57 protein-coding genes and 2 tRNA genes (2 of these 59 cut by a window edge) are annotated in these 56,076 nt (G+C 55.8%); 19 read left to right on the top strand and 40 right to left on the bottom strand.

Translation table 11 applies throughout. The annotated features are described in order from the left end of the window. The 3 genes from FJD38_RS12115 to FJD38_RS12105 all read right to left on the bottom strand — a co-directional run. Positions 1-1,074, bottom strand: the start of a protein-coding gene (locus FJD38_RS12115) for a fimbria/pilus outer membrane usher protein (RefSeq protein ID WP_146385485.1). Its footprint begins 1,557 nt before the window's first position; only the first 1,074 of its 2,631 coding nucleotides appear in the window; its start codon is at positions 1,072-1,074; its stop codon lies beyond the left edge, outside the window. A gap of 35 nt (positions 1,075-1,109) precedes the next feature. Beyond that, complete coding sequence (locus FJD38_RS12110) at positions 1,110-1,808, bottom strand: fimbrial biogenesis chaperone (protein ID WP_122786338.1); 699 nt, start codon at positions 1,806-1,808, stop codon at positions 1,110-1,112. Positions 1,809-1,875: 67 nt separating this feature from the next. Continuing rightward, a complete protein-coding gene (locus tag FJD38_RS12105; protein WP_122786339.1) occupies positions 1,876-2,451 on the bottom strand; it encodes a fimbrial protein in 576 nt (191 codons plus the stop codon). Positions 2,452-2,633: 182 nt separating this feature from the next. Here FJD38_RS12105 and FJD38_RS12100 point away from each other — a divergent pair, with 182 nt between their 5' ends. Further along, on the top strand, positions 2,634-5,858 hold the full coding sequence (locus tag FJD38_RS12100; RefSeq protein WP_146385483.1) for a hybrid sensor histidine kinase/response regulator: 3,225 nt from the start codon (positions 2,634-2,636) through the stop codon (positions 5,856-5,858). Positions 5,859-5,890: 32 nt separating this feature from the next. Here the strand turns inward: FJD38_RS12100 and FJD38_RS12095 are convergent, their stop codons facing one another. The 5 genes from FJD38_RS12095 to FJD38_RS12075 form a co-directional block, all read right to left on the bottom strand. Then, positions 5,891-7,048: a glutathionylspermidine synthase family protein gene (locus FJD38_RS12095; RefSeq protein ID WP_146385481.1), complete on the bottom strand. Its 1,158-nt coding sequence runs from the start codon at positions 7,046-7,048 to the stop codon at positions 5,891-5,893. A 10-nt stretch (positions 7,049-7,058) separates the two neighbouring features. Then, positions 7,059-7,781, bottom strand: a complete 723-nt coding sequence (locus tag FJD38_RS12090; protein ID WP_146385479.1) for a DUF1190 domain-containing protein — start codon at positions 7,779-7,781, stop codon at positions 7,059-7,061. Positions 7,782-7,796: 15 nt separating this feature from the next. Continuing rightward, positions 7,797-8,222, bottom strand: coding sequence for a DUF350 domain-containing protein (locus FJD38_RS12085; RefSeq protein ID WP_146385477.1), 426 nt, complete (start codon positions 8,220-8,222; stop codon positions 7,797-7,799). Between the two features lie 13 nt (positions 8,223-8,235). Next, complete coding sequence (locus FJD38_RS12080) at positions 8,236-8,901, bottom strand: DUF2491 family protein (protein ID WP_146385475.1); 666 nt, start codon at positions 8,899-8,901, stop codon at positions 8,236-8,238. Between the two features lie 462 nt (positions 8,902-9,363). Further along, a tRNA-Met gene (locus FJD38_RS12075) sits at positions 9,364-9,440 on the bottom strand. Between the two features lie 172 nt (positions 9,441-9,612). Here FJD38_RS12075 and FJD38_RS12070 point away from each other — a divergent pair. Beyond that, the gene (locus tag FJD38_RS12070) at positions 9,613-10,830 is read left to right on the top strand and encodes an MFS transporter (protein WP_122786341.1); all 1,218 of its coding nucleotides are present in this window, start codon (positions 9,613-9,615) and stop codon (positions 10,828-10,830) included. 136 nt (positions 10,831-10,966) lie between these two features. Here FJD38_RS12070 and FJD38_RS12065 read toward each other — a convergent pair whose 3' ends face one another. The 9 genes from FJD38_RS12065 to FJD38_RS12025 all read right to left on the bottom strand — a co-directional run bounded on the left by FJD38_RS12065 (position 10,967) and on the right by FJD38_RS12025 (position 19,099). Then, positions 10,967-12,055, bottom strand: a complete 1,089-nt coding sequence (locus FJD38_RS12065; protein WP_122786342.1) for an FUSC family protein — start codon at positions 12,053-12,055, stop codon at positions 10,967-10,969. A 135-nt stretch (positions 12,056-12,190) separates the two neighbouring features. Beyond that, positions 12,191-13,291, bottom strand: coding sequence for a redox-regulated ATPase YchF (gene ychF / locus FJD38_RS12060; protein WP_146385473.1), 1,101 nt, complete (start codon positions 13,289-13,291; stop codon positions 12,191-12,193). 23 nt (positions 13,292-13,314) lie between these two features. Further along, positions 13,315-13,899, bottom strand: a complete 585-nt coding sequence (gene pth, locus FJD38_RS12055; RefSeq protein WP_122786344.1) for an aminoacyl-tRNA hydrolase — start codon at positions 13,897-13,899, stop codon at positions 13,315-13,317. Between the two features lie 166 nt (positions 13,900-14,065). Continuing rightward, positions 14,066-14,656: a 50S ribosomal protein L25/general stress protein Ctc gene (locus tag FJD38_RS12050; RefSeq protein ID WP_122786345.1), complete on the bottom strand. Its 591-nt coding sequence runs from the start codon at positions 14,654-14,656 to the stop codon at positions 14,066-14,068. 139 nt (positions 14,657-14,795) lie between these two features. Next, positions 14,796-15,737 carry a ribose-phosphate pyrophosphokinase gene (locus tag FJD38_RS12045; protein WP_003208392.1) on the bottom strand — a complete coding sequence of 314 codons (942 nt, stop codon included), beginning with the start codon at positions 15,735-15,737 and terminating at the stop codon, positions 14,796-14,798. A gap of 45 nt (positions 15,738-15,782) precedes the next feature. Continuing rightward, a tRNA-Gln gene (locus FJD38_RS12040) sits at positions 15,783-15,857 on the bottom strand. A gap of 10 nt (positions 15,858-15,867) precedes the next feature. Continuing rightward, positions 15,868-16,743 (bottom strand): 4-(cytidine 5'-diphospho)-2-C-methyl-D-erythritol kinase, encoded by an 876-nt coding sequence (gene ispE, locus FJD38_RS12035; protein WP_122786346.1) that lies wholly within the window; start codon positions 16,741-16,743, stop codon positions 15,868-15,870. Between the two features lies 1 nt (position 16,744). Beyond that, positions 16,745-17,371, bottom strand: coding sequence for a lipoprotein insertase outer membrane protein LolB (gene lolB, locus FJD38_RS12030; RefSeq protein WP_146385471.1), 627 nt, complete (start codon positions 17,369-17,371; stop codon positions 16,745-16,747). Positions 17,372-17,374: 3 nt separating this feature from the next. Next, a complete protein-coding gene (locus FJD38_RS12025; RefSeq protein ID WP_146385469.1) occupies positions 17,375-19,099 on the bottom strand; it encodes a tetratricopeptide repeat protein in 1,725 nt (574 codons plus the stop codon). Between the two features lie 213 nt (positions 19,100-19,312). Between FJD38_RS12025 and hemA the strand changes: the two genes are divergently transcribed. The 6 genes from hemA to FJD38_RS11995 all read left to right on the top strand — a co-directional run bounded on the left by hemA (position 19,313) and on the right by FJD38_RS11995 (position 24,673). Continuing rightward, positions 19,313-20,596: a glutamyl-tRNA reductase gene (hemA, locus tag FJD38_RS12020; RefSeq protein WP_122786349.1), complete on the top strand. Its 1,284-nt coding sequence runs from the start codon at positions 19,313-19,315 to the stop codon at positions 20,594-20,596. Between the two features lie 2 nt (positions 20,597-20,598). Next, entirely contained in the window at positions 20,599-21,681 is a 1,083-nt protein-coding gene (gene prfA, locus FJD38_RS12015; protein ID WP_122786350.1) for a peptide chain release factor 1, read from the top strand. After that, positions 21,682-22,512: a peptide chain release factor N(5)-glutamine methyltransferase gene (prmC, locus tag FJD38_RS12010; RefSeq protein WP_122786351.1), complete on the top strand. Its 831-nt coding sequence runs from the start codon at positions 21,682-21,684 to the stop codon at positions 22,510-22,512. It abuts the gene before it with no gap. After that, complete coding sequence (locus tag FJD38_RS12005; protein WP_146385467.1) at positions 22,506-23,255, top strand: molybdopterin-synthase adenylyltransferase MoeB; 750 nt, start codon at positions 22,506-22,508, stop codon at positions 23,253-23,255. The genes prmC and FJD38_RS12005 overlap by 7 nt, the downstream gene beginning before the upstream one ends. Further along, positions 23,248-24,039: a glutamate racemase gene (gene murI / locus FJD38_RS12000; protein ID WP_146385465.1), complete on the top strand. Its 792-nt coding sequence runs from the start codon at positions 23,248-23,250 to the stop codon at positions 24,037-24,039. The genes FJD38_RS12005 and murI overlap by 8 nt, the downstream gene beginning before the upstream one ends. A 115-nt stretch (positions 24,040-24,154) precedes the next feature. Further along, positions 24,155-24,673: an acyloxyacyl hydrolase gene (locus FJD38_RS11995; protein WP_122786354.1), complete on the top strand. Its 519-nt coding sequence runs from the start codon at positions 24,155-24,157 to the stop codon at positions 24,671-24,673. On the opposite strand, the gene FJD38_RS11990 is transcribed toward FJD38_RS11995, so the two are convergent. From FJD38_RS11990 to FJD38_RS11925, 16 genes are all read right to left on the bottom strand, one after another. Further along, a complete protein-coding gene (locus FJD38_RS11990) occupies positions 24,674-24,979 on the bottom strand; it encodes a YkgJ family cysteine cluster protein (protein ID WP_122786355.1) in 306 nt (101 codons plus the stop codon). It abuts the gene before it with no gap. Between the two features lie 77 nt (positions 24,980-25,056). Continuing rightward, complete coding sequence (locus tag FJD38_RS11985; RefSeq protein ID WP_146385464.1) at positions 25,057-26,220, bottom strand: MFS transporter; 1,164 nt, start codon at positions 26,218-26,220, stop codon at positions 25,057-25,059. A gap of 421 nt (positions 26,221-26,641) precedes the next feature. Further along, positions 26,642-27,043, bottom strand: coding sequence for a YfeK family protein (locus FJD38_RS11980; protein WP_146385462.1), 402 nt, complete (start codon positions 27,041-27,043; stop codon positions 26,642-26,644). A gap of 307 nt (positions 27,044-27,350) precedes the next feature. Further along, positions 27,351-27,476, bottom strand: coding sequence for a hypothetical protein (locus FJD38_RS24980; protein ID WP_280116027.1), 126 nt, complete (start codon positions 27,474-27,476; stop codon positions 27,351-27,353). Between the two features lie 71 nt (positions 27,477-27,547). Next, entirely contained in the window at positions 27,548-28,561 is a 1,014-nt protein-coding gene (locus FJD38_RS11975) for an SEL1-like repeat protein (RefSeq protein WP_341874133.1), read from the bottom strand. Positions 28,562-28,596: 35 nt separating this feature from the next. Continuing rightward, complete coding sequence (locus FJD38_RS24975; RefSeq protein ID WP_280116028.1) at positions 28,597-28,728, bottom strand: hypothetical protein; 132 nt, start codon at positions 28,726-28,728, stop codon at positions 28,597-28,599. Positions 28,729-29,175: 447 nt separating this feature from the next. After that, the gene (locus tag FJD38_RS11970) at positions 29,176-29,664 is read right to left on the bottom strand and encodes a DUF2878 domain-containing protein (RefSeq protein ID WP_146385460.1); all 489 of its coding nucleotides are present in this window, start codon (positions 29,662-29,664) and stop codon (positions 29,176-29,178) included. Then, positions 29,657-30,928: an SAM-dependent methyltransferase gene (locus tag FJD38_RS11965; RefSeq protein WP_146385458.1), complete on the bottom strand. Its 1,272-nt coding sequence runs from the start codon at positions 30,926-30,928 to the stop codon at positions 29,657-29,659. Before FJD38_RS11965 ends, FJD38_RS11970 begins: the two co-directional genes overlap by 8 nt. Beyond that, entirely contained in the window at positions 30,915-31,715 is an 801-nt protein-coding gene (locus tag FJD38_RS11960; RefSeq protein ID WP_122786360.1) for a DUF1365 domain-containing protein, read from the bottom strand. Before FJD38_RS11960 ends, FJD38_RS11965 begins: the two co-directional genes overlap by 14 nt. Continuing rightward, entirely contained in the window at positions 31,712-32,959 is a 1,248-nt protein-coding gene (locus FJD38_RS11955; protein WP_146385456.1) for an NAD(P)/FAD-dependent oxidoreductase, read from the bottom strand. The genes FJD38_RS11960 and FJD38_RS11955 overlap by 4 nt, the downstream gene beginning before the upstream one ends. Continuing rightward, positions 32,956-33,726, bottom strand: a complete 771-nt coding sequence (locus tag FJD38_RS11950) for an SDR family NAD(P)-dependent oxidoreductase (RefSeq protein ID WP_146385454.1) — start codon at positions 33,724-33,726, stop codon at positions 32,956-32,958. Before FJD38_RS11950 ends, FJD38_RS11955 begins: the two co-directional genes overlap by 4 nt. Further along, complete coding sequence (phrB, locus tag FJD38_RS11945) at positions 33,719-35,164, bottom strand: deoxyribodipyrimidine photo-lyase (protein ID WP_146385452.1); 1,446 nt, start codon at positions 35,162-35,164, stop codon at positions 33,719-33,721. The genes FJD38_RS11950 and phrB overlap by 8 nt, the downstream gene beginning before the upstream one ends. Positions 35,165-35,177: 13 nt before the next feature. Then, positions 35,178-36,113 carry a MerR family transcriptional regulator gene (locus FJD38_RS11940; protein WP_122786364.1) on the bottom strand — a complete coding sequence of 312 codons (936 nt, stop codon included), beginning with the start codon at positions 36,111-36,113 and terminating at the stop codon, positions 35,178-35,180. A gap of 2 nt (positions 36,114-36,115) precedes the next feature. After that, positions 36,116-37,084 (bottom strand): DUF523 and DUF1722 domain-containing protein, encoded by a 969-nt coding sequence (locus FJD38_RS11935; protein ID WP_146385450.1) that lies wholly within the window; start codon positions 37,082-37,084, stop codon positions 36,116-36,118. A gap of 140 nt (positions 37,085-37,224) precedes the next feature. Beyond that, positions 37,225-37,440 (bottom strand): TIGR02450 family Trp-rich protein, encoded by a 216-nt coding sequence (locus tag FJD38_RS11930; RefSeq protein WP_122786365.1) that lies wholly within the window; start codon positions 37,438-37,440, stop codon positions 37,225-37,227. Then, on the bottom strand, positions 37,437-38,426 hold the full coding sequence (locus tag FJD38_RS11925; protein WP_122786366.1) for an NAD(P)/FAD-dependent oxidoreductase: 990 nt from the start codon (positions 38,424-38,426) through the stop codon (positions 37,437-37,439). The genes FJD38_RS11930 and FJD38_RS11925 overlap by 4 nt, the downstream gene beginning before the upstream one ends. Before the next feature lie 192 nt (positions 38,427-38,618). On the opposite strand from FJD38_RS11925, the gene FJD38_RS11920 reads away from it, so the two are divergent. Together FJD38_RS11920 and hemH are read left to right on the top strand one after the other, a co-directional pair. Further along, the gene (locus FJD38_RS11920) at positions 38,619-39,521 is read left to right on the top strand and encodes a TIGR01777 family oxidoreductase (protein ID WP_146385448.1); all 903 of its coding nucleotides are present in this window, start codon (positions 38,619-38,621) and stop codon (positions 39,519-39,521) included. Between the two features lie 13 nt (positions 39,522-39,534). Beyond that, positions 39,535-40,560 (top strand): ferrochelatase, encoded by a 1,026-nt coding sequence (hemH, locus tag FJD38_RS11915; protein ID WP_122786368.1) that lies wholly within the window; start codon positions 39,535-39,537, stop codon positions 40,558-40,560. Between the two features lie 80 nt (positions 40,561-40,640). On the opposite strand, the gene FJD38_RS11910 is transcribed toward hemH, so the two are convergent. Next, positions 40,641-41,915 (bottom strand): uracil-xanthine permease family protein, encoded by a 1,275-nt coding sequence (locus FJD38_RS11910; protein ID WP_122786369.1) that lies wholly within the window; start codon positions 41,913-41,915, stop codon positions 40,641-40,643. Position 41,916: 1 nt separating this feature from the next. Then, positions 41,917-42,555, bottom strand: coding sequence for a uracil phosphoribosyltransferase (upp, locus tag FJD38_RS11905; RefSeq protein ID WP_122786370.1), 639 nt, complete (start codon positions 42,553-42,555; stop codon positions 41,917-41,919). A gap of 165 nt (positions 42,556-42,720) precedes the next feature. Between upp and FJD38_RS11900 the strand changes: the two genes are divergently transcribed. From FJD38_RS11900 to FJD38_RS11890, 3 genes are all read left to right on the top strand, one after another. Beyond that, on the top strand, positions 42,721-43,278 hold the full coding sequence (locus FJD38_RS11900; RefSeq protein WP_122786371.1) for a hypoxanthine-guanine phosphoribosyltransferase: 558 nt from the start codon (positions 42,721-42,723) through the stop codon (positions 43,276-43,278). A gap of 17 nt (positions 43,279-43,295) precedes the next feature. Further along, positions 43,296-43,769 carry a WbuC family cupin fold metalloprotein gene (locus FJD38_RS11895; RefSeq protein ID WP_146385446.1) on the top strand — a complete coding sequence of 158 codons (474 nt, stop codon included), beginning with the start codon at positions 43,296-43,298 and terminating at the stop codon, positions 43,767-43,769. Positions 43,770-43,836: 67 nt separating this feature from the next. Beyond that, the gene (locus FJD38_RS11890) at positions 43,837-44,778 is read left to right on the top strand and encodes an AEC family transporter (protein WP_122786373.1); all 942 of its coding nucleotides are present in this window, start codon (positions 43,837-43,839) and stop codon (positions 44,776-44,778) included. A 9-nt stretch (positions 44,779-44,787) separates the two neighbouring features. On the opposite strand, the gene FJD38_RS11885 is transcribed toward FJD38_RS11890, so the two are convergent. The 5 genes from FJD38_RS11885 to gatC form a co-directional block, all read right to left on the bottom strand. Next, positions 44,788-45,828, bottom strand: coding sequence for a calcium/sodium antiporter (locus FJD38_RS11885; RefSeq protein ID WP_122786490.1), 1,041 nt, complete (start codon positions 45,826-45,828; stop codon positions 44,788-44,790). Positions 45,829-45,875: 47 nt separating this feature from the next. Further along, positions 45,876-46,247, bottom strand: a complete 372-nt coding sequence (locus tag FJD38_RS11880; protein ID WP_122786374.1) for a septal ring lytic transglycosylase RlpA family protein — start codon at positions 46,245-46,247, stop codon at positions 45,876-45,878. Between the two features lie 180 nt (positions 46,248-46,427). Next, on the bottom strand, positions 46,428-47,873 hold the full coding sequence (gatB, locus tag FJD38_RS11875; RefSeq protein WP_122786375.1) for an Asp-tRNA(Asn)/Glu-tRNA(Gln) amidotransferase subunit GatB: 1,446 nt from the start codon (positions 47,871-47,873) through the stop codon (positions 46,428-46,430). A gap of 10 nt (positions 47,874-47,883) precedes the next feature. Then, positions 47,884-49,335: an Asp-tRNA(Asn)/Glu-tRNA(Gln) amidotransferase subunit GatA gene (gatA, locus tag FJD38_RS11870; RefSeq protein ID WP_146385444.1), complete on the bottom strand. Its 1,452-nt coding sequence runs from the start codon at positions 49,333-49,335 to the stop codon at positions 47,884-47,886. A gap of 15 nt (positions 49,336-49,350) precedes the next feature. Beyond that, positions 49,351-49,638 (bottom strand): Asp-tRNA(Asn)/Glu-tRNA(Gln) amidotransferase subunit GatC, encoded by a 288-nt coding sequence (gatC, locus tag FJD38_RS11865; RefSeq protein ID WP_122786377.1) that lies wholly within the window; start codon positions 49,636-49,638, stop codon positions 49,351-49,353. Positions 49,639-49,848: 210 nt separating this feature from the next. Here gatC and mreB point away from each other — a divergent pair, with 210 nt between their 5' ends. The 6 genes from mreB to FJD38_RS11835 all read left to right on the top strand — a co-directional run. Beyond that, complete coding sequence (mreB, locus tag FJD38_RS11860) at positions 49,849-50,886, top strand: rod shape-determining protein MreB (protein WP_002555108.1); 1,038 nt, start codon at positions 49,849-49,851, stop codon at positions 50,884-50,886. A 144-nt stretch (positions 50,887-51,030) separates the two neighbouring features. After that, the gene (gene mreC / locus FJD38_RS11855; protein ID WP_146385442.1) at positions 51,031-52,146 is read left to right on the top strand and encodes a rod shape-determining protein MreC; all 1,116 of its coding nucleotides are present in this window, start codon (positions 51,031-51,033) and stop codon (positions 52,144-52,146) included. Continuing rightward, positions 52,146-52,634 carry a rod shape-determining protein MreD gene (mreD, locus tag FJD38_RS11850; protein ID WP_146385440.1) on the top strand — a complete coding sequence of 163 codons (489 nt, stop codon included), beginning with the start codon at positions 52,146-52,148 and terminating at the stop codon, positions 52,632-52,634. The genes mreC and mreD overlap by 1 nt, the downstream gene beginning before the upstream one ends. Positions 52,635-52,686: 52 nt before the next feature. After that, complete coding sequence (locus FJD38_RS11845; RefSeq protein ID WP_122786380.1) at positions 52,687-53,292, top strand: Maf family protein; 606 nt, start codon at positions 52,687-52,689, stop codon at positions 53,290-53,292. Between the two features lie 56 nt (positions 53,293-53,348). Continuing rightward, entirely contained in the window at positions 53,349-54,806 is a 1,458-nt protein-coding gene (rng, locus tag FJD38_RS11840; protein ID WP_122786381.1) for a ribonuclease G, read from the top strand. A 77-nt stretch (positions 54,807-54,883) separates the two neighbouring features. After that, positions 54,884-56,076: the start of a YhdP family protein gene (locus FJD38_RS11835; RefSeq protein ID WP_146385438.1), read on the top strand. 2,620 nt of this gene lie beyond the right edge of the window; the window shows 1,193 of its 3,813 coding nt (coding positions 1-1,193); its start codon is at positions 54,884-54,886; its stop codon lies off the right edge, out of view.

The following is a 56,076-nucleotide window of genomic DNA, read 5'->3' as shown; positions in this document are numbered from 1 at the left end:
GCGCAGCATGTACGGCACCGACGAGAACGACTGGATGTACACCTGGCGCTCGCCATTGGGGCCCTCGACGGTGACTTCGATATCACCGTTGCTGGAAGTCGAGTACAGGCCTTTAAGTGCAAAGGGCCCAGAGGGCACCCACTGTTCGCTGATGACGTAGCCGCGCTGGCGCAACGTGACCAATGAGCGGCCGTTGGCCACACCGCGGATAACCGGTGCAAAATTACGGGCATCATCGGGCAGCATATCCAGGTCGGACGCCACGCTGGCGCCGCGGTAGGAGATCGTGTCAAACAGATCGCTGTCGGTAGAACTCTCACCGAGCGTGGCAATGGCCATCATGTTGCCCAGATCACGCTGGACATAGGTGTCCACCGATTTCCAGTTACCGTCGACGTTGGTGCTTTTTTGCCACGTCGAGAAGTTGCGAAATCGCCAGGCGCCGCTGTTAATCCCGCTGTGGACGCTGCCGAACTGGGACTGCCGGCTACCGGTCTGGTTGTTGTAGTTGCTCCCGGAAAAACTGTAATTGGCAAACGCTACCTGCTCGCCGTCATTCCAGTTTTTACGACGGATCTCGAAGGGCACATCGCCAATGAATGCCTGCGGCACCTGCAGATTCAACTGCTGCTTATTGAAGTCATAGTCGTAGGTGACGCCGGTCAGTTCGCGGTTGAAGTAAACGCACTTGTCGCTACTGATCTCGGCGTCTTTCAAACGCGCGGGGTCAATACCCAGCTCCGACAGGGCCTGAAGGCTGAAGCAGGGGAACAGGCCATTCGGGGTCGAGACCTGGCTGGCTGTTTCTCGAATGAAGTTCATGTCCCGCTGTTCGATCAGGCGGTCATCCACTGACAGATCGATGCGGTAGATCCCGGGCAGTTGGCCCTGGCTCATGGCTTTAACTTGTTCGGCCACTTCGGCTGAAGCGTTGCCGCCGCCAATTTCCAGAAATGAGGAGTCGAAGCTGTAATCGGCATTTACGGCGGTTGCAGTCAGACCGACAGCACTCAAGCTAACACTGCTCCAGCTTTTTACTCGGCGCGCGAAGGCGCACATGCGCTCTCGCAACATGAGAAGGTCCTTCTATTCGACTAGTCATTCAGGAATCAATGAAGGGTGATGGGCGCTGCCTTGACGGTGCTGCCGTATTCGTTGATGTAGGTGAGCGCCAGCGTGTCGCTGTTTTTCAGCGGTATCGCCGTGGTCACCGTACTGCCGGGCTTGATCACCTCGGGCATGCCTTTGCTGGCGGTGTTGTTAATCAGAAAATCACTGACAACCACGTTAAAACCCGATGGGTTTTGTACGGTCAATTTTCCGCCTTCAGCACGCCATTGCAGATTTTTCACCGCTTCTTCAAGAGAACCTTGCAGGCCTGCAGGGCGGTAAAACAGTTTGATGGTGGTTTTGAGTGCAATCTGCAAAACGTTCTGATTGCTTTGCTCGGCGCTCTTGGCCGGGATCGCTTTGACGTTCAGCAAAAACAAGCTTTCTTTATCGGTAGGCAGGTTTTGCGCATTGGTCGCGATGATGCGCAGGATGTTCTGGCCTTTGGCGTCCAGACGGAACAAGGGCGGGGTGATGATAAATTCATCCGCACTGTCGTCTCGGTTGTCGTAAGGGCTGACCCATGACTGCACCAGGTACGGCACGCCGTCTTCACCAGAGTTGGAAAGTGAAAGGTTGGCTTCCTTTTCCTTGCTTTGGTAAATGACCCGGGTGGCGCCCACATTGACGCCCGCCTGGACTTGCGGCAGCCAAAAGCCTGCCGCCAAAGCCAAAAAGGCTGCAACTTTTAAACGCATTTAAATGTCCTCTGTTCAACGCCAGAGCCCGTGTAAGACCACGAGCTCTTGCGTTAAAAAACACGCGTTACTTGTAGGTAACGTCGAAGGTAGCCAGCGCGTTGACGGTACCTGTACCGATACCGCGGGTATCAGGAGCGCCATCAGCACCTGGGGTGTCAGCAACAAGACGTACGTAGGACGCCGTGAAGTCGAAGGTGTTGGATTGAGGGCGCAGCACGTAGTCGGTGCTGGCGGTGTTCAAAGGCAGTTTGTCACCGGTGCGTGCGTCGGCGATCTGGATACCCAGGCCTTTGACTTGGTTAGCACCGACCATACCCAGTACGGTGGCATCTGTTGCAGCTTGTTGGCCGCTGAATTTGATCGAAGCGTTCTTCAGCGTTGAACCGCTGCAGTTCTCCAGAGAAATCGAGAACGGCGTTTCACCGGCAGTGGCGCCAACAGTGTTAGCGAAGTCAGCGATACGAACCTGGCCCATATCAACGGATTTTTTTACGCTTTCACTGTTAATGGTGCAGGCGTTATCGTTGATGACACCGGTGAACTCAACTTGACCGTCAGCTGCTTGTGCAGTCGCTGCTGCCATTGCGATCAGCAGGGTTGAACCGCACAGAGCAGTGTATTTGCCGATAGTTTGAAACATGAGAGATACCCTCTACAAAAGTTATGTGTCATATCCATTTTTAACAGCCCCCCCTGTTCACGGCGGGCCGCAGCAGGTGTTGCATAGGATGCAATGAGCCGGGTGCAACCCCCATCAGACGATTCCTGTTTTAGGACGCTTAACTTTTTTTGGGCTGCAATGCCCCTGATAGGCTCTCTCTCATGAAGCAAGCAAAAGTACGTCTTGGTGCGCTGGCACTGAGCTCTCTGAGACTCAACAAGCTGTTGATGTTGCTGACCGGGCTGGCCTTGTTGCTGGTGAGCATGAGTTATTGGGCAATTAACCGGGTGTTGAAGGAGGAGGGCGAAAAAACCGACTTTCATTTCGCGCGCTTGATGGAAAGCATTCATGAGCACGAAGCTTTTTTGCGCAGCGCTGCCGAGAGCTACGGTCAGGGCAGCGGCAACCTGTTGATGGACAGCAAACCGCACTCCCACGTTGAGTTGATACGTCAGGGCGATGAGCGTTTGTTCCAGAACCGCGACACCGCCAAGTCGATGCCATTTACCGTGAGCCAGCGCGATCAGTTCAGTGCGGCAGACATGCAGGGTGTTTACTCGTTCGGCGTTCAATTGACTGATCTGTTCGCCGCCTACTGGTCTGACTCTTACTATGTGGCACCGCAGGTGTTTGTGTTTTCCCCCACGGACCAATTCACCATCGCCGTGCCCGGCATTGATGGCGTGCGCCAATTTCCCCTGCTACGCAGCAGCAACTTTTTTGAGGTGACCAAGCGTCTGTATGACGACCTGATTCCGCGCCAGCCCGCGCTGGCTAATAAGCAATTGCTGTGGATGAGAGCACCACTCGGGCTAGTGGAAAAACGTAAATACATCGTCGGGTCGATCGGCATCGACTTGGCTCGCAACTTTTTACCGTCCAAAGATGATCAAGGTGTGGTTGTTCTGACGGCGTTGCTGGATGTCAGTGACATTGGCGATCTTGAGCGGTTGCTGATGAGGACCAGCAACAGTCACCTCACCCTGATCTCGCCGACCGGAGATGTGTTGCTCGGTGACGTCAAGGACGTGGAAGAGCTGGCGCCAGGATTGAGTTTTACCCGCGACGGGTTGCGTTTCAAACTGACCTCGGCAGGCCCGGATCGGTGGACTGGCCTGTATTCCATCAGCTATCAAAACTTCTTTGGCTATGCGAAATGGCCGTTATTGGCTGCAGTGGGTCTGCTGTTGCTGTTTGTGTTGATTGGCTGGCGGGTTAACCGCTGGTATCGCGAGCGGATTATCGAGCCTGCTCAACGCTCCAGCCAGTCGCTGGCCGAGAGTGAAGAGTTCAACCGCGTCATGCTCGACAGCGCCCCTGTCGGGTTATGTGTCGTACAACGTGGCACCGGTGTGGTCCTGCTGGAAAACCAGCGTGCGCAGCAATGGCAGGGCACTGCTGAGCTGATTGCGTTGTTGAAGCGTGATTATGGTGAGCATGAGCTTGGTGAAGTTCAGCTGGAAGTGGCGGGGCGCTACTTACAGGCCTGCTTCGCGTTCACCCGTTACAAGGGCAAGGACGTGGTGCTATGCGGCTTCAACGACATTACCCGGCACGTGGATGACGCCAACCTGATGGAGCAGGCACGTCGCTCGGCCGATGAGGCGAGCAAGGCCAAAACCCTCTTTCTGGCTACCATGAGCCACGAGATCCGTACGCCGCTCTATGGTGTGCTGGGCAATATCGAGTTACTGGAGCTCACGCCGCTCGATAAGCGACAACGCGAGTACCTGTCCACCATTCAACGCTCCTCTTCGGTGTTGTTTCAGTTGATCAGCGATGTGTTGGATGTGTCCAAGATCGAGTCCGGGCAAATGGCGGTAGAAACCAAAGACTTCTGCCCGCTGGACGTGTTTGAAGACGCTGTACGCAGCTATGCCGCGTCGGCCACCAACAAAGGTCTGAGTATATTCGCCTGTGCCGATGCCACCCTGCCGTCTCTGGTGCGTGGAGATGCGGTCAGGATCCGGCAGATTATTAACAACCTGCTGAGCAATGCCATCAAGTTCACCGATTCAGGGCGCGTTGTGTTGCGCCTCAAAGTCACTGAGTTGGAGCAGGGGCAGGTGTCTTTGCAATGGCAAGTGTCGGATACCGGTGTCGGTATCAGCGAGCAACAGCTGGCGCACTTGTTCAAACCCTTTTCCCAGGTAGGCGGCAGCGAGCGTGCCGGCGGTGCGGGTCTGGGTTTATCCATTTGCGCGCGCTTGAGTGAAATGATGGGCGCTAATTTGCGCGTGGTCAGCGAGCCGGGGCTGGGCAGTAGCTTTTCCTTGCAAACACGTTTGCCGGTTGTGGCTGGTTCATTGGCCCGCAGTACGGATATTGATCTTCAAGGCATCAGTGTGTCTGTACGGGCGCCACTTAAGGACCTTGCCCTGAGCTTGATTGACTGGTTAACGGGGTGGGGCGCGCGTGCGCATGTGTTTGCCGCAGCCGACACTGGCGATAGCAAGGCCATTTTGCTGGATGTCGCACCTGACCCCTTGCAGCCCGTGCAATGGGCGGGCGAGCGCGTCATTGCCACCGAATCGGGGCCGGGTCAGGCACAGCGAACGGCCGCGGGTTGGGAGGTCAACGGTTTTGACATTCACGGCATTGCCAACGCCTTGATGCTCGTCGCCCATGGCACTGCTCCTCCACTGACGGTGCGAACGGTAGAACCTGCTTCGCATCTGGCGCTGAGGGTGCTGGTTGCGGAAGACAACCCCATTAACCGGGAAATCCTCAAAGAACAACTGCAAGCGCTGGGCGTACAGGTGACATTGGCCGAAGACGGTGAGCAAGCCGTGCTGTGCTGGCAGCAGGGGACGTTCGACGTGATTATCACCGACGTCAATATGCCCAAACTCGATGGCTACCAATTAACCCGGCACATCCGCCAGTTCGATCCGTCCATTGCGATTATTGGTGTGACTGCCAACGCCATGCGTGAAGAGGGCGAGCAATGCCTGGCTGCGGGGATGAGCGCATGGCTGGTCAAACCTTTGAGCCTGATGACATTGCGTCATACGCTATCGGTTTACGGTTCGGCCTCTGTGCAGGAGGCCCCGCAGCCAGTGACGGTGGCGGTTCCTGCGGATGACCTGGACGGCTGGATCAACTTGTCGCCAGCCATGCATAGGCTGTTCATCTCCACCCTGCAGGAAGACCTAGAACACGCAGGGCAAGCCCTTATTGCGGGCAATACCACCACGTTGATCAATCATGTACACCGTATGAATGGTGCATTGGCCTCAGTGCGCGCGGTTAGTCTGGCGGCGGCCTGCAATGAATGCGAACTGGCTTTATTGCAGGAACCTTTGAGTACGGCCTCGATCGCACAGTTAAATGCGTTGTTGCAGCGTTTGCGTGAGGTGGTGCAGAGAATGGAAGACAGGGTGTAATTATTGCCCTCGCAGGCGATCTGAGGCTGTAATCAGTCGAGCACTATATGGGGTATAAACCGACTTGTATTCTTTGTGATCAATGTGTCGTCCTCGCGAATACCAATGCCTGACGGCACATCTCCAATGACCCAGGAACCTATCAACGTAAAGCTGTCGCCGAATTTGGGCAGAGGCTCAAACTTCTGCAGAATAAAGGGGCCTTCGGTATAAGGACCTTCTTGAAAGACGCGCTCTCCGTTGGTGGTTCGAAGCTCTATATTTGCGCCTTCACGAGAGAAAAATGGCTTTCGAACCCAACCCTTTGGCAAAGGCTTGTCTGGTGTTGAATCGAAAAAAGCAGGCAGCAGGTTTGGGTGCCCTTTGTTGAATTCCCACAACAATGGCAGCATGCCTTTGTTGCTCAGAATGGCTTTCCATGCAGGCTCTATGAATCGGGTGTCGGCATCCGGGATGGACGAACCATAAGGCTCATGGAAAATATGCTCCCAGGGGTGCAGTTTGAACAAGCGCTGGATCCAGTTTCCATCGAGATCCACAAAGCGCCCGGCCTGCGTGAGACCTATGTGCTCAAGGTCGATATGCCTGGCGTCTATACCGGCATTGCCAGCCATCTTGCGTAAAAAGTCAGTTGTGCCGCGGTCTTCGAGCGAGCCTGAGATTGACGAGAAATAAAAAGGTGTGTCCGTTTTGAGCGATGCGAATGCACACGTCAAATCATGGGCGAGCGTGTTGTACTGCGTGGCATTAACAGGCAATTGCTCTTGCTGGAGTAAATCTTCAAGCCATAGCAATTGAACCGAGGCCGCTTCCAGCAATGAAGTCGGCGTATCTGCGTTGCTTTCAATGAGTTTGGCAGGGCCCTTCGCGTCGTAGATAAAATCGAAACGACTGTAGAGATAAGGATGTCGATCCTTCCATGAACGCCACACCAGATCATGGAACTGAGGTGGTATCGCCAGCCGCGAGAGCAACGCTTCGCTATCGACCACCCGGGCGACCAAGTCCATGCTCATCTCATGAAGCTCTTGAGTCGGCCTTTCAATGTCTTGAGTGATTTGCGCCTCAGTAAACTGGTAATAACCCCGCTCATCCCAATAGCGCGCGCCCTCGACGGTGTGGAAAAAAAATCCGCCGCTCTCCACCTTCTGTTGCCAGTTGGCGCGCTCCTTGATGCTGACTTTTTTCACAATATGCCCCTTAGCCGCCGAAACTGAATCCGCTTGAGCTTCTGCCGCTCCAGCCGTCGCGCGCGTGTGCCTGCCCGCCAAATCCCCCTCGCGAGATTGAAGAACTGGTGCTCGTAGAGCTGGTGCTTGATTGTGTCGTGTTCTTGGCGCTGGCAAAGCTGCGCAATACCGTTGGGCTGACAGAAGCCGTGCGATCGTTGCACGCTTCATAAATCGGCTCGCTGAAGTAGCGGGTGCTACTCCCCTTGGAAAGCAGGGCTTTTAAAATCAAGTCGTTTTCCAGGCTGATAGTGCGTTCGTTCCTGATCGCCCCTAACTTCAAGAGTGGCTCACGGATTTTGTAGTGTTCAGACCAAGGCAAAGTTCCCGAAACAGTCAGCTGGAACCCCCTCATCTGCGAAGGTTGCTCTTGTTTGTTGGAAGGGGGGCAGCCCTGTTGTATAGCCTCGGCATTGCTCGCATTTTGAGCGCTGGGAGACAGAGCGTTCACGGCCTCTTCAGACAGTGCTCTATTGTAGGCAATTGAACAGATATTCATGGGTATGGGTGACTCGGCGCATTCGCGCAGGGTGCTGAAGTTTTGCTTAACCAGAAGGTTGATAGAGTGGCTTGCACTTGTAATGGGCATGACCGTTGGAAGGGGCGTCACATAGTCATCTGATTGGCTACACGCCGTGAGCGCCAGCGGCAGAGTTCCGCCCAGCACGAGCTTGAGTGAACTTCGAGGTCTCATGGAGTTGCTCCTTATTCAGGCTGAAGGGGTCATGCACGCAGCATTCAAAAAGCCCACGCTGATCGCGATTGCGGCCGTGTAGATCGCCGCTGCCTGCTCGCCATTCACAATTCTTGAGGACAGGTTTTTAACCACGAGGCTGGTTGCAATGAATGCCAGTAGCTGAACCCCAGCGGCAATAGTGACCCAGACAACAAAGTCCAGAATGCTGACGCTATAAGAAATGATATTGCCTGCGGGCAATGCGAAACCGATCAGAGCGCCCCCGAGCGCAATGGCGGCAGCCGGGTTGTTCGCACGAATAAGCTCGAACTCCCGGTGAGGCGTCATTCGGGTGTAAATGAACTGGAACAGTGCAAAAACTATTGCTGCAACCAGGATATAGAGGGCAAAACTGGACACCGCAGTGGCATTAAGCGACTGCCTGAGAGCGTCAAACATTGATGTTTCCTTTTCAGACAATGGAGAGGTCAGATAATTGAAGTGTCACGCCGACCGCCGTCGTAAGTAACCGGTTTGTGAGCTCATCGGTTTCCATCGACAACAGCAGGAATTCGCGTCGGTTGGCCAGCCCCAGGTTTCGGGCGTAAAGCGTGCAACGATGGTGAACGGTATATGAACCTTCTGTATTGATGACCCGCTCAGTCAGCGCGGTCATTTCGGTTTGCCCATCCTCGGCTCCCCATTGGCGGACATATTCTGTGCGCTCCAACTCATAGAAGGGCATGCCTATTTTTGCCCCGGGCCCTGTCAAATGCAGAAGCTCGGTTGGGCTGCAAAGCGTTCTGACCTCGTGATAACCGAAGAGAATGAGGGCTGCTATGTCATCTTCTCGCGGCCCACTCATCAGGAATTGGATATAGAAATGCTCATTGTCGAGGTAGCAGCGAATAAGTCGGTAACCAGCCCCTGCTTCGAGGGTGCCTATGGCCATGATCTTGTCATCGCTCGGCACGATGATGTCTGACTCGCCTTCCAGCAGACTTTTCAAAGCAGCATTGAGGCTTACGTGACTGCCCAAGGTCAGTCCTAACGGCAGTTTAGGTTCGCCTGGTTGGCTTGCGATCTTCGCGCAAAGCTCGGGCGCCTTCCGACCCAATACTTGCTTGAGCCAACCCATCGCAACTCCCTGAGCGCCGGAATGAACAACGTGCCACGCTTGTTTGAATCCTGGGGTGAGGGCATCGTGAGGCGTGGCGATCTTGGGGCGGAACTGTGGACGACTTGTTTATTTGTGTCTGTAATCCAATTCTTTTAATGCGCTGGGAAAACACTCTCTGAACAGAGGGCTGAAACGTGAGGGTTTAAGTATTGGATCAGCGTGTGCAAGGTTTGAAGCGCAGGGTTAGAGTTTTGTCGCTCGCTTAAAGAAGTCGTTATCGAGATCTATTCATAAGGAGAGACTGGCGAAAGGTTTGCCGTAGCGATGTGATCTGGCCTTTCAGAATGCGTGAGGGCTTTAGAGAGGGGAGGCGTGAGGAGGTAGTGAGTCGGTATGAATGTACCAGACACAAAAAAGCCCGCACTAGGCGGGCTTTCTCGTTGGTTTCATTTCATCTTGCGATGTGGTGAAACCGGTGTTTGGTGGCTACACAGGGACTTGAACCCCGGACCCCAGCATTATGAATGCTATGCTCTAACCAACTGAGCTATGTAGCCAATGGCGCGCATTATTCCCTCGTAATGGACATGTGTCAAGCAAATATCTGAAACTTTTCTCTGTTCTATCAAATGCTTAAGGTTTTAAGGCGTTCGGATGGTAATGCCTTGTAAAAAAATGGCACATTGACGCACCTGCATGCGTGCATTCAACCGCTGTCCGGAAACTCCCATGGCCCTTAGCAACGTACCTACAAAAACAACAACTGCCACACCAGCCCCTCAATCCAGCCCACTGGTCATGCGCATTATTGGCGCAGTGGCCTTGGCGCACTTGATCAACGATCTGATTCAGGCGGTACTGCCGTCGATCTATCCCTTGCTCAAAGCCAAATATGATTTGACCTTCACCCAGATCGGTCTGATCACCCTGACCTTTCAGTTAACCGCCTCTCTGTTGCAACCGTGGGTGGGTTATTACACGGACCGCCATCCCAACCCGCTGCTGTTGCCTGCGGGCATGGTCTGCACGTTAGTGGGCATCTTGATGCTTTCAGCTGTGGGCAGCTTTCCGCTGATCTTGCTTGCCGCCGCGCTGGTCGGGGTTGGCTCTTCAACTTTTCACCCTGAAGCGTCCCGGGTGGCACGTCTGGCATCGGGCGGCCGCTACGGATTGGCGCAATCGACCTTTCAGGTGGGCGGCAACGCCGGTTCGGCGTTCGGGCCCTTGCTGGCGGCGGCGATCATCATTCCGTTTGGTCAGGGCAATGTGGCCTGGTTCGGCTTGTTTGCATTGTTCGCCATCGGACTGCTGTATGTGATCAGTCGCTGGTACCGCAATCATTTGAACCTGTTCAAACTCAAGGCCGGTCAGAAAGCGACTCACGGCCTGTCAAAACAGCGCGTGCTCGGTGCGCTGGTGGTACTGGGGTTACTGGTGTTCTCCAAGTATTTCTACATGGCCAGCCTGACCAGCTATTACACCTTCTTCCTGATTGAAAAATTCGATGTGTCGATTGCCAGCTCGCAGTTGTACTTGTTCCTGTTTCTGGGTGCAGTAGCTGCCGGCACCTTCTTTGGCGGCCCTATAGGCGACCGTATCGGCCGTAAAGCAGTGATCTGGTTCTCGATACTGGGTGTGGCGCCGTTCACGCTGCTGCTGCCTTATGCCGACCTGTTCTGGACCAGTGTGCTCAGCGTGATCATCGGCTTTATTCTGGCCTCCGCGTTCTCGGCGATTGTGGTGTATGCGCAAGAATTGGTGCCGGGCAATGTGGGGATGATTGCGGGGATCTTCTTCGGCTTGATGTTTGGCTTTGGCGGTATCGGAGCGGCATTGCTGGGCCATTTGGCTGATATTCATGGCATCGAATACGTCTACCGCCTGTGTTCGTACTTGCCATTGCTGGGTGTGCTGGCCATTCTTCTGCCGCGCAGCAAGAAGGTTTGACAGGTCAAAAGGGTGAGTGAGATCTCTTGGCAGCTGCAGAGTTCTGCGAGGCCGCGTTCGACGATGCAATCGTCGCAAGCGTGGGTTTTTACGACGGCTTTGCCGCCGATCGCAGCCTCGCAGAGCTCGTCAGCTCCTACACGGATTTTAATCCGCTAGATGGATCTGCGGTTTTATTGGCGTCGTTCTGGGTGGTAAAGCCGAACGTCACCAAAGCACTTTCAACCGTGCTCATGTGTTGCAGGCACAGCTGCCAGGGCGCGGACACGGCATCCTCGATCTGGCTGGGTTCCACGGGCAGCAGCATCGGTTTCTCGTTGTCATTGGCAATGGCGGCGCACCCTCCGGCGACATTGGCGATTCGCTCATGCAATGACGCCGGGGGCGAGCCTTGTTTCTTGCGCAATGCATCGGCAAACGCCTCAGAGAAGAGCAGGGAGCTGGCGTATAAACGCACCGCATGGCGCTCATAACGGTTGGCGATGTCTTTGACTTCTCTGGACGCAAACCGCCCGCGCAGCGTCCAGCGCGCGGTATTGCGGGCATTGCTGATACCGTTTTCCAGCGTAATCAGGCTGTCATGGGCGGTAGAGAACAACAGCACTGCATTTTTGGCTTTATCGGAATCGTTTTCTTCAAGGGCTTGCTGGCATTTACTGAAACCGCGCGCGAGCTTTTCAAGCAGCTCCTTGGCTGAAGTGTCAATAATCCCGATAGGGTTAGGCGTGAGCAGTACTTGGCTGAACACCAACCCAACGCCTGCACCGACCAGTACGTCGAGCATCCGCACCACGCCAGCGGTCTCCGGGCCCACGGCCAGCATCAACACTGCTGAAACCCCTGCCTGAATAGGTACTACCGCGCCCAGGCCATAGAGGGCAGCGATGGAGATGGCAGAAAAGGTGGCAAAGCCTATTCGCAGCAGCGGGTAGCCGTCTGGCAGCAACAAGGCCGCCTCACCCACGAGAATCCCTGTGGCGACCCCCACCATCAACCCAACGGCTTGTTTGCCGTGACTGGGCAGGCCCGGTGCCAGGCATACCACGGCGCTGATGGCGGCAAACACAGGGTGTGCATGTCCGAAGAAGTGGTACGCGAGAATCCATGCCAGCGCCGCAGCGATGGCGCTGGCCAGCGCATCCCGCCAGCCTGAAGACCAGCGGGTCAAGATTTTCTCAGTCAGGGAATCGACATGGCGACGCAAGAAACTGGCGCGGGGGATCATTCAAACTCCCGATCTTATGTGGAGATGCTAGTAACCATAGACCTTGCTGAAGCTTCAGAGTGCGCTTGCGCAGGCACATCAAATCAAAGACCAAAAAAAACCGCGCCTGAGCGCGGTTTTTTTACGTGTGGTGTTTTACACGTTGAAGCGGAAGTGCAGAACGTCACCGTCTTTAACGATGTAGTCTTTGCCTTCCAAACGCCATTTGCCCGCTTCTTTCGCGCCAGCTTCACCGTTGTACTTGATGAAGTCGTCGTAGCCGATCACTTCGGCGCGGATAAAGCCTTTTTCGAAGTCGGTGTGGATCACGCCGGCCGCTTGTGGCGCTGTCGCCCCTACTTTTACGGTCCAGGCGCGCACTTCTTGTACGCCAGCGGTGAAGTAGGTTTGCAGGTCGAGCATTTCGTAACCGGCACGAATCACACGGTTCAGACCCGGCTCTTCAAGGCCCAGAGCCTCAAGGAACATGTCTTTTTCTTCGCCGTCATCAAGCTCGGCGATTTCCGCTTCGATCTTGTTGCACACCGGCACCACGATGGCGCCTTCTTCTTCAGCAATGGCCATCACGACATCAAGCAGCGGGTTGTTCTCGAAACCGTCTTCGGCCACGTTGGCGATGTACATCACCGGCTTGGTGGTCAACAAATGGAAGCCTTTGATGATTTGTTTTTCATCGGCGTCCATGTTCTTGATCAGGCTGCGTGCAGGCTTGCCCAGGGTGAAGTGGGCAATCAACTGTTCCAGCAGCTTTTTTTGCAGGACGGCTTCTTTGTCACCGCCTTTGGCGTTACGCGCAACCTTTTGCAGTTGCTTTTCGCAGCTGTCGAGGTCGGCGAAGATCAGCTCAAGGTCGATAATTTCGATGTCGCGCTTCGGGTCAACGCTGTTGGAAACGTGAATCACGTTTTCATCTTCAAAGCAGCGAACCACGTGAGCGATGGCGTCGGTTTCGCGGATGTTGGCCAGGAACTTGTTGCCCAGACCTTCGCCTTTCGACGCGCCGGCCACCAGGCCTGCAATGTCCACGAACTCCATGGTGGTCGGCAACACGCGTTGAGGCTTCACAATGGCAGCCAGCGCGTCCAGACGTGGATCGGGCATCGGCACGATACCGGTGTTCGGTTCGATCGTGCAGAAGGGGAAGTTCTCAGCCGCAATACCGGATTTGGTCAGGGCGTTGAACAGGGTGGACTTGCCGACGTTAGGCAGGCCGACGATGCCGCAATTGAATCCCATGGTGTTTTCCCCGAGGAGTAGAGTCAGGCCTTCTGGCTGTGCAGGTTTTTCATCGCACGGTTCCATTCCCCGGCGAGGATATCCGGCAGCACGCCGAGGGCAAAATCGATGCTGGCGTCCAGTTTTTCCTGCTCGGCGCGAGGCGCACGACCCAGAACAAAGTTGGACACCATGCTGGCGACGCCTGGGTGGCCAATGCCGAGCCGCAGACGGTAGAAATTATTGTTGTTTCCCAGTTGCGCGATGATGTCGCGCAACCCGTTATGACCGCCATGGCCGCCGCCCAGCTTGAGCTTGGCAACACCCGGTGGCAGGTCGAGTTCGTCGTGGGCCACCAATATGGATTCCGGTGCAATGCGGTAGAAACCGGCAAGCGCCGCAACGGCTTGGCCGCTTCGGTTCATATAGGTGGTGGGAATCAACAGACGAACATCCTGACCCTGGTGACTGAAACGCCCGGTCAGGCCAAAATATTTACGGTCGGCAACGAGGTTTACCCCATTGGCTGCCGCGAGACGCTCAACAAAAAGGGCCCCTGCGTTATGCCGGGTCTGTTCGTATTCGGTGCCTGGATTTCCCAGGCCAACGATCAGTTTTATGGCGGTCACGACAAGGGCCCTTCTATGGAGTTGTGGATAACATCGCCACTAGCGGTTAGCGGCGAAAACGGACAAAAAAACGGGTTTACATGAGTAAACTTCGCGATCTTGTCCGCTTTACTCGCTGCGTGTTAGCTCGCGATGTTTCTCAAGACTCCAAAGACAGAGTAATGAATTACTCAGCTTCTGCTTCTGGTGCAACACGTGGAGCGTGAACGTTGGCTACTGCCAGGTCGTTACCGTGTGCCAGAGCTACGAACTCAACGCCTTTAGGAGCGGTGATGTCCGACAGGTGAATGATCGAGCCGACTTCGGCGTTAGCCAGGTCAACTTCGATGAATTCAGGCAGGTCTTTTGGCAGGCAGGAAACTTCGATTTCCGCAACAACGTGCGAGATCTCGCCGCCTTTCTTGATCGGAGCCGCTTCACCGATGAAGTGAACCGGTACGATTGCAGTCAGCTTTTGACCAGCAACAACGCGTACGAAGTCAGCGTGCATCACGTGGCCTTTAGCCGGGTGACGTTGCAGAGCTTTGATGATCACGTTTTGCTTAACGCCGCCAACGGTCAGTTCGATAACGTGGCTGTAAGCAGCTTCGTTTTCGAGCAGTTTGGCAACTTCTTTAGCCAGCATGCTGATGGATTCAGGGGCTTTGTCGCCACCGTAAACTACAGCTGGAACCAGGCTTGCGAGACGACGCAGGCGGCGGCTCGCACCTTTCCCCAGGTCGGAACGCACTTCAGCATTCAGAGTAAAATCGTTCATGTTGTATCTCCAAAATATCCACATCCGCCCTAGCGTTTGCGACCAGCGCTATGGACGGCATGGGCAAAAAAGCCCCGCCCCAACAGGCTGTTGGGGCGGGGCACTTTTCGTCAACGGATGTCAGAGAAGGGCAGGGCCCTTATCGGAACATCGCGCTGATCGATTCTTCGTTGCTGATGCGGCGAACCGCTTCAGCCACAACCGGTGCGATATCCAGTTGACGGATACGCGAACAGGCTTGTGCGGCTGCGGACAGCGGAATGGTGTTAGTCACCACCAGCTCATCCAGCATGGAATTTTCGATATTCTCGATTGCCCGACCCGACAGCACAGGGTGTGTGCAGTAGGCGAACACTTTGGCAGCGCCATGCTCTTTCAAGGCTTTAGCCGCGTGGCACAAGGTGCCGGCGGTATCGACCATGTCATCAACCAGAATGCAGGTACGCCCTTCGACATCACCGATGATATGCATCACTTCAGAGTGATTGGCTTTCTCACGGCGTTTGTCGATGATACCCAGATCAACGCCCAAGGATTTGGCAACAGCACGTGCACGCACGACGCCGCCGATATCCGGGGACACAATCATTAGGTTCTCAAAGCGCTGATCTTCGATGTCATCCACCAAAACTGGGGAGCCATAGATGTTATCTACAGGAATATCGAAGAAACCCTGAATTTGGTCAGCATGCAAATCAACCGTGAGAACACGGTCGATGCCGACTACGGTAAGCATGTCAGCAACAACTTTTGCGCTGATAGCCACACGTGCGGAACGCGGACGGCGATCCTGACGGGCATAACCAAAGTAAGGAATAACAGCAGTAATACGAGTCGCTGAGGAGCGGCGGAAGGCATCAGCCATCACGACGAGTTCCATCAGGTTATCGTTAGTCGGAGCACAAGTCGGCTGAATGATGAAAACGTCTTTACCGCGGACATTTTCATTAATCTCAGCGGTAATCTCGCCGTCGGAAAACTTACCGACAGAAATGTCACCGAGTGGGATATGCAGCTGACGTACGACACGCCGAGCTAGATCGGGGTTAGCGTTCCCCGTAAAGACCATCATCTTGGACACGCGCAGTACCTGAAGGCTGAGGGTAACCTGGATGAGTATAAGAAATGGCAGGGGCGGCTGGATTCGAACCAACGCATGGCAGGATCAAAACCTGCTGCCTTACCGCTTGGCGACGCCCCTGTATCTGTTGCTACGAGTACCGTGTACCCGTTTCCTTTGACAGATTCTGTAGTGTTCGGTGCAACATCGAAATGTTACTGCCTTTAGCTACAAACCCTGTAAGGGGCTCTGTTAGAAGGTGCAGCACTTTATCAGCACTTGCTTCGTTTGGGAAGGCCCCAAATATACAACTTCCAGTTCCAGTTAATTTTGCTTCGGTATATTTACCTAACAAATTCAAAGCCTTACGTACATCTGGGTAAAGCTCCGTTACCACTGCTTCGCAGTCGTTTCGGCTGTTTCCCTTGGGAACGGGGCGCACTTTAATGGGCAAAGTGTTACGTGTCAACAACGGATGTGAAAAAATTTCTGCTGTGCTTACAGAGACTTGCGGCTTGAGCACAACGTACCAAGGCTCTTCAGGGTATTCCGGCGAAAGGATGTCGCCCACGCCTTCGGCGAAGGCGGCGCGGCCCCGCACGAAAACCGGTACGTCAGCCCCCAGCGTCAAACCCAGTGCGGCGAGGCGGTCTTCATCCCAATTCAATTGCCACAAGTGATTGAGGCCCAGCAAAGTTGTCGCAGCATTGGAGCTGCCACCGCCGATGCCGCCGCCCATTGGCAGCACTTTTTTGATCCAGATATCGATACCCAGAGAGCAACCTGATTGCTCTTGCAGTTTTTTTGCGGCTTTCACAATCAGGTTTTGATCGTGAGGCACGCCCTCAAACGGGGTATGCAGGCAGATTTTGCCGTCGTCGCGCACGGCAAAGGTCATTTCATCGCCGTAATCAAGAAACTGAAACACGGTTTCCAACTGGTGGTAACCGTCTTCGCGACGACCGAGGATGTGCAGCATCAAGTTCAGTTTTGCCGGGGAGGGCAGCACCAGCGCATCTTTTTGCATGTCATTGTCCCAACTGACGGGGTTGCCAATCTTTTACGACAAGGGTTACGTCCAGATCCGGGCCATGCAGTTTGACCCGCTCTGGCAGCCAGTAGCCGTTTTGCTCGACATAGCTTAAATATTCAACTTTCCAGCCGTCCTGTTCCAGGTTGGCCAGGCGGCTGTCGGTGTTGAGTGTGACCCGGCTTTTGCTGTCAGGTGCCGGCAAGCCGCGTACCCACCAGACCAAATGTGAAACGGGCAGGCTCCAGCCCAGTTGCTCACCGAGCAATTCTTCGGGGCTTGCCGCCACAAAGCGACCTTGACCGGCCACTTCAAGGCTGGCATTTCCTGGGCGGCCGGTTAAACGTGCTGCCCCTCGGCCGAGCGGGCCAGACAGGCGGATGTCGTAATACGCCTGGCGTTGAAGCCAGAACAAGGTGGCGCTGCCCGAGTCTTTGGGAGCGCGAATACCGACCTTGCCATTGATTTGCCAGCCGTCCAGCTGCGTCAGTTGCTGTTTATGCTGTGACCATAACGCCTGATTCCCGTGGCCTTCAACCGACTCATGGGAACCCAGGCTCATACAGCCAGCAAGTGTAGCGAGGAGGCTAAAAGCGATGATGTGGCGAACATGACGAAAAAACATGATTTAAAGAGTCTCTGATCCGGTCAGGCGCAACACGGTTTTGCGCAGAATAGGGCTGTCAGGATTTTCTTTAAGAAAAGTGCCCCAGATTTTTTTGGCTTCACGTTGTTTGCCGCTGGCCCACAACACTTCACCCAGGTGAGCTGCCACTTCCTGATCGGGAAAGCGTTCAAAAGCCTGGCGCAACAGGCGTTCTGCTTCAGGCAAATTACCCAGACGGAAATTCACCCAGCCAAGGCTGTCGAGCACGGCCGGGTCGTCCGGGTTCAGGTCATAAGCTTGCTGAATCAGCGCTTTGGCCTCGTCATACCGGGTGGTTCGGTCCGAAAGCGTATAGCCCAGCGCGTTTAATGCCATCGCGTTGTCCGGTTCGCGCTGGAGGATGGCGCGCAAATCGCGTTCCATTTGCGCAATATCATTGCGTTTCTCGGCCAGCATGGCGCGTGAGTACAGCAGGCTCAGGTCGTCAGGGTTTTGCTTGATGGCTTGTTGCAGAACTGACCAGGCGCGATCGGTCTGATTGTGGGCAGCCATGGTTTCTGCTTCGATCAGATACAACTGGCTGGCATATTCGGGTTGTGTGTCACGGGCGGCCGCCAGCTTTTTGGTGGCTTCGGCACCGCGGCCGCTGCTGATCAAGATATCGGCTTGGCGTAGTTGCGCAGGTAAATAGTCATTGCCGGGGCCAACCTGCGCGTATTCGATCAATGCACCTTGCGGATCATTGCGTTCTTCTGCAATGCGGCCAAGGTTCAAGTGGGCTGAATCGACATGGCTGTCGCGTGCTATCAAGTCTTCCAGATAGCCTTCGGCTTCGTCCCAGTTCTTACCTTCCAGGCTAAGCAGCGCGAGTGAAAAACGCAGTTCGTCGTCTTCCGGGTACTGCTGCAACAGGCTGGCAAACTGCACTTTTGCATCGGCAAATTGATTCTGTTCAATCAGCGTGCGGGCATAAGTGAGCCCTAATCGTTTGTCATCAGGGTATTGGCGAACGGTTTTTTTCAGCAGGGGCAGTGCTTCATTGCCTCGATTCAGACTTTGCAACAAGCGTGCGCGCAACAAAATCGGAGCGATTTCGCCGTCCTGCGGAGGGTTTTTTTCCAGCAAGGTCAATGCGCCGTCAGCGTCGCCATCCTGCTGCATCAGCAGGGCCTTGCCAAAAATCAACTGACTGTTGTCGGGATACTTGAGTAGCAGGCGATCAAAATTCTTTTGCAGGCCTGCACGGGTTTGCGCATCAGTTTCTGCCGCTGACAAGGCGAGGAAGTCGAAGTGGGTGTCGCCTTTGCCTTGCAGCACTTTTTCCATGTACACCATGGAGTCGTCATAACGACCATTGCGCGCCAACTGAATAGCTGCGGCACGCTGTGCTTCAAGATCGTCCGGTGCGCTCCTGGCCCAGATCAGCGAGGTGTCGAGTGCGGCCTGGTCCGCGCCCAGGTACTCGGCAATACGGAATGCCCGTTCGGACACGCCCGGATCCTGGGTGTTGATCGCCTGTGTCACGTAGTTGTCCAGTGCAAGATCCAGACGATTACGTTGACCTGCCAGTTCTGCGCTCAGCAGGCTGTACAACGTATCTTCGCTGAAGGAGCCGTAGACCACAGGTTTTTCCGGAGTGGAGGCAACGTCTTCAGCCGGTGACGAGTCATCCGGGGACGTGGGGGCCAAAGCCTGGCAGCCACTGAGAAGCACGAGGGCGAGAAACAACGCGGAGGATCTATTCATATAAGAGATGGGCGACTTACCTGCGGTCTGGGCATCATGACACATGCGATGGCGCAAACCCTAGGGTGTGCGACTATCGATATGGGGGTCTGACGATCTTAGTTCAGAGAGGTTCAACAGACATTAACTATAGAGACAATAGTCAGCAATGGTTGTTCTCACTCGGGCGAAGTAGGACAATTGCCGGCTTCTCGTCATCATCAGCGATCTTGAATGGCCTTCCTCGCACTCGGTATTAACCACAAGACTGCTTCAGTAGATGTCCGCGAGCGCGTGGCTTTTACGCCAGAACAGTTGGTTGAGGCCTTGCAGCAGCTCTGCCGTCACACCGACAGTCGCGAAGCTGCGATCCTCTCCACCTGCAATCGCAGTGAACTTTACGTCGAACAGGATCACCTTAACGCCGATGCCGTGCTCAAGTGGCTGGCTGACTACCATAATCTGAGCCTTGAAGAACTGCGGGCCTGTGCCTATATCCATGAGGATGATGCTGCCGTTCGTCACATGATGCGGGTGGCGTCGGGGCTGGATTCGCTGGTGTTGGGTGAGCCGCAAATTCTCGGCCAGATGAAGTCCGCTTACGCCGTGGCGCGTGAAGCCGGCACGGTCGGGCCTTTGTTGGGGCGTTTGTTTCAAGCCACCTTCAACTCGGCCAAACAAGTACGCACTGACACGGCCATTGGTGAAAACCCGGTGTCGGTGGCTTTTGCTGCCGTCAGCCTGGCCAAGCAGATTTTCAGCGATTTGCAGCGCAGTCAGGCACTGCTGATTGGCGCAGGCGAGACCATCACGTTGGTCGCCCGCCACCTGCATGACCTGGGCGTCAAACGCATTGTGGTGGCTAACCGTACCCTGGAGCGCGCGAGCATTCTGGCTGAAGAGTTCGGTGCCCACGCGGTGCTGCTGTCCGATATTCCTCAAGAGTTGGTGCACAGCGATATTGTGATCAGCTCCACTGCCAGCCAGTTGCCGATTCTGGGTAAGGGGGCGGTTGAAAGCGCCCTCAAGTTGCGCAGGCACAAACCTATTTTTATGGTCGATATTGCCGTTCCACGGGATATCGAACCTGAAGTCGGTGAACTGGACGACGTTTATCTTTATACCGTCGATGATTTGCATGAGGTAGTTGCCGAAAACCTCAAAAGTCGCCAGGGCGCAGCCCAGGCGGCGGAAGAACTGGTCAGCATTGGTGCTGACGACTTTATGGTGCGCTTGCGTGAACTGGCGGCGGTGGACGTGCTCAAGGCCTATCGTCAGCAAAGTGAACGCCTGCGTGATGAAGAGCTGCAAAAGGCCCAGCGGCTGCTCGCCAACGGTGCCAACCCGGAAGACGTACTGGCACAACTGGCACGTGGCCTGACCAATAAATTGCTGCACGCTCCCAGCGTGCAGTTGAAAAAGCTTTCCGCCGAAGGCCGCCTCGATGCGCTGGCCATGGCCCAAGAACTTTTTGCCCTCGGTGAGGGCTCATCGGATAGCTCTGCGGATAAAAAATAGTAATGAAAGCGTCACTGCTTAATAAACTGGACATCCTCCAGGACCGTTTTGAAGAACTGACCGCTTTGCTTGGCGATGGCGAAGTTATTTCGGATCAGACCAAATTCCGCGCCTATTCCAAGGAATACGCCGAAGTTGAGCCTATTGCTGCAACGTATGCGATGTGGCTCAAGGTGCAGGCAGACCTTGAAGGTGCGCAAGCCTTGCTCAAGGACAACGACCCTGACATGCGGGAAATGGCCGTTGAGGAAGTGCGCGAAGCCAAAGAGCGACTGGTCGAGCTGGAAAAAGACCTTCAGCGCATGCTGCTGCCTAAAGACCCGAATGACGGTCGCAACGTCTTCCTCGAGATCCGCGCAGGCACCGGCGGTGATGAGGCGGCGATTTTTGCCGGTGATCTGTTTCGCATGTATTCGCGCTACGCTGAGCGACGTGGCTGGAGACTCGAAATCCTGTCGGAAAACCCGGGTGAACATGGTGGCTACAAAGAAGTCATTGCTCGGGTTGAAGGTGAGAATGTATACGGCAAGTTGAAGTTCGAATCCGGCGTGCACCGCGTGCAGCGTGTACCCGCGACCGAATCCCAGGGCCGTATTCACACGTCTGCCTGTACCGTGGCCGTGCTGCCAGAACCGGACGAGCAAGAGGTTATCGAGATCAACCCGTCAGACTTGCGCGTCGATACCTACCGCTCCTCAGGCGCAGGCGGCCAGCACGTTAACAAGACCGATTCGGCGATTCGTATCACTCACTTGCCTTCAGGCATTGTGGTCGAGTGCCAGGAAGAGCGTTCCCAGCATAAAAACCGGGCACGGGCGATGTCCTGGCTTTCGGCTAAATTGAACGATCAACAAACCAGCGCCGCGGCCAGTGCCATTGCCAGTGAGCGTAAGTTGCTGGTGGGCTCTGGAGACCGCTCCGAGCGCATCCGCACGTACAACTTTGCACAAGGACGCGTGACAGATCATCGAGTCAACCTGACCTTGTATTCTCTGGATGACGTTCTGGCTGGCGGTGTGGATGCCGTTATTGAGCCGTTGCTAGCGGAATTCCAGGCGGACCAACTGACAGCGCTGGGTGAATAAATGACCATTATTGCCAGTTTGTTACGTGCCGCAGAGCTGCCGGACTCGCCGACAGCCCGTCTTGACGCGGAGCTGTTACTGGCGGCCGCGTTGGGCAAGTCGCGCAGTTATCTGCACACATGGCCTGAAAAAATTGTCAGCAGCGAAGCAGCGTTGACCTTTGCCGAGTACCTGATGCGTCGACGTGCGGGTGAGCCGGTGGCCTACATTCTAGGGCAGCAGGGTTTCTGGAACCTTGACCTGGAAGTGGCACCGCACACGCTGATCCCGCGCCCGGACACTGAGCTACTGGTCGAAACGGCGTTGGCGTTATTGCCTGCAACTCCGGCTCGTGTGCTGGATCTGGGCACTGGCAGCGGCGCCATCGCCTTGGCGCTGGCCAGTGAACGTCCGGCATGGAAGGTCACGGCAGTTGACCGGGTGCTCGAAGCCGTGGCGCTTGCCGAGCGCAATCGTCAGCGCTTGCAGCTTGAAAACGTCAGTGTATTCACCAGTCACTGGTTCAGCGCGCTGGCAGATCAACGCTTTGACTTGATCATCAGCAACCCGCCTTATATAGCCGCCGGCGACGTTCATCTGGCTGAAGGCGATGTGCGCTTCGAGCCTGAAAGTGCGTTGGTGGCCGGTGCCGATGGCCTTGACGACCTGCGTGAAATCGTCGCGCAAGCCCCGCAACACCTCAATGCCGGCGGCTGGCTGATGCTTGAACACGGTTACGATCAGGCTGGCGCCGTGCGTGATTTGTTGCACACGGCAGGCTTCGAACAGATTGAAAGTCGCAAGGACTTGGGCGCTCATGAGCGCATTACCTTGGGTCGCCTGCCGTGCTGACCGATCAGGAACTGTTGCGCTATAGCCGACAGATCCTGTTGCAGCAGGTCGATATTGACGGTCAGCTAAAGCTGAAAAACAGCCGTGTACTGATTGTCGGTGTAGGCGGGTTGGGTTCGCCCGTTGCCCTTTATCTTGCGGCGGCGGGAGTGGGTGAGCTGCACTTGGCCGACTTCGACCGCGTTGACCTGACCAACCTGCAGCGCCAGATTATTCATGACACCGACAGCGTGGGCGAACACAAAGTCGATTCGGCGCTACGCCGTCTGAGTGCAATCAACCCTGAAATCAAATTGGTCGCCCATCGCTCGGCGCTGGAAGCTGACTCATTGGCGGACGCAGTGGCCGCTGTTGATCTGGTGCTTGATTGCTGTGACAACTTCAGCACCCGTGAAGCGGTCAACGCCGCCTGTGTGGCTGCACGCAAACCGCTGGTCAGCGGTGCTGCGATCCGGCTGGAAGGGCAGTTGTCGGTGTTTGACTCACGCCAGGCGGCCAGCCCTTGCTACCACTGTTTATACGGGCATGGCAGCGAAGAAGAATTGACCTGTAGTGAGGCCGGGGTCAGTGGCCCGTTGGTGGGGCTCGTAGGCAGCTTGCAAGCTCTGGAAGCCCTCAAAGTGCTGGCCGGTTTTGGCGAGCCATTAGTGGGTCGTCTGTTGCTGATTGATGCCATGAGCACGCGTTTTCGCGAGTTGCGGGTTAAGCGCGATCCGGCATGCAGCGTATGCGGCCATGCGTGAAGCACCGATTGGTGTGTTTGACTCCGGCGTCGGCGGCTTGTCGGTGCTCAACGAAATCAATCAACGGCTGCCCAGTGAGTCGCTGCTCTATGTAGCGGATTGCGGGCACATCCCTTATGGCGAAAAAAGCCCCGAGTTTATCCGTCAGCGTTGTGCCGTGATGGCCGAGTTTTTTCAACAGCAAGGGGCCAAGGCGTTGGTGCTGGCCTGCAATACCGCTACCGTGGCGGCTGTTGCCGACCTGCGTCAGCGTTACCCCGCGTGGCCCATTGTGGGGATGGAACCCGCGGTCAAGCCAGCCGCCGCAGCGACACGCAGCGGCGTCGTCGGCGTGCTCGCCACGACCGGTACCTTGCAAAGTGCCAAATTCGCTGCCTTGCTGGATCGCTTTGCCAGTGATGTGCGCGTCATCACCCAGCCTTGTCCGGGCCTGGTGGAGTTAATAGAAACCGGCGACCTGCACAGCGAGGCCTTGCGTACGTTGTTGCAGGGGTATGTCGAGCCTTTGCTGGCGGCCGGTTGCGACACCCTGATTCTGGGCTGTACGCATTATCCCTTCCTCAAGCCTCTGCTCAGTCAGATGCTCCCTTCTTCGGTCATCTTGATCGACACGGGCGCCGCCGTGGCTCGCCAATTACACCGTCTACTGGCTGAGCGCGATTTGCTGGCATCCGGCCCGGCAGCTGACACACAGTTTTGGACCAGCGCTTCTGCGCAACATTTAAGAAAAATCCTGCCGATGCTATGGAATAAATCAGGAAGTGTGCAAAGCTTCGGGCAGTAAAAAAAGGTAATTTTTGGTTAAATTGGATGAACTTTCAGCGTTTGATTGGATTCATAACCGCTGTCTGATGAGACACACAACTACTGACCTATGCATACGAAAATAGGATTTTCTTATGAAGCAATTGTTTTGCCTGGCTGCGCTTGCGGCTTCCATTCTGGGGTATAGCTACACTGCGCAAGCGGCGGGCGTCGAATTTAGTGTTGGGCATAGCAGCCAGTCGACCATGACCTATCGACTGGGTTTGAAATCCAACTGGGACAAAAGTTGGCTACAAAGTGATGTGGGCCGCCTGACCGGCTATTGGGATGGTGCTTACACCTACTGGGATGGAGACAAGTCTTCGAGCGCCAGCAGCCTGACGTTCTCTCCGGTGTTTGTATACGAATTTGCTGGCGAAACAGTTAAGCCGTATGTCGAGGCAGGCATCGGTGTATCGCTGTTCTCCAAGACCAAAGTTGAAGAGCAGGAATTGGGCACGGCCTTCCAGTTTGAAGACCGCCTTGGTTTTGGCCTGCGTTTCAACGGTGGGCATGAAGTGGGTATTCGCGCTACTCACTATTCCAATGCCGGACTCTCCAGCAACAACGACGGCATAGAAAGCTACGCGCTGCATTACACGATGCCACTGTAACTAGCGATACGCGGTCGTGATGCCTTGACGTTCGTTGAGGCATTCGACTTCTCCCATCTCGAACTCGCGGCAAATCAGCGGGCGCACTTCATAAATAGTGCACATCATGGTGTTGCGATCCAGCGCTGCACACCAGCCATCATCCAGACGCAGCATCACTTCACCACCCCAGTCATCGTTGTCGATAAAGCGCTCAGGCACGCCCGTGTCCGTGATCAACATCACTTCCAGTTGGCAGCAGCATGCCGCGCACGTCGAACAGGTGACGGCGGGTTCGGTAATTTCAGTCAGGGGGATGTTGGTCATAGGCGCGCAGTGTAAGGCAGAGTCGGGGTTATGTGTGAAACGCCAGACAGACTGAGGCGATCAGCTCGCTAAACGGGTCAAGCCCTTGGCTGCATAATCTTCACACCCAGCACCATGACGACCAATAGCAAACAGAGGCTGGCCAGAGCTATCGGCTGTTGAATACCCAGCCCACTGACTGACGCGCCAATCACCGCCGCCAGCACCTGGTGGATAAACCCACACAGCGCCATTGCATAAGGGCCGCCAACAGGGGAATGCTCACTGGCTTGAGACAAGCTGATGGGGTAATTGATCGCTTGCCCGCAGATGATTAAACAATACGGCAACCACAAGAGCAGTGCGGACGTGGAATTTATCCACAATGCGGCCATCATTCCGGTACTTGCGGCCAACATCACCCTGATAGCCATGCGGCTCATCGTCGTTTGGCCCCAGACGGTGACGTATCGGTTAACAACCAGTGACCCCAGTAGATAAGCCAGGCTCATTGCCCAGCCTAATTGCCCATAGTCGTAGGCAGACCACTGATACGTGTTTTGAAAGATCGAAGGCGCCGCCGTGTTGAATCCAATAATGATTCCGTAGCCCAAGCCCCCCATCAGCACCGGGAGCAAGAAAGGCCGGTGCCGCACAAGCGTCAGATAATGGCTCCAGCAAACGGGTGTATGGCTGACGTGTGGTGAGTCAGGCAAATAGGCGTAAACCATAACAATCTGAATGAGGGCAGACGCTCCCAGTCCCCAAAATATGACAGGCCAGTCAAAGGCGCTCATTAACACCGCCCCTGCGTATTGGCCAATGCCCAGCGAGATGACAAAGGCGATAGACAGCCACGACAAAACTTTGGCCAACTCACTGCCTTTAAAATGCTGCGCGATTAATGATCGTGCCATGACCGAGAGGCCGCTGGCGCCCATACCCTGGACAAACCGCAGTGAAATGAAGGTTTCGATCTGCGTGCACAGGCTCAACAGTGCGCTGCTGACGCTGAACAGTAAAAGCGAACCCATCATGATTCGCTTGATGCCCAGCGCTGCTCCCCACTTGCCCCACAGCAACATGGGCAGCGCCATGCCCGCCAGATACACAGGCAGCGCCAATGAGGTCAGGTCTTGAGTGGTGTTCAATGCCTGGGCGATTGAAGGCAACGCTGGCAAGTACATCATCATGCCCAGTTGCGACAGGAATACGGCCAGGCAGGACATACTGATCAAGAAGGCGGCGTTTGAAGGGTGCATCAGTATGTCCGCAGGCGAGGGGAGAGTGTTTGGTTAAAGCGGCCACTGAGCGAGGTTAATTAAACATGAGCGCTCAAGCCATGTTCTTTCCAATACGCGTTGACTGAATCACTAAACTGCCTTGTCAGCTCAAATGTCATGTCGGCCCGAAGGGGGATTCTTATTGCTGATTGATGTTGCGCCCCGACCGGGGAAAAGACGGCCGCTGAGAAAGCCATTGTTAGAGAGGTATTCAACTGCTTGAGTGGTAATCTCTGTTTCACTAAAGTGAATCAAACGAATGGCGTTAAAACTTCCCTGTTGTCGGAGGTCTTTATAGTGTCTCTGATTTTTAGTAGCTCAAAGAATACCCGTCCCCTCTATGCAACGGTAAAAACCAACAGAGTTGAAGCGATGAACAATAGCAATCCCGTGTCACACCCTACGGTCGAAGCTGTCGTTGCCTTTTTAGCTCTGTGGTAAGCCAAAGGCTCGCCAGTTGTACACCTGTCGGGCATCGAACCTCATAGGCAGTGCCCGTCATACTGCTTTTAGTGGCCCCTAGATCAATGAAGTCTTCTGCACTGCTCACCCGGTTTTTGCCTTCGAGATAAGCCAGCTTTTTACCCAAATGGGCACTCGCCTGGGCACCCGGGTATTCTTTGCCGTTGCGCACAAACAGACACTCACTGTGCTCGACAAAGTCGAGCAAGCCCTGAATCTCTTGAGCGGCCTTCGGTGTAGTTTGGGCCTGTACAGGGGGCACCATGATCATTAGGCCGAGACCCGCCGCACTTAACCATTGGCTGATGAGGAGAGCCTTCCATCGTTTCAAAATACGCATGATATTTCCTGAGATTCATTGACTGTAAAGAGTGTTTAGTCGTGAGTACTGACTGGCGCGCCGTTATTTCAGGGCGCTGGCGAATGGAGTCGTCTAACCATAAGTGCGTTGTTTTGGTTCAGCGTCTGGTTAACGTTTCGACCGGTAAATCCCTTCACTTGGCCTTCTTGTGAATACGCGACCTCGATATGGCCACCCTCAAAAAAGTCCATTCGATAGATGGTGATATCACCGTCAATCAAGCTTATCGTTACCCCGTCAGGACAAATGCACTTCAAACCGCCCTCAATTTTTTCACCAGGTTGCCCTATGAATGAGCTGCGCTAATCAGGCCTTGGACGTCGGACTGAACAATGCTTTCACCCTCTACTTCAGGCAATTGCGGGGCTATATCAAACGTAATCGTCACATCGTCTTTTTTAGGTGTGCTCATGGTGTTGCTCCATTTAGTTGTAGTTGCCTCTGCGGGCAGGCTTAGCCGCTGCTGCAAGTCGGCTTCAGAAATTAGTTTTCGCTGTGTGAGGAAGAGCTTGGCATCGGTTCGCCGGTGGCCGGATCCAGAGTTTTGGTTTTGGCCAATTGCTGGATCAGTTGTGGCGTGGGTTTGGGCGGCGGTACATTGGCCAGCCATACTTCAACCGATTGCAGCTTGCCGTCCCAAGCGGGGAGTTTGGCTGGGGGGAGGGGGACAATTTCGTTGATTTCTGGAACGGTGGGATCCGCGTAAAAGTTTCTAGTAAGAATCCGCCCTATTTTTTTATAGCGATCGGCTCGTTCGAGGTCTTCTTGTTGGCCAAGGTAGGGCAAGGCATTTGATGAAGGGTTACTAAAAACTTCATGCATTAACGAAGCTGAAGTGCTAGAGCCAGCAGCTATTCCAAGTTGAAATGCTTCAAGTACTTCTTCATGTTCATGGCGTTCATCTTTAAGATGAACGCCGAGTGCTACAGAAGCCTCACTATTGCCCTGTTCTGCAGCGCAACGATACATTGCGGCGACTATTTTCGGAGCAATATTGATGTAGTAAAGCTTGTCTCCTACATAGTATTGAGCATCTGCGCTGCCCATATCCGCCGCCTTACGAAAGTAGCGCAGCGCCATATTTTGATCCCACTCCAACCCGGCCGAACCGTGCTTCAGGAAGCGGCCAATAAAGTAGTAACCCGTAGCCACATTGGCGTCGATCAACTGCTGACTCAGGCGCAGATGCTCCGCGTTACGGAGCGCAAATTTGCCATTTTGCAAGTTGATATTAGCCATGAAATGACCGTTTTCGGCGGCAATGCGGTAAAGACGCTTAATCTCGGCATCCACTGTTTTGTCCTGCTTGTACAGGTTGTTTTTTTGCAGCCAGTGAGCGTATTTAAAAACCACATCGGTGTCGGCCGAAGGCGCAGGAATAGCTTCGTGAACGCAGGTAAAGGCCAAGTCCGCTTTGAAATCGTCAAGCGGCTTTAAAGGAGCCTTATCGCTCGTGCGTACAAGGCCGGTGCCACTATCGCAGGTGATCAGGATCATGCCTGCAAGTACGGTTATCAGGTGCTTTGGCCTCATCACACCAACCGCCAGCACACAGCTTCTTCTCGCTGAGTCACGGCCTTGTCCCTTTCGATCAGGAAGCGCTCGCGGCGGGTCTGCTTACGTTTGCCGGCGTACTCGGCATCGCCGAAGGACATCTGTTTCATCGGGACTCGACCGTGGTGTTCGTGTCAGGCGGGTGTTACACCAGATTTGGAAGTCATTTTCAGAGTTTCCCTAAGCAACTATTTTTTTCATTTAATTCGTTTCATTTAAACCAGCAGGCAGATAAACCTAAGCGCGAGGGAATAAATTAACTAATAATCGCGCGGCTTCATTCTGAGGCTGCCTCGGTCGTTCGCGTGGGTAGCACAGTATTAGTTGAATAAGCTGGGTGGCGAGGGCTGTCGAGGAGGTTGACTTTTTTTGAGTGGTATATCCAGTGCGCAGGTAAAGTTTCAGATAATTCCTACAGTATTTATATTAGTATTCATTGCATTCCCGTCGTTGCATGTGTTGCGTTAATAACTCATTAAATGATCAAGCAGGGTTTTATTGATTGGTCTCGATGTGCTGCAGAGGCTCAAGCCAAGCGCTTCACGGTACTTAAGGTGCTAAACATGCCTGCCTGCCAACCCTTGCAATACCACAAACAACCCCGCCCAAATGACGGATAACATTGCCAGCGTAGGCCATAGGCCATATCCGAACGATACGGCCCCCATCCGTTGCCCCGCGTAATACGACAACGGCCCGCCAATGGCCCCCAATAACGCTGCCCGCCAGACAGGTCGGGCTGTCCATGCCAGGCAATGCCTCAATGTGGTTGCCAATAAGGCCCAGAGCACGATCAGCCAGAGTGGAATCAAGACGCTTGCGTGTTTGAACTCAAATACCCCGGCGTTGAGCAATACACTGTCCACCAGCGTACCGATCACACAGACGGCCACTATCAAACGGATTTCGCTCCAAGAACGGCTTACCCACAGAACGTGTACTGCTAACGCCGCAAAGGCGAGCAATAGCCACGGGCTGTTGCCGCCCAACACACAGGCAAACCAGCCGAGCTGAAACAGCCCGGCGTTGATCAGGGTTTTAAGCATCAAGGCGCCCAAGCACGGGTTGCGGCATGGCGGCAGGTTTTGCCAGTAACAGTTGCGCTGTGCCTATGCTGCGCTCAAGAAATCCGCCTTCGCAGTAGCACAGGTAAAACTCCCACAAGCGTAGAAAGTATTCGTCGTAGCCCAGTTCGTTCAGACGGCCATGGGCATGACGGAAGTTTTCGTGCCACAAGCGCAGGGTTTTGGCGTAGTGCAGCCCAAAGTCCTCCATGTGCATCAAATTCATGTCAGTTTCGCGGGTGATGATTTCGAGCATTTTTTGCAGGCTGGGCAGGGCGCCACCAGGGAAGATATAACGCTGTATAAAGTCCACGCTGTTTTTTGCCTGTTCATAACGCTGATCACGAATGGTGATGGCTTGCAGCAACATCAATCCGTTGCTTTTGAGCAGGTGCGAGCACTGTTTGAAGTAGACAGGTAAAAAACGATGGCCAACGGCTTCAATCATTTCAATGGAGACCAGCTTGTCGTATTGCCCGGTGAGATCGCGGTAGTCTTCCAGCAGCAGTGTCACTTGATTCTGTAAGCCCTGTGCAACGATCCGCGCTTGGGTGTAATCGAATTGTTCCTTGGACAGCGTGGTCGTCGTGACCTTGCACCCGTAGTGCTGTGCCGCATAGATCGCCATGCTGCCCCAGCCTGTACCGATTTCGAGCAAATGGTCTTGAGGTTTGAGGTCGAGTTTTTGGCAAATACGTTGCAGTTTATTGAGCTGCGCTTGCTCCAGGGTGTCGTCAGGGCTGAGGAATTGAGCCGCTGAGTACATCATGGTCGGGTCAAGGAACTGCTCGAACATCTCGTTGCCAAGGTCGTAATGTGCGGCAATATTTTTTTGCGAGCCTGTGCGGGTATTACGATTAACCCAGTGTAATGCCCCGATAAAAGGACGGCCCAATCGTGCCAAGCCGCCTTCCATGGCATCGAGCACATCCATATTGCTGACCAGTACACGGATGACTCGGGTCAGGTCGGGTGAGCTCCAGTAGCCGTGAATGAACGCCTCGCCAGCGCCAATGGAGCCTTTGCTGGCGATCATGCCCCACACACTCGGATCATGAATCTGTACTTCACCGACCAATGTTGAGGTGTTGTCGCCGAAGGTCTGGCGCACGCCGTTTTCAAAGATAACCAAGAGACCCTTGTGCAGTTGGCTGAGCTGGCGCATCACGCCTTCGCGCAGCAGCCCACTGGTCAGGTTAAAGGTACTGAACCGAGAAATCTTGCTCACCAGGCTAGGGCTTTTCATGACGTTTATTCTCTGGTTGCTGGGCGGCAATGCGTAATACGCCGTCGGCGGCCCGGTGGGGGAAAATCGGTGTGCGTTTGATAAAAAGGCGCAACGCTTGCCAGTAAATGGCCAGACAGGTCTTGGCCGTCATCCACGGGAATTGGCGCAGGTAGCGATGCAGCCCAGCGCGATCAAGCGTGCTGCGGTGCAGGTTCAGGGTGGCATCAAACAGTTTCAGTTCGCCTTGCCAGTCGGCCATGTGCACGCCGAGCCGTGTATCAGGCGGGCTGAAGCTCATGCGGTATTGCAGGTCACGCGGCAAGAAAGGTGACACGTGAAAGGCCTTGGCCACGGCAACGTACTGGTGACCGTCACCGACTGCCGGGAGCACGTAGTGATAACGCTCGCGCCACGGTGTGTTACTCACTTCGCACAAGATAGCGGCCAGTTGTCCGTCAGCTTCATAGCAGTAGAAGAAGCTGACCGGGTTAAACGAAAGCCCCCAGCTACGGGCTTGCGTCAGCAGGCGAATGGCACCTTGGGGTGTGCGCCCAAGGGCTTCGCCGATGAGTTGGCGAACTGCATCGATCAGGCGCATGCCGGCGTGGGTGTAGGTCTTCAGGTAATCGGTTTCACGAAATGAAAAGGGCGAAAAACGGCTGTTGCCTGCCAGCGGTGACAGCCCGAACACAGCGTCTTGCTCATCCAGATCCAGGTACAGCAAGCCAATCTGATAACGGAAAGCATGGGTGGTCGGCGCAAAGCGTCGATGGGCAATCCAGCCGCTGTACAGGGCGCTGTTCATAGCCGGTGGCCGAAGGCTTGGGCGACGCGCAACGCGCTGACCACGCCATCTTCGTGAAAGCCGTTGGCCCAGTAAGCCCCGCAGTAATAGCTGTGCTGCGCGCCCATCAGTTCTGGCCAGCGGCCTTGAGCTGCCACGGCATCGAGGCTGTATTGCGGATGGGCGTAGGTGTAGCTGGCCAGCACCTTGTCAGGGTCAATGTCTGCGCGCTGGTTCAGGCTGACGCAGAACGTGGTATCGCTCTGTATCCCTTGCAAAATGTTCATGTCGTACGTGACGGCGGCGCGGTGTTGTCCGGCATTGCCTAGTCGATAGTTCCAGCTGGCCCATGCCAATTTCCTGTCGGGCAACAGTCGCGTGTCGGTGTGCAGGACAACATCGTTATCTGCGTAAGGCAGGGCGCCGAGGATTTGCTGTTCCGCTGCGCTGGGTTTTGCCAGCAGTGTGAGCGCCTGATCGCTGTGGCAGGCAAAAATCACCTTGTCATAGCGTTCGCTGCCTCTGGGGCTGTGAATCGTTACGCCTTGGTTGTCACGCTCGACTCCGGTGACTGGACAGCCAAGGCGGATTTTTTCGGCAAAGCCTGCACTCAGCGGTTTTACGTAAGCGCTGGATCCCCCTTCAATGACTCGCCATTGCGGGCGATGACTGACGCTTAGCAAACCGTGGTTTTTAAAAAAGCGCACAAAAAATTGCAGAGGGAAGGCCAGCATATCGCTCAAAGACATGGACCAGATGGCCGCGCCCATGGGCACGATGTAGTGCTGGATGAACCGCTCGCCATAGCCACGTTGTTGCAGGTAGTCGCCCAGACGGGTGTCGACGGCAATGCGCTGTTCTTGCAGATCGCGCACCGCTTCACGATTGAATCGCAGAATGTCGCGCAGCATGCCCCAAAAACCGGGCGATAACAGATTGCTGCGCTGGGCAAACAAACTGTTGAGGGTGTTGCCGTTGTATTCAAGGTTGTTGCTGGGGTCGCACACTGAGAAGCTCATTTCTGTGGCTTTTGAGCTCACACCCAGTTGGTCCAGCAGCTTGATGAAGTTGGGGTATGTCCAGTCGTTGAACACGATAAAGCCCGTGTCGATGGCATAACGCTGCCCCTGTACGCTGACGTCCACGGTATGGGTGTGACCGCCTACCCAATCACTGGCCTCAAACACACAAATGTCGTGTTCTTTATGCAGCAGATAGCCACAGGTCAACCCTGAGATGCCGCTGCCAATGATGGCGATTTTCATGATGGCTTCTCGTCAGAGTTTCTGGCCAGGCGCTTGCCTAGTGCCAGTTGCAGGCGTTTAGGCAGACTCGACAGCAGTTTCAGAATGGCGATAAACAGCGCTGGAAAAGCGATTTCCAGAGGCCGTTTGTCCAGATGCTGGCATATATGCTGTGCAGCTTTTGGCGCTGACCAGCGCATGGGCATCGGGAAATCATTATTTTCAGTCAGCGGGGTGTCGACAAAACCGGGGCTGACCAGGGTGACGTCGATGTTTTCATGGGCCAGATCGATGCGCAGCGACTCCAGCAGATAGCGCAGCCCGGCTTTCGACGCGCCGTAGGCCTCGGCCCGCGGCAGCGGCCAGAAGGTCACGCTACTGACGACGCCGACCAGGTGCGGGCGCAGGCCTGCCCGTAACAAGGGCAGGGCAGCCTCCAGGCAGTAGCTGTTGGCCAATAAATTTGTGCGTACTACGCGTTCGATCAGCGCGGCATCAAAATGGCGAACATCGACATATTCACAGGTGCCAGCGTTGAGAATGACGGTGTCCAGCGCACCCCAGGCTTGAGCAATCTGCTGACCGATTGCTCGCACGTGTGCACTGTCGGTCAAGTCTCCCGGCACCAGCAGGACTTGGCCGGGGAAACGGTCGGATAACGCTTGCAGCGGTGCAAGAGTGCGTGCACTCAAGGCCAGCGTTGCGCCGCTTTTGAGCAGTTCTTCGGCCATGTGCGCGCCGATACCGCTGCTAGCGCCTGTGAGCCAGATACGCCGGGACTTATTCATCTCCACCCACCGCCAGTGCCCGCGACGGCAAATTTTTGAAAGCGGTGAGCGCGCGCTCGCGACTTTTTTTCAGGTCGACCATTGGCCGTGGGTAATCGGCCACGCCAAACAGTCCGCCGGCAATGGATGGGTTATGGATGTCCTTTTTGCTCAGATCGGCCAGCTCCGGCAGCCAGTGTTTGATGAAGCGGCCTTCGGGATCGAAGCGTTCGGACTGACTGAGCGGGTTGAAAATCCTGAAATACGGTACTGAATCAGTTCCGGTCGATGAGCTCCACTGCCAGCCGCCATTATTGGCCGCCAGATCGCCATCAATTAAATGCTGCATGAAAAAGCGCTCGCCTTCGCGCCAATCGATCAGCAGGTTTTTGGTGAGGAACATGGCCACGACCATCCGTAGACGGTTATGCATCCAGCCAGTGTCCAGCAGTTGGCGAATGGCCGCGTCGATGATGGGAATGCCAGTACGGCCTTCTTTCCAGGCCGCCAACTCTTCGGGGGCGTCACGCCACGGCAGGAATTCGGTTTCAAGGCGAAAGGCGCGGTGACGCGAAACCCGTGGGTAGCCCACCAAAATGTGTTTATAGAATTCACGCCACAGCAGTTCGGTGATCCATGTATACACGCCTGGGCTGCCGCTTTCGAACTCGCCCTGATTGCTTCGCAATGCCGCATGCAGACATTGCCGAGGGGAAATGACACCGGCTGCAAGGTAGGGCGAAATCTGGCTGGTGCCGGGTTTGGCGGGCAGATCGCGTTCGTCCTTGTAGTAATGGATCTGCTCATCGGCAAAGTGCGCCAGCCGTTGCTGGGCATGACGCTCGCCAGCGGGCCACAGTGCGCGCAATGACTCGGTTGGCTGGATAAAACCGTCGACCGATTGTGGAATGGCATCGCGCTCGATGGTTACGGCTGTTTGTGCCTGAGGCGACTCGACGATTGGCGGGAGTGCGCGGTGCAGGTGGTTGTAGCAGATCCGACGGAACTGGCTGAAGACCTGGAAATAAGTACCCGACTGCGTGAGCACAGTACCCGGCTGAAACAGGAGTTGGTCCAGGTAGCTGTGAAACTCTATGCCTTGGGCCTCCAGCGCCTTGGCGGCGGCTTCATCGCGGCGGGTTTCATTGATGCCATATTCCTGATTGGCATGTACCGCTTCAATTCCGTGTTGTTGGCACAGCTCAAGGAGCACGGCTGGGGCTTGATCCCAGGTATCCGCCGTTCTAATCAGCAAGGGAATATTCAGTGCCTGCAAGCTGTCGCTCAGAGTGGCCAGATTGCGTAGCCAAAAATCGACTTTGCACGCTGCATCGTCGTGGCTCAGCCATTGTTGCGGGCTGATCAGGTATACGGCCACGGTGTGGCCGCGTTTGACGGCGGCGCTCAGTGCGGTGTTGTCGGATTGACGCAAGTCGCTGCGTAGCCAGATAAGTTGCATGTCAATTCCTCGCTTATATAAGACCGAGTTGGTCGAGTTGCTGGTGGGCTTCAAGCGGGTCGTTGGCAAGCGTCAATCCGGCAATTTCGGTGGTAGTGATGGCCAGTTCCGTGCTGTGGATACGGACACAGGTTCCGGCAAGCACAATCGGGCAGTTGATCCCGGCCAATAGTTTGGGCAATAGCTGGGTGTTCAGGGCTTGGCTTGAGTAGAGCACTACCGCACGGGCTTTCAGGCGTTCAACAGCCAGCCCAAGCTCACCCGCGGGTACTGGCGTGTCGAAGACTTCAACCGGGCAATGGCTGCTGCTGACCAGCAGAGCGGTCAGCCATAGAGCGGCTTCGAAGGGTTGGGACGACTGGTTGATCAGCAGAACGGGGGCGCCGCTTACTGAGCGATTATTGTGGTAAACCCGCGCCCCCAGTTTGCTGCGTAACCAGGAGTTAAAGAACGCGCGCTCCAGCTGCGTGCCGAACTGGCCCTGCCAGCGTTGTTCCAGCTCGCGGATCAGGGGGATTAATAGTTGTTTGCAGAGTGTGCGGGCAGGGTAGAGCGACATCACCTGATTCACATTGTCATCGAGCTTGCGCTCGGACAGTTCGCTGATTGCCCGCGTCAGGGCTTGCCGCCACGCCTGCCAGTCATTATCAGCAGGCTCGTGGAAGGCGGGCGCAGAGTCCAGTAACGGTTTCACCTGACTCACTGATACACCGCGGTTAAGCCAGGTCAGGATGTGCTTTATGCGCAGAATCTGGTCGGGCGAAAACAGGCGGTGGCCTTTGGCCGTGCGGTGCGGAACGATCAAGCCATAGCGGCGCTCCCACGCGCGCAGGGTCACGGCATTCACGCCGGTTATACGGGCCACTTCGCGGATCGGCCGCCAGCCTTCAGCGAGTGCCTGGCTGTAGTCGTTGTCGGGAATATTCGTCATGGGGCGGTCATCACTCATGGTCAGATCGCATTACGCAGGCTGAGATTTTCAGGGTGCGGTTGCAGATAAACCTGACGCGCAATATAGGGATCCGGGTGCAGGCGAAAGTGATGTTTGAGCAGCGTAAGCGGAACGACCAGCGGCACAATGCCGTTGAGGTATTGCACGATCAATTGCTGCATTTCTTGCTTGTCTTCGCGGCTGATGGATTGCTTGAGGTAGCCGCTAATGTGTTGCAGCACATTGGTATGAGTGCGCCGGGTCGCGCATTTTTTCAGCGCCTTCATCAGTTCGCTGAAGTACTGCGCTGCAATGGCTTGAGGGGGCGCTTTCCCCATGCTGCCCAGTAGGTTGCCCAATGTTTTGTATTGCACGGGATGGTGGGCCATCAGCAGGTATTTGTAGCGCGCATGAAACTCGGTCAGTGAGCGGCGGGTGAGGCCCGCTTTGAGCAGGTCTTGCCACGCACTGTAGGCGTATACCCGGGTAAGAAAGTTTTCACGCAGGATGGGGTCGTTCAAGCGGCCGTCTTCTTCGACCGGTAAATCGGGATGCGCGGCGCAAAAGGCCTGTGCATAAATGCCTCGCCCGCTCAACTCTGCCGGTCTGCCGCCATCCTGGTACACCTTCACCCGCTCAAGCCCGCAGGAAGGCGACTTTTGCATAAAGATGTAGCCGCAAATATCAGTGTGCGTGGCCGCCATGCTCACGCCGTAGTCATGCAGTGCGTGAGTCACATCCAGCGTGCTGTCGACGCTGCCTACTGCTTGGGGCATGGCCGGGTCGCCGACAAGACGGATCGGTTGGCGCGGAATGCCCAGACCAATCGCGACTTCAGGGCACAGGGGCACAAAATCGAAATGTTCACTCAAGGCCTGACTGCACAGCCGCGACTCTTTATGGCCGCCGTTAAAGCGAACTTCCGCTCCCAGCAAGCAAGCGCTGATGGCGATTTTGGGCTTGCAACGCGTTGAGGTGTCGTTGGCCATGTCATGAACCTCCAAGAATTTCTTGTACATCTTTTGTAAGATGTACAACTTGAGTTCATCATAGGCTTGGCGTTGTACAAGTCAAATTACTTGTACAGCTATTTGTGAGGTTGCGGGGTTCGCAGGGGGGAGGGCGTCTATTATTTCCAGCCCATTGTCCAGGTCTGCATGTCCTGCAGACGTTGCCAGGGCATGCGCTGAGTGCGTTGGGTCAGCACCGCTTGCAGCTCGATATCGAGCACGGTGCCTTCCTCATCGCAAAACACGTCGGTGACCAGGAAGTGTTTTTCGCGGTGTTCAGGCGTGGCTGCTGTCCACTTGGACAGCAGCAGTTTGCGAGGGTTGATGCGATTCACTGCAAACGCTCGATGACCCGGCGGGCAGCTTCCTGTCCACTCAGCCATGCGCCTTCGACCCGCCCGGACAGGCACCAGTCGCCACAGGCATAGAGGCCCAGATCGGAGTCTGCCAGAACACCCCACTCATGGGCTCCCGCAGGACGTGCATACAGCCAGCGGTGCGCCAAGGTAAAGATCGGTGCGGGAACGGTGATATGCATCAGTTCGGCAAATGCACCATGCAAATGTTCGATGACGGCTTCTTTGGGCATATCGATGTGTTCTTTGCTCCACGCGCTGGTTGCGTGCAGAACCCAAGTGTCCGGTTTGCTGTCACGCCCGGGTTTGCTGCTGTTGCGAGCCACCCAGTCGAGTGGACTGTCTTGTACAAAACAACCATCGATGACCGTGTCCAATGCCGTTTCAAAGGCGAGAACCACGGCCCAGGTCGGGTCCATTTTTACGCCGGCGGCAGCACTGGCAAGCTTGGGTGCAGTGGCGAGCAGGGCCGTTGCCTGCGGTGCCGGGGTCGCCACGATCACATGACTGAACGGGCCGTGGTCATTGCCTTCGGCATCTTGCAGGTGCCAGTGTTTTTCACCGCGAATCAGCTCGGTAATCCGGCACATGAAGCTCGCGGTCAAATGGCCTAACAAGCCCCGGGTAATTGCACTCATGCGCGGGTTGCCGACCCAGCGTGTTTGCTCGTCGGGTGAAGGGGTCAATTGACCATCTGTGTGATTGTTGTACAGATGCGGCTTCCATTCGCTGGCCCAGCCTTCGGAGTGCCAGCGATTAACTTCTGAAACAAAGCGCGGGTTGCGGGCAGTGAAGTATTGAGCCCCCAGATCCAGTGAGCCGGCGTCGCTGCGCTTGCTGGACATCCGTCCGCCACTGCCCCGACTTTTGTCAAACAAGTGCACCGTGAGTCCGGCATCGTGAAGTTTGCGTGCTGCTGAAAGCCCGGCAATGCCGGCCCCGATAATTGCGATAGGTACAGTCATAGTGGCCTCGATCCAGTTTGCACAGACTACTGCCTCGTTAATTCCTGTACAAATTATTTTATTAGTATAGGTTTTAGTGCGCCTGTCGGGTCAGTCTGGCCTATTCTTCTTTCAGGTCAGAGGCCCTGAGGATTGGGCTTTCTTTAAAAATAGACCAGTGCATCCGATAAAACTTACAGCGAGGATCACCTCATGCACATTTTGCTGACCGGCGGTACAGGCTTGATCGGTCGCCAGCTTTGCCGGCATTGGCTGGCCAAAGGCTATCGCCTGAGTGTATTGAGTCGGCGCCCTGAGCGTGTGAGGGAATTGTGTGGTGAGGGAGTCAGGGGTGTTGCCGTTCTTGAAGAGCTGGGTCAAGAACCGTTGGATGCGGTCATTAACTTGGCTGGTGCGCCGATAGCAGATCGCCCGTGGACTCGTAAGCGCAAGTCTGTGCTGTGGAGCAGTCGAATTACTCTGACTGAAACACTCGTGGCCTGGCTTGAAAGCCGCGAACAGAAGCCTTCGGTATTGGTCTCCGGATCGGCTGTGGGGTGGTACGGCGATGGTGGCGAGCGCGAACTGACGGAGGAATCGCCTCCGGTCAATGACGACTTCGCCAGCCATCTGTGTATCGCTTGGGAAGAAACAGCGCAGCGTGCTCAAGCATTGGGCATACGTGTGGTGTTGGTGCGCACGGGGCTGGTACTGGCTGCTGAAGGTGGCTTTTTGTCACGTTTGTTGCTGCCCTTCAAGCTGGCGCTGGGCGGCCCGATAGGCAATGGGCGGCAATGGATGCCGTGGATTCATATCAAAGACCAAATAGCTCTGATTGATTTTCTTGTGCATGAGAATGCCGCGACCGGCCCATATAATGCCTGCGCGCCGTACCCTGTACGTAATGCCGAATTTGCCAAAACCTTGGGTCAAGTGTTGCATCGCCCGGCATTTTTACCGTTGCCCGCGTTTGTGCTGCGGGTCGGTTTGGGTGAGTTGTCACTGTTGTTGCTGGGTGGTCAGCGGGCGACACCGGCCCGATTGCTGGCCACCGGGTTCATTTTTCAGTTCACTGATTTACGTGCGGCGCTGGATGATTTGTCCGCCCGCCTCTGAAATAGGATGTTGCATGACCGAGCACGCGCTTTTGCTGGTTAACCTGGGTTCGCCGGCCTCTACTTCGGTAGCGGATGTACGCAGCTACTTGAACCAGTTTTTGATGGACCCGTACGTCATTGACGTGCCGTGGCCCTTGAGGCGTTTGATTGTGTCGCTGATCCTGATCAAGCGTCCCGAGCAGTCAGCCCATGCCTATGCGTCCATCTGGTGGGACGAAGGATCACCACTTGTAGTCCTTAGTCGGCGCTTGCAGCAGGCTATGACCAAGGAGTGGAAACAGGGGCCGGTGGAATTGGCCATGCGCTATGGCGAGCCTTCCATCGAAACGGTGTTGACCCGTTTGGCGGCTCAAGGGATTAAAAAGGTCACGCTTGCGCCGCTTTATCCACAGTTCGCCGACAGTACGGTGACTACGGTGATTGAAGAAGCCAAGCGGGTGGTCAAAACCAAAAAGCTGGCGGTGCAGTTTTCAATTGTGCAGCCGTTTTATGATCAGCCTGAATACCTGGATGCCTTGGTGGAGAGTGCCAGGCCGCACCTTGAGCAGGATTACGATCACCTGCTGCTGAGTTTTCATGGTTTGCCCGAGCGGCACTTGCATAAGCTCGACCCCACCGGCAATCACTGCCTGAAGAGTGAGGACTGCTGCCAGTATGCGTCGCCTGCGGTCATGGCTACGTGCTATAGGGCGCAATGCCTGCGAACGGCGCAAGCTTTTGCGCAGCGCATGGGCTTGGCTGAGGGGCAATGGTCAGTCGCGTTCCAGTCGCGTTTGGGCCGAGCGAAGTGGATCGAACCTTATACCGAGGCACGTCTGGATGAGTTGGCCAAGCAAGGTGTGAAGAAGGTGTTGGTGATGTGCCCGGCGTTTGTGGCCGATTGCATTGAAACCCTGGAAGAGATTGGCGATCGTGGGCGCGAGCAGTTTATTGAGGCGGGGGGGGAAGAGTTGGTGCTTGTGCCGTGTCTCAATGACAACCCTGAGTGGGCCAAGGCGCTGAATACATTATGTGAACGGGCGCCGATGGCGCTCTAAAGGTCAAAAGCCCCTCACCCTAACCCTCTCCCAGAGGGAGAGGGGACTAAAAGCCAAGGCAGGGTGAGGGTCAAGCCGATTTAGATAATCGGCTCATCACCTTTCTTCTTTTTCCAACTGTCATTACCCGGCAGTATCAGGTTCAGCGCGATCGCCACGATGGCGCACAACGCGATGCCTTTAAGACCGAAGTCTTCCGGGCCCATCCCCGTGCCGATCAGCACGCCGCCAATACCAAACACCAGAGTCACCGACACAATCACCAGATTGCGCGCTTCACTGAGGTCGACTTGATGGCGAATCAGGGTGTTCATGCCCACGGCTGCAATCGAACCGAACAACAGGCACAGAATCCCGCCCATCACCGGCACCGGAATGCTTTGCAGCAATGCGCCGAACTTGCCGATAAAGGCCAGGCTGATAGCGAAGATCGCTGCCCAGGTCATGATTTTCGGGTTGTAGTTCTTGGTCAGCATCACTGCGCCCGTCACTTCGGCGTAGGTGGTGTTGGGTGGGCCGCCGAGCAATCCCGCTGCGGTGGTGGCAATGCCGTCACCAAACAACGTGCGATGCAGGCCCGGATTTTTCAGGTAGTCGCGGCCAGTCACGCTGCCCACGGCTATCACGCCACCAATGTGTTCAATGGCCGGGGCCAACGCCACGGGCACGATAAACAGAATTGCTTGCCAGTTGAACTCGGGAGCCGTGAAGTGCGGCAAGGCGAACCAAGGGGCTGCCGCGATCTTGGCGGTGTCGACGACGCCGAAGTAGAACGCCATGCCAAAACCGACCAGAACGCCCGCAATGATGGGTACCAGACGGAAAATCCCTTTGCCGAATACCGCCACGATCAAGGTGGTCAGTAAGGCTGGCATCGAGATCAGCATGGCGGTTTGGTAGTGGATCAGTTCGGTGCCATCTTCCGCACGGCCCATGGCCATGTGCGCAGCAATCGGTGCCATCGCCAGGCCGATCGAGATGATGACCGGGCCAATCACCACGGGTGGCAGAAGGCGGTCAATAAAACCGGTGCCTTTGAGTTTCACTGCAAACCCGAGAAAGGTGTACACGAAACCGGCTGCCATGACGCCGCCCATCGTCGCTGCCAGGCCAAATTGGCCTTTGGCGAGAATGATCGGGGTGATAAACGCAAAACTCGACGCCAGAAAGACCGGCACCTGGCGCCGGGTCACGATCTGGAACAGCAGAGTCCCGAGACCCGCCGTGAACAGCGCAACGTTAGGGTCGAGGCCTGTAATCAGAGGCATCAACACCAACGCGCCAAAGGCCACGAAGAGCATCTGCGCACCAGAAATGATCTGGCGCCAGAGCGGGTCGTTGAACTCGTCCTGCATGTTATGCGTCCTTTTGCTTGGTGCCGAAGATCTTGTCGCCGGCATCACCCAAGCCCGGAATGATGTAGCCATGATCGTCAAGGCGCTCATCAATGGAGGCGGTGTAGATGGTCACGTCAGGGTGTGCTGCTTCAACCGCTGCAATACCTTCTGGCGCGGCAACCAGCACCATGGCGCGGATTTCTTTACAGCCGGCTTTCTTCAACAGGTCAATGGTGGCAACCATCGACGAACCGGTGGCCAGCATCGGGTCAATGATCATCGCCAGACGCTCATCGATTTCCGGTACCAGTTTTTCCAGGTAAGTGTGGGCTTGCAGGGTTTCTTCGTTGCGGGCAACGCCTACAGCACTTACTTTGGCACCCGGGATCAGGCTCAGAACACCTTCCAGCATGCCGATACCGGCGCGCAGGATAGGTACGACGGTAATTTTCTTACCGGCAATTTTTTCAACCATAACTTTGCCGCTCCACCCTGCAATTTCGTAGGATTCGAGCGTCAGATCTTTAGTGGCTTCGTAAGTCAGCAGCGCGCCGACTTCCTGTGCGAGCTCACGGAAGTTCTTCGTGCTAATGTCAGCGCGGCGCATCAAGCCGAGTTTGTGGCGGATCAGCGGATGGCGGATCTCAAGAGTGGGCATAGGGAAAGACTCCGGGGGGCAGGCAAAAAAACCGGCCTAGATTAATCTAATCCGAGGTTATGTCCTACAGACATTAGTGCACGTTAGTCCATAAATGCTTGATCTGAGCCATGCGGATGCGTACCTTTGCCCGCTTTTCTTGCACAACCCCCCCTGGAGAGCGTCATGTCTGCTGATCTCGAGCATATCCGTCAAGTCATGCGAGAGGCTGACTGCCTGTACACCGAAGCTGAAGTCGAGGCGTCTATCGCCCGTGTCGGCGCGCAAATCACAGCCGAAATGGCTGAGACCAATCCAGTGGTGTTCTGTGTGATGAACGGCGGCCTGATTTTTGCTGGCAAGCTGCTCACCCACCTGAAATTCCCGCTTGAATCGTCTTACCTGCACGCCACGCGCTATCGCAACCAAACCAGCGGCGGTGACCTGTTCTGGAAAGCCAAGCCGGAAGTGTCCTTTATGGACCGTCACGTGCTGATTATTGATGACATTCTCGACGAGGGTCACACCCTTAGCGCGATTGTGGATTTCTGCAAGCACGCGGGTGCCCGTCAAGTTCATACTGCCGTACTGATTGATAAAGAGCATGACCGCAAAGCGAGCCCTGGCCTGAAAGCCGATTACGCAGGGTTGCCGTGCATTGACCGTTACATCTTTGGTTATGGCATGGATTACAAAGGCTACTGGCGTAACGCTGCCGGCATTTACGCGGTTAAAGGTTTGTAAACAAGGACGTTTTTCCTATGGTTAGCCCACGCTTTCTTGATAAATCACTGTTTGACGATCTGGCCGAGAAAGCTGCCGGTAACCCTCGCGGTCGCCAGCATCACAACCTGCATCAGATGCAGGAGTCTTGCCATCGCATGGTGGTCGGGCTGCAACCGTCAACCTATGTGCCGCCGCATCGCCATTTGAGCAGCGAGAAGGCTGAAACCTTGTTGGTGCTCAGGGGCACACTGGGGGTACTGATCTTCGATGAAGACGGTCAGGTACTCGACAAGCGCGTGTTGCAAGCGGGCGGTGATAGCCTTGGGGTTGATCTGCCGCCAGGTGTGTTTCATGCCTTGGTGGTACTGGAACCGGACAGCTTGATGTTTGAATGCAAAGCCGGGCCCTATCAACCCGTGGGAGACGGTGAGCTGGCCCACTGGGCACCTCGTGAGGGGGAGCCAGGTGTGGCTGAATATCAGGCCTGGATGCGTGCGCAGTTCGTTTGACCTGTCTTAACCTTTGCCCAAAAAGCTGGTATACCGTTAGCTTGCTTACGTCCTAGAGCGTGCTGACATGCTGGCCATTTTCCTTCAGACGCTCTCTATTACCGCCCCCGTATTTGCCATGTTGTTTTTAGGCGTGGCGCTCAAGCGTGTGGGCTGGATCAATGACAACTTTATCCATACTGCGTCGGCTCTGGTGTTTAACGTCACCATGCCGGCGTTGTTGTTTCTGGGTATTTTGCACGCTGACCTCAGGGCTGCCATGCAGCCCAAAGTGCTCGGCTACTTCACGCTGGCAACGCTGGTCAGCTTTGCATTGGCATGGGGTTGGGCGATTTGGCGGTGCCCGCGTGAAGACCGTGGCATCTACACACAAGGTGCGTTTCGCGGTAATAACGGGGTTATCGGGTTGGCGCTGGCGGCCAGCATGTACGGTGACTACGGCATTTCGCTGGGAGCGGTGCTCGCCGGTCTGGTGATTTTGCTCTTCAACACCTTGTCGACCATTGTGCTGGCGGTTTACAGCCCGGTGATCAAGTCTGACCCGTGGAGCATTTGCAAAAGTGTGGTCAAGAACCCGCTGATCATCAGTGTGTTGGCGGCTGTACCCTTTGCGGCCTTTAAGATTGGCCTGCCCGGCTGGTTGCAGGCCTCTGGGGAATACCTGGCCGCAATGACCTTGCCGCTGGCGCTGATCTGTATTGGCGGCACGCTGTCGCTGGCCAGCTTGCGAAAAAGCGGCAAGGTAGCGGTGAGTGCCAGTCTGGTCAAAATGGTCAGTTTGCCGTTGCTGGCTACTTTGGGCGCTTGGCTCTGTGGTTTTCGCGGGGCTGAACTGGGGACGTTGTTTTTATACTTCGCCAGCCCGACGGCCGCCGCCAGTTATGTCATGGCACGGGCGGCCAATGGCAATCATGAATTGGCCGCGGCGATTATCGTGATCACCACCTTGATGGCGGCAATCACCACCAACATCGGGATTTTTGTGTTGCAGTGGGGTGGCTGGATTTAACACCATGCTTCAGTGCTGCCGACGCCATGCTTGCACGGCGCTCAACAGCACAAACACCAGCAATGCCGGCAGGATATAAAAGAACATCAGGTGTTCGAGCTTGCTTGCCAGCGGCATGCCGGTAGTGAATGACACCACGTGCAGCCCATATGCCAGATACAAACCCAGAAACAGCAAACCCTCCAACCGTGTGATGCGATAGCCGCTATAGAACACGGGCAAGCACAGTACCGCGACCCCGAGCATGACTGGCAGGTCGAAGGCCAGTGCATTAGGCGAAACGGATAACGGTGAGGGTGCCAGCAGGGCGGTGAGCCCAAGCACCCCCAGCAGGTTGAATACGTTGCTGCCAATCACGTTGCCGACGGCTATTTCACGCTGGCCGCGAAACGCGGCGATCAAGGAGGTCGCCAATTCGGGCAGTGAGGTGCTGACGGCGACAATGGTCAGGCCGATGATGCGTTCTGACAAGCCGAGTTCTGAGGCCACCTCCAGTGCCGCCCCCAACAGCAGGTGGCCGGCAATCCCCAGGAGCAGCAACGCGCAACCCATCAGCGAGAGCGTGCGTAGCCATGACGTCGGCGGGCGATCGTGATGGGGGTGATGATGGCCGCTGTGGCGCGATTGGTGCAGCAGCAGGAGCAGGTAGATCAGCAGGCCGCCCAGTAGCAAGACCCCGTCCAGACGGTCGAGCTGATGGTTCAGGGCCAGCGTGAAGACCATGGCGCTGGCGAGGATCATCAACGGGATGTCGATTCGCACCAGTTGGCGCGATACCCGCAGCGGAATGATCAAGGCCGAGAGGCCAAGGGTGACAAGGATGTTGAAAATGTTACTGCCAATGACACTGCCGACGGCAATGTCTGCCGTGTCGTTGAATGCCGCTTGCAGACTGACCGTCATTTGCGGCGCGCTGCTGCCCATCGCGACAACGGTCAAGCCGATGAGTAGCGGGCGAACCTTCAATTTAGCGGCGATGTGCTCGGCGCAGCGCACCAGCAGTTGTGCTCCGGCGATCAACAGCACAAGGCCGCCGAGCAATTGCAGCAAGCTCCACGCAGATAATGCGTTCAACCCGAAAATACCCACCCCCTCGATTAATCGCTCAAGCCCTGCACGCGGACTTTAGCAGTGCCGCTGCGCAGCATATCCAACTGTTGAGCGGCCTGACGAGACAGATCAATGATTCGCCCTCGTGTATGCGGGCCGCGATCATTGATGCGGACCACAACAGACTTGTCGTTGCTGAGGTTGGTCACCAGTACCCGGCTGCCAAATTGCAGGCTGGGGTGGGCGGCGGTGAGACCGTGCTGGTTGAAGGGTTCACCGCTGGCAGTGCGTTTGCCGTGATGGCGAGCGCCGTAATAAGAGGCCATGCCTGTCTTGTCATAACCGCGAGGGTCAATGTCATGGCTGGCACAGCCGGCGAGCAAGCTGAGCAGGGCGCAGGCGCCGAGTAGCTGCTTCATGGGGAATCCTTATATTGCTATGAAAAATGCCGCCCGTAGCAGCTGCCGCAGGCTGCGTTCGGCGGCGAAGCCGTCGTAAACCAGAAGTGTTCAATTCAAACTTTGAACCGCGGTTCCTGATTTACGATCGCTTCGCAATCGGACGCAGCCTGCGGCAGCTGCTACGGGTTTCGCATTGCTTTAGCCTTCGAGTTTGCTTTTCAGCAGTTCGTTGACCTGTTGCGGGTTGGCTTTGCCTTTGGACGCTTTCATGGCCTGACCGACGAAGAAGCCGAACATCTTGCCGCGCTTGGCTTCGTCTGCCGCACGGTATTGCTCGACTTGTTCTGCGTTGGCAGCCAGTACTTCATCCAGCACTTTTTCAATCGCGCCGCTGTCTGTCACTTGCTTAAGGCCGCGTTTTTCGATGATCTCGTCAGCGCTGCCTTCGCCGTTAGCCATTGCTTCAAGCACCACTTTGGCAATCTTGCCGGAGATGGTGTTGTCCTTGATGCGTTGCAACATGCCGCCCAGTTGTTCGGCAGTGACTGGTGACTGATCAATGTCCAGGCCTTGCTTGTTGAGCAGGCTGCCCAACTCAACCATGACCCAGTTGGCCGCCAGTTTGGCGTCGCCACTGATGCTGACGACTTTTTCGAAGTAGTCCGCTTGTTCACGGCTTGATGCCAGTACGCTTGAGTCGTAAGCCGACAACCCGAACTGCGACTGGAAGCGCTCGCGCTTTTGCGGTGGCAGTTCTGGCAGGGTGGCGCGCACGTCTTCGATAAACGAATCTTCGATCACCACCGGCAGCAGGTCAGGATCGGGGAAGTAACGGTAGTCGTTAGCTTCTTCCTTGCTGCGCATGGCGCGGGTTTCATCTTTGTTCGGGTCATACAGGCGGGTTTGCTGGATGACCTTGCCACCGTCTTCGATCAGTTCGATCTGGCGCTGAACTTCGCTGTTGATGGCCTTTTCGATGAAGCGGAACGAGTTGACGTTCTTGATCTCGCAACGAGTACCGAATTCGGCCTGACCCACCGGGCGAATCGACACGTTGCAGTCGCAACGTAACGAGCCTTCGGCCATGTTGCCATCGCAGATGCCCAGGTAGCGAACGAGCGCGTGCATGGCTTTGACGTAAGCCACGGCCTCTTTGGCGCTGCGCATGTCCGGTTCGGAAACGATTTCGAGCAACGGCGTGCCGGCCCGGTTCAGGTCGATGCCGGTAGCGCCGCTGAAATCTTCGTGCAGGCTTTTACCCGCGTCTTCTTCCAGGTGGGCACGGGTGATGCCGACACGTTTAACGGTGCCGTCTTCCAGTGTGATGTCCAGATGGCCTTTGCCGACGATAGGCAGTTCCATCTGACTGATCTGGTAGCCCTTGGGCAAATCCGGGTAGAAGTAGTTCTTGCGGGCAAACACGCTGTGCTGACCGATTTCGGCATCAACCGCCAGGCCGAACATCACGGCCATGCGCACGGCTTCTTCGTTGAGCACCGGTAAAACCCCTGGCATGCCCAGGTCAACCAGGCTGGCCTGAGTGTTCGGCTCAGAGCCGAACGTGGTGGCGCTACCGGAGAAAATCTTCGATTGGGTGGCGAGCTGGGAGTGAATTTCCAGCCCGATCACAACTTCCCATTGCATATGTTTCTCCTCAGAAGCCGGCAGGTGAGCGCGTGTGCCAGTCAGTATTCAACTGATACTGGTGGGCGACATTGAGCAAGCGACCTTCCTGAAAGTAGGGTGCCAGCAACTGCACGCCCACAGGCAACCCGTCAACAAAACCGGCTGGCATCGACAGGCCTGGCAGGCCCGCGAGGTTAGCGGTGATGGTGTACACGTCTTCCAGATAGGCAGAAACCGGGTCGCTGTTTTTAGCGCCGATTTTCCAGGCCGGGTTAGGCGTGGTTGGGCCGAGGATGATGTCGACTTCATTGAAAGCGGTCATGAAGTCGTTTTTGATCAGGCGACGGATTTTTTGAGCTTGCAGGTAGTAAGCGTCGTAGTAGCCGGCGGACAGGGCATAAGCTCCCACCAGAATCCGGCGCTGCACTTCAGGGCCAAAGCCTTCGGCGCGCGAACGCTTGTACAGGTCAGTGAGGTCTTTAGGATCTTCGCAACGATGACCGAAGCGCACGCCGTCAAAACGCGACAGGTTAGAGGATGCTTCAGCCGGCGCGATCACGTAGTACGCTGGGATCGCGTGCTGCATGTTAGGCAGGCTGATGGTCTTGATCACGGCACCGAGCTTTTCAAGTTCTTTGACACTGGTGTGGATCAGTTCGGCAATACGAGGGTCAAGACCTTCGCTGAAGTACTCTTTAGGCACGCCGATGCGCAGGCCTTGCAGCGAACCGTTGAGGGTGGCGCTGTAGTCCGGCACGGGCTCATCGATGCTGGTGGAGTCTTGCGGGTCGAAGCCAGCCATGCCTTGTAACAAAATAGCGCAGTCTTCAGCGGTGCGCGCCAAAGGGCCGCCCTGATCAAGGCTGGACGCGTAGGCAATCATGCCCCAGCGTGAGACGCGACCGTAAGTCGGTTTCAGGCCGGTGAGGTTGGTCAGCGCTGCCGGCTGTCGGATAGAACCGCCGGTGTCGGTACCGGTTGCCGCGGGCAACAGGCGGGCAGCAACGGCGGCTGCCGAGCCCCCCGACGAACCACCGGGCACGTGCTCAAGGTTCCACGGGTTTTTGACCGCGCCGTAGTAGCTCGATTCGTTGGCCGAACCCATGGCGAACTCGTCCATGTTGGTCTTGCCAAGGGTCACAGCACCGGCAGCTGCCAGCTTGGACACCACGGTGGCGTCATACGGGGCTTTGAAGTTGTCGAGCATCTTCGAGCCGCAACTGGTGCGCACGCCCAGGGTGCAGAACAGGTCTTTATGACCAATGGGCGCGCCCAGCAGAGCGCCGGTTTCACCGTTGGCGCGACGTGCGTCGGCGGCCTTGGCCTGCTCTAGGGCGAGGTCTTCGGTGAGGGTGATAAAACTGTTGAGCTGAGGATCGAGCTGAGCGATACGCGCCAGCAGGGTCTTGGTCAGCTCTTCGGAAGAAAACTTTTTATCGGCGAGTCCGCGAGCGATCTCGGCCAGAGTCAATTGATGCATGCAGGCTCTTTCCTTTTACTCGATGACTTTAGGAACCAGGTAGAGGCCTTTTTCGACCGCCGGTGCGATGGACTGGTACGCCTCGCGATGATTAGTCTCAGTCACGACGTCTGCACGCAGGCGCTGGCTGGCTTCCAGGGGGTGAGCCAGAGGCTCGATACCCGTGGTATCGACAGCCTGCATCTGGTCAATTAGCCCCAAAATGCTGTTAAGAGCTTCGGTGGTGCGTGGAATATCGGCATCATTGAGACCCAGACGGGCCAAATGAGCGATTTTTTCCACGTCGGAGCGTTCAAGCGCCATGGGATTCTCCAGTGGAAAACAAGACGGATGCTATCCGTGTGTTAGATTGTCGGAACACTACCGCATTTCTACGGTCTAATGGCCGCGATTGTGGGGGCTGGTGCTCTGAAAAGCTGCCAATTTAACATATTGGCGCCTTGCCCAAAATCCCTGTCGTTGTTAGAGTTTGCCGCACTTTTTTACCCACGCGTTGCCTAGGGTCCCTTTCCCATGTTCAAGAAACTGCGTGGCATGTTTTCCAGCGATCTTTCCATTGACCTGGGCACTGCCAACACCCTTATTTACGTGCGTGAGCGCGGTATTGTCCTGAATGAGCCATCGGTTGTGGCTATTCGGACGCACGGTAACCAGAAAAGTGTCGTTGCCGTTGGCACCGAGGCTAAGCGTATGCTTGGCCGTACACCGGGCAACATTGCTGCCATTCGTCCGATGAAGGACGGCGTGATCGCTGATTTCAGCGTTTGCGAAAAGATGCTGCAGTATTTCATCAACAAAGTGCACGAAAACAGTTTTCTGCAACCAAGCCCTCGGGTTCTGATTTGTGTGCCATGCAAATCGACTCAGGTCGAACGTCGCGCTATTCGTGAATCGGCACTGGGTGCCGGTGCCCGCGAAGTGTTTCTGATCGAAGAGCCAATGGCAGCCGCCATCGGTGCCGGTTTGCCGGTTGAAGAAGCACGCGGTTCGATGGTCGTCGATATCGGTGGCGGGACCACTGAAATTGCCTTGATCTCCCTGAACGGTGTGGTTTACGCCGAGTCAGTGCGGGTTGGTGGCGACCGCTTCGACGAAGCGATCATTACCTATGTGCGCCGTAACTACGGCAGCCTGATCGGTGAATCGACCGCTGAGCGTATCAAGCAGGAAATCGGTACAGCTTATCCGGGTGGTGAAGTGCGTGAAGTCGACGTGCGCGGCCGTAACCTGGCAGAAGGCGTACCCCGAGCGTTCACCCTGAACTCCAACGAAGTGCTTGAGGCTCTGCAAGAGTCGCTGGCAACCATCGTTCAGGCCGTGAAAAGCGCTCTGGAGCAATCGCCGCCAGAGTTGGCTTCGGACATCGCCGAGCGTGGTTTGGTACTGACCGGTGGTGGCGCCCTGTTGCGTGACCTCGACAAGTTGCTGGCCCAGGAAACCGGTCTGCCGGTGATCGTCGCCGAAGACCCGCTGACCTGCGTTGCTCGTGGTGGTGGCCGTGCACTGGAAATGATGGACAAACACACGATGGACCTGCTTTCCAGCGAATAAGATCGTCTGGTGCAGTTCTACGGTTATCACCAAAAGGTAGCACTTTGCAGTGCTGCCTTTTGGCGTTTACCTTCTGTCAATCTTCATCCAGGCCGCTTTGAAGCCGTATGAATACATTGAACACTTGCCCGGGAGGAGCGGCCTATTAAACCGCTCTTCGCCAAAGGCCCCTCGTTGGGTGTACGCCTGTTAGTGCTGGTCGTACTGTCGGTCGCGCTGATGGTGGTTGATGCCCGTTTCACGGTGCTAAAGCCCGTGCGCAGCCAAATGTCGCTGGTGCTGATGCAGTCCTACTGGATCACTGACTTGCCACAGCGCTTGTTTCAGGGCGTTGCCAGTCAGTTTGGCAGCCGTACTGAACTGGTGGCTGAGAACGAGAAACTCAAAACCGAAAACATTCTGCTGCAAGGCCGCATGCAAAAACTGGCTGCCTTGACTGAGCAGAACGTTCGTTTGCGCGAGTTGCTGAATTCTTCGGCGCTGGTCAACGAAAAGGTTGAAGTCGCCGAGTTGATCGGTATGGACCCGAACCCCTTTACCCATCGCATCATCATCAACAAGGGTGAGCGGGACGGTGTCGTGCTTGGCCAACCTGTACTCGATGCTCGCGGTTTGATGGGGCAAGTGGTTGAGTTGATGCCCTATACCTCTCGTGTCTTGTTGCTGACCGATACAACCCACAGCATTCCGGTACAGGTTAACCGTAACGGCTTGCGTGCGATTGCCAGCGGTACGGGTAACCCCGAGCGTCTGGAGTTGCGCCATGTCGCGGACACAGCCGATATCAAAGAAGGCGATTTACTGGTCAGCTCAGGGCTAGGGCAGCGCTTTCCTGCGGGTTATCCGGTTGCGACGGTCAAAGAAGTGATTCACGACTCCGGCCAACCGTTTGCCATTGTTCGCGCCGTTCCCACAGCGGCCTTGAACCGTAGCCGCTACTTGCTGCTGGTTTTCAGCGACAGCCGCACGCCGGAAGAGCGCGCCAATGAAGCGGCCCAGGCTCAGGACGCAGAGCAGGGTGGTGTTGCTCCGGCCACTATTCCGGCCACGGTGCCCAAGCCAGCTGCCGTTGCGCCGGCTCCAGTCGCTGCGACTGCACCAGCCGCTGTGCCTGCTCCAGTCGCGGCACCTGTTCCTGCCGTTGCGCCGGTTACTCGCGCTGCAGTGCCAGCGGCGGCGAAAAAACCGTCTCCAGCGCCAACCCCTGCCGCACCCAACCCGCCAGCCGCTGCGCCGGCCACGACTCGGGAGAGGCAATAATGGCGAATACCCGTTCACGTAATGGCTGGATCATCTGGCTGACATTCGCCATCGGCCTGTTGCTCAGCATTTCACCCATGCCGCAATTCATGGAGGTGCTCCGGCCTTTGTGGCTGGGGTTGCTGTTGACCTTCTGGGCGCTGTACCTGCCGCATAAAGTTGGCATGGTCACTGCGTGGTGCCTGGGTTTGGCCGAAGATGTGCTGTATGGCACTTTACTGGGGCAGAACGCACTCATCCTGACGCTCATCACTTTTCTGGTACTGACGCTTCAACAGCGTTTGCGAATGTTCCCGATGTGGCAGCAAAGTTTGGTGTTGCTTGTCATTTTTGGGCTGGCTCAGTTGGCTCAACTATGGCTAAGTGCCTTGACCGGTAACCGTCAGCCGACGCTTGCACTGGTCTTGCCGGCACTGGTCAGCGCGCTACTGTGGCCGTGGGTCAGCTATGGTCTGCGCGGCCTGCGCCGACGCTTCAAAATCAATTAACAGGAGCGCGAGCCATTTCCGGGTTTGTGCACTATGACAAGGAGATGTCTCGATGCTTTCGCTTTATCTGGCTTCCGGGTCACCGCGCAGACGCGAGTTATTGACTCAAATCGATGTGCCGTTCAGCACGGTCATTGCCGCCATTGACGAAACCCCACTCGTCAACGAAACCCCTGAGTCCTATGTCGAACGCCTGGCGTGCGAGAAGGCTCAGGCTGGACGTAATGTATTGCTGAAATCGATCCACCCGGACTTGTTCTGCGTGCTGGGTGCCGACACGGCCGTGGTGCTGGAGGGCCGAATTCTCGGCAAGCCGGTCGATCAGGCTGATGCCATGGCTATGCTTAAGGCACTTTCAGGGCGTGAACATGATGTGCTCACGGCCATTGCGGTCATTGATAGCCAGCTCTGTGAGACCCGTGTGGTGCGCAGTCGAGTGAGATTTCGAGACATCAGTAAACAAGAAGCGAGCCTTTATTGGGCCAGCGGAGAGCCGCAGGACAAAGCTGGCGGATACGCCATTCAAGGCTTGGGTGCGGTGTTTGTGGCGGGCCTCAATGGCAGTTATTCCGGTGTCGTGGGCTTGCCCGTATGCGAAACCGCAGAACTGTTGGGGCATTTCGGCATACCCTGTTGGCAAAACCTTACCGTGCGCTGAATACCGCACCTACGAGACGTGGCACTACTGTGATGACGCCTGAACGAGACCCAGCCATGAGTGAAGAGATCCTGATCAACATCACGCCGATGGAATCGCGCGTGGCGGTGGTAGAGAACGGTGTTCTACAAGAGGTGCACGTCGAACGGACCCAGCGCCGTGGCATTGTTGGCAATATCTATAAAGGCAAAATAGTCAGGGTTCTGCCCGGCATGCAGGCCGCCTTTGTCGATATCGGTCTGGACCGTGCGGCGTTTATTCACGCCTCTGAAATTTCCCTGCGTGAAGGTCAGGCGGTTGAAAGCATCAGTGCACTGGTGCATGAAGGTCAAAGTCTGGTGGTGCAAGTGACCAAAGACCCGATTGCCTCAAAAGGTGCGCGTCTGACCACACAGCTGTCCATACCTTCGCGCTACCTGGTGTACATGCCGCGTACGGCTCATGTCGGCATTTCGCTGAAAATTGAAGATGAAGCCGAGCGTGATCGCCTGAAACAGGTGGTCAGTGATTGCGTGGCTCAGGAAGGTATCAAGGAAGCCGGTGGTTTTATCCTGCGCACGGCGGCCGAAGGAGCCGGGGCAGATGAGATTCTGATGGACATTCGCTACCTGCGGCGTCTGTGGGATCAAATCGGTTTGCAGATAAAAACCGCTGGCGCCCCGAGTGTGATCTATGAAGACCTGGGCTTGGCGCTGCGGACACTGCGCGACCTGGTCAGCCCAAAGATTGAGAAAATCCGTATCGATTCGCGAGAAACCTTCCAGAAAACCACGCAGTTTGTGGCTGAACTCATGCCGGAAATCGCTGATCGCCTTGAGCATTATCCGGGTGAACGGCCAATTTTCGATCTGTATGGCGTTGAAGGCGAAATCCAGAAAGCCCTGGATCGTAAGGTGCCACTCAAGTCCGGTGGGTATCTGGTAGTCGACCCTGCCGAAGCCATGACCACGATTGATGTCAACACAGGCGCTTTTGTCGGCCACCGCAATCTTGAAGAAACCATTTTCAAAACCAATCTTGAGGCGGCTACCGCCATTGCGCGGCAATTGCGTCTGCGCAATCTGGGCGGGATCATCATTATCGACTTCATCGACATGGAAGATGAAGAGCACCAGCGTCAGGTCTTGCGCACCCTCGAAAAACAGCTCGAACGGGATCATGCCAAGACCAATATCATCGGTATTACCGAGTTGGGCCTGGTGCAGATGACTCGCAAACGTACCCGTGAAAGTTTGGAACAGGTGCTCTGCGAGCCGTGTTTGTGCTGTCAGGGACGGGGCAAACTAAAGACTCCGGAAACCATCTGTTACGAGATCTTCCGTGAAATTTTGCGCGAGGCTCGTGCTTATCAGGCGGTTGGCTATCGTGTATTGGCCAGCCAGAAGGTAGTTGATCGTTTGCTTGACGAAGAGTCAGGCAACGTCGCGGAGCTTGAAGGGTTCATAGGCCGTACGATACGTTTTCAGGTTGAGACCATGTACTCCCAGGAACAATACGATGTGGTGCTGCTCTGAACAGCCACGGGCCATGCAGGGTAAAAACAGAGGGCCGTTTCGGCCCCTGCGATCAATGATAAAAGGGGCAACATGACATGGAGCGTCTGCCACGCTTTTTTGCCGCGCTGACCCGCTGGGGGCTGGGACTAAGTGCTGTGGTCCTGGTGATCACGGCGTTGTATGTCAGTTTGGGGCGTGAGCTCACGCCGCTGATTGCCGAGTACCGCGTAGAACTTCAAAACAAGGCGCGTGATGCCTTGGGCATGCCGTTGACCATTGGCAGCCTTGAAGGCAGCTGGAGTGGAATGGCGCCGGTGTTGATGGCCCATGACGTGATGGTCGGCGAGGGCAACCATGCTCTGCGTCTTGATCAGGTGCAGGTGGTGCCCGATGTCTGGTCCAGCCTGTTACATCGCGATATTCGCATCGCCCATCTGCAGCTCAACGGGTTGCAGTTGAGCGCACGTCAGGATCAGGCCGGTCACTGGGCCTTTGAAGGCGTGCCGGTGCAGGATGATCAACCCCTCGATCCTGAACAACTTCTCAATCAATTGCAGCGTGTGGCGCGGCTGTCGGTGCTCGACAGTCAGGTGACCCTTGAACCTTACAAACAAGCGCCATTGACCCTGACCTATGTTGGCTTGACGCTGGATGTGGGCGCGTCGGATCAGCGGCTCGATGCGCGCTTGACCTTGCCCGACGGCCAGCCTGTGGCTTTGAGTGTCAAAACCCAAATAGAGGCCAGTCACTGGCGCGATGCTGCGGCTCAGGCCTATGTGAGCCTGCCTCAAAGTGATTGGGCCAAATGGCTGCCGGCCTCGCTGATCAACCCGTGGAAAGTGTCAGAACTCAAAGCGGGTGGCGAGCTGTGGTTTGACTGGAGCAAAGGGTCGGTACAGCGCGCAGTTGCGCGTTTGAATGCACCCACCTTGCGTGGCGCTTATGCAGAGCGAAAAGCCCAAACCTTCGATAATCTGGCCTTGCGTGCCTGGGTGGAGCGCGGCGAGCAGGGATTTAATGTCGTCCTCGACTCGCTGGCGGTGAACCTGGGTGATAAACGCTGGGAAACCCGCATGCAGTTGCAGCAGTTTGCTGCCAATGACCCGGCGCAAGAGCGCTGGCACTTGCAGGCCGATCACCTTGACCTGACCCCCCTCACAGCGCTGATGGATTCGCTGGCGCCTGTGCCGCAAGCCGCTGCCCAAGTCATTGATCAACTCAACGTTACCGGCACCTTGCGCAATGTATTGGCCGACTACCGGCCTCATGCCCCGGATGATCAAAAACT

This window comes from Pseudomonas saxonica, from assembly GCF_007858365.1.
GTDB lineage: Bacteria > Pseudomonadota > Gammaproteobacteria > Pseudomonadales > Pseudomonadaceae > Aquipseudomonas > Aquipseudomonas saxonica.
This window is presented reverse-complemented; position numbering and strand designations above follow the sequence as displayed.

What these genes read in the sequence shown, in the direction of transcription:
- FJD38_RS12110 (WP_122786338.1), bottom strand. Translation starts at nt 1,808, where the DNA reads ATGCGTTTAAAAGTTGCAGCCTTTTTGGCTTTGGCGGCAGGCTTTTGG.
- FJD38_RS12105 (WP_122786339.1), bottom strand. Translation starts at nt 2,451, where the DNA reads ATGTTTCAAACTATCGGCAAATACACTGCTCTGTGCGGTTCAACCCTG.
- FJD38_RS12100 (WP_146385483.1), top strand. Translation starts at nt 2,634, where the DNA reads ATGAAGCAAGCAAAAGTACGTCTTGGTGCGCTGGCACTGAGCTCTCTG.
- FJD38_RS12090 (WP_146385479.1), bottom strand. Translation starts at nt 7,781, where the DNA reads ATGAGACCTCGAAGTTCACTCAAGCTCGTGCTGGGCGGAACTCTGCCG.
- FJD38_RS12085 (WP_146385477.1), bottom strand. Translation starts at nt 8,222, where the DNA reads ATGTTTGACGCTCTCAGGCAGTCGCTTAATGCCACTGCGGTGTCCAGT.
- FJD38_RS12080 (WP_146385475.1), bottom strand. Translation starts at nt 8,901, where the DNA reads ATGGGTTGGCTCAAGCAAGTATTGGGTCGGAAGGCGCCCGAGCTTTGC.
- FJD38_RS12070 (WP_122786341.1), top strand. Translation starts at nt 9,613, where the DNA reads ATGGCCCTTAGCAACGTACCTACAAAAACAACAACTGCCACACCAGCC.
- FJD38_RS12065 (WP_122786342.1), bottom strand. Translation starts at nt 12,055, where the DNA reads ATGATCCCCCGCGCCAGTTTCTTGCGTCGCCATGTCGATTCCCTGACT.
- ychF (WP_146385473.1), bottom strand. Translation starts at nt 13,291, where the DNA reads ATGGGATTCAATTGCGGCATCGTCGGCCTGCCTAACGTCGGCAAGTCC.
- FJD38_RS12050 (WP_122786345.1), bottom strand. Translation starts at nt 14,656, where the DNA reads ATGAACGATTTTACTCTGAATGCTGAAGTGCGTTCCGACCTGGGGAAA.
- ispE (WP_122786346.1), bottom strand. Translation starts at nt 16,743, where the DNA reads ATGCAAAAAGATGCGCTGGTGCTGCCCTCCCCGGCAAAACTGAACTTG.
- lolB (WP_146385471.1), bottom strand. Translation starts at nt 17,371, where the DNA reads ATGTTTTTTCGTCATGTTCGCCACATCATCGCTTTTAGCCTCCTCGCT.
- FJD38_RS12025 (WP_146385469.1), bottom strand. Translation starts at nt 19,099, where the DNA reads ATGAATAGATCCTCCGCGTTGTTTCTCGCCCTCGTGCTTCTCAGTGGC.
- hemA (WP_122786349.1), top strand. Translation starts at nt 19,313, where the DNA reads ATGGCCTTCCTCGCACTCGGTATTAACCACAAGACTGCTTCAGTAGAT.
- prfA (WP_122786350.1), top strand. Translation starts at nt 20,599, where the DNA reads ATGAAAGCGTCACTGCTTAATAAACTGGACATCCTCCAGGACCGTTTT.
- prmC (WP_122786351.1), top strand. Translation starts at nt 21,682, where the DNA reads ATGACCATTATTGCCAGTTTGTTACGTGCCGCAGAGCTGCCGGACTCG.
- murI (WP_146385465.1), top strand. Translation starts at nt 23,248, where the DNA reads ATGCGTGAAGCACCGATTGGTGTGTTTGACTCCGGCGTCGGCGGCTTG.
- FJD38_RS11995 (WP_122786354.1), top strand. Translation starts at nt 24,155, where the DNA reads ATGAAGCAATTGTTTTGCCTGGCTGCGCTTGCGGCTTCCATTCTGGGG.
- FJD38_RS11990 (WP_122786355.1), bottom strand. Translation starts at nt 24,979, where the DNA reads ATGACCAACATCCCCCTGACTGAAATTACCGAACCCGCCGTCACCTGT.
- FJD38_RS11985 (WP_146385464.1), bottom strand. Translation starts at nt 26,220, where the DNA reads ATGCACCCTTCAAACGCCGCCTTCTTGATCAGTATGTCCTGCCTGGCC.
- FJD38_RS11980 (WP_146385462.1), bottom strand. Translation starts at nt 27,043, where the DNA reads ATGCGTATTTTGAAACGATGGAAGGCTCTCCTCATCAGCCAATGGTTA.
- FJD38_RS24980 (WP_280116027.1), bottom strand. Translation starts at nt 27,476, where the DNA reads ATGAGCACACCTAAAAAAGACGATGTGACGATTACGTTTGATATAGCC.
- FJD38_RS11975 (WP_341874133.1), bottom strand. Translation starts at nt 28,561, where the DNA reads ATGATCCTGATCACCTGCGATAGTGGCACCGGCCTTGTACGCACGAGC.
- FJD38_RS24975 (WP_280116028.1), bottom strand. Translation starts at nt 28,728, where the DNA reads ATGAAACAGATGTCCTTCGGCGATGCCGAGTACGCCGGCAAACGTAAG.
- FJD38_RS11970 (WP_146385460.1), bottom strand. Translation starts at nt 29,664, where the DNA reads ATGCTTAAAACCCTGATCAACGCCGGGCTGTTTCAGCTCGGCTGGTTT.
- FJD38_RS11965 (WP_146385458.1), bottom strand. Translation starts at nt 30,928, where the DNA reads ATGAAAAGCCCTAGCCTGGTGAGCAAGATTTCTCGGTTCAGTACCTTT.
- FJD38_RS11960 (WP_122786360.1), bottom strand. Translation starts at nt 31,715, where the DNA reads ATGAACAGCGCCCTGTACAGCGGCTGGATTGCCCATCGACGCTTTGCG.
- FJD38_RS11955 (WP_146385456.1), bottom strand. Translation starts at nt 32,959, where the DNA reads ATGAAAATCGCCATCATTGGCAGCGGCATCTCAGGGTTGACCTGTGGC.
- FJD38_RS11950 (WP_146385454.1), bottom strand. Translation starts at nt 33,726, where the DNA reads ATGAATAAGTCCCGGCGTATCTGGCTCACAGGCGCTAGCAGCGGTATC.
- phrB (WP_146385452.1), bottom strand. Translation starts at nt 35,164, where the DNA reads ATGCAACTTATCTGGCTACGCAGCGACTTGCGTCAATCCGACAACACC.
- FJD38_RS11940 (WP_122786364.1), bottom strand. Translation starts at nt 36,113, where the DNA reads ATGAGTGATGACCGCCCCATGACGAATATTCCCGACAACGACTACAGC.
- FJD38_RS11935 (WP_146385450.1), bottom strand. Translation starts at nt 37,084, where the DNA reads ATGGCCAACGACACCTCAACGCGTTGCAAGCCCAAAATCGCCATCAGC.
- FJD38_RS11925 (WP_122786366.1), bottom strand. Translation starts at nt 38,426, where the DNA reads ATGACTGTACCTATCGCAATTATCGGGGCCGGCATTGCCGGGCTTTCA.
- FJD38_RS11920 (WP_146385448.1), top strand. Translation starts at nt 38,619, where the DNA reads ATGCACATTTTGCTGACCGGCGGTACAGGCTTGATCGGTCGCCAGCTT.
- hemH (WP_122786368.1), top strand. Translation starts at nt 39,535, where the DNA reads ATGACCGAGCACGCGCTTTTGCTGGTTAACCTGGGTTCGCCGGCCTCT.
- FJD38_RS11910 (WP_122786369.1), bottom strand. Translation starts at nt 41,915, where the DNA reads ATGCAGGACGAGTTCAACGACCCGCTCTGGCGCCAGATCATTTCTGGT.
- upp (WP_122786370.1), bottom strand. Translation starts at nt 42,555, where the DNA reads ATGCCCACTCTTGAGATCCGCCATCCGCTGATCCGCCACAAACTCGGC.
- FJD38_RS11900 (WP_122786371.1), top strand. Translation starts at nt 42,721, where the DNA reads ATGTCTGCTGATCTCGAGCATATCCGTCAAGTCATGCGAGAGGCTGAC.
- FJD38_RS11895 (WP_146385446.1), top strand. Translation starts at nt 43,296, where the DNA reads ATGGTTAGCCCACGCTTTCTTGATAAATCACTGTTTGACGATCTGGCC.
- FJD38_RS11890 (WP_122786373.1), top strand. Translation starts at nt 43,837, where the DNA reads ATGCTGGCCATTTTCCTTCAGACGCTCTCTATTACCGCCCCCGTATTT.
- FJD38_RS11880 (WP_122786374.1), bottom strand. Translation starts at nt 46,247, where the DNA reads ATGAAGCAGCTACTCGGCGCCTGCGCCCTGCTCAGCTTGCTCGCCGGC.
- gatB (WP_122786375.1), bottom strand. Translation starts at nt 47,873, where the DNA reads ATGCAATGGGAAGTTGTGATCGGGCTGGAAATTCACTCCCAGCTCGCC.
- gatA (WP_146385444.1), bottom strand. Translation starts at nt 49,335, where the DNA reads ATGCATCAATTGACTCTGGCCGAGATCGCTCGCGGACTCGCCGATAAA.
- gatC (WP_122786377.1), bottom strand. Translation starts at nt 49,638, where the DNA reads ATGGCGCTTGAACGCTCCGACGTGGAAAAAATCGCTCATTTGGCCCGT.
- mreB (WP_002555108.1), top strand. Translation starts at nt 49,849, where the DNA reads ATGTTCAAGAAACTGCGTGGCATGTTTTCCAGCGATCTTTCCATTGAC.
- mreD (WP_146385440.1), top strand. Translation starts at nt 52,146, where the DNA reads ATGGCGAATACCCGTTCACGTAATGGCTGGATCATCTGGCTGACATTC.
- FJD38_RS11845 (WP_122786380.1), top strand. Translation starts at nt 52,687, where the DNA reads ATGCTTTCGCTTTATCTGGCTTCCGGGTCACCGCGCAGACGCGAGTTA.
- rng (WP_122786381.1), top strand. Translation starts at nt 53,349, where the DNA reads ATGAGTGAAGAGATCCTGATCAACATCACGCCGATGGAATCGCGCGTG.